This window comes from Algoriphagus halophilus (assembly GCF_041729275.1).
GTDB classification, from domain to species: domain Bacteria; phylum Bacteroidota; class Bacteroidia; order Cytophagales; family Cyclobacteriaceae; genus Algoriphagus; species Algoriphagus halophilus_A.
Genome location: NZ_CP146486.1, coordinates 922,746 through 980,416 on the forward strand (window position 1 = coordinate 922,746; position 57,671 = coordinate 980,416).

Here is a 57,671-nt window from a genome sequence, read left to right on the forward strand (position 1 = left end):
AATTCGATTAGAATTTAAATTAGGGTTTTAAAAGTATGCCTATTTATAGTTATATAAACTAGGAGCAGCATCAAAAAAAATCCAGCCTGCTTCAGACTGGATTTTTGGATAAGAATAAAATTCCTTATTCTTTGAAACGACTCAATTCAATTTCTCCACCCTAGTAGGTGTATCCTTCCCACTGATGATACTTTCACTACTTAGCGCAATCGCCTTGATTACTTCAGTCATATTGGCCATATCCAGGGTTTCTATTTCATCGGAAGCTTTATGGTAATTGGGTTCATCATTCGGAGGCTCTTCCATTTTTGAAGTTGAAATCGTATGGGCAGGCACTCCCAAAGCTGCCAAGGTCGCATTATCGCTTCTATAAAAAAGGTTTTGCTGTGGATATGGATCTGGCTCAAACCGAAACTTGGATCCCTCCAGGTTTTTTTGCAAAATCTCACCCATGCTACTTTTCTCAAAACCTGTGATATAGGCACTATTTGGACCCCATTTACTATCCGTACCGATCATTTCAATATTGAACATGGCCACCACTTGATCCGGATCTAGTTGCCTGGAAAAATAAGTGCTCCCAAAGCCACCTGATTCTTCGGCAGTAAAAGCCACAAAAATCAAGGTTCGCTCATTATTCTGCAGTTCTTTAAAGTATTTTGCCAACATGATCACAGCGGTAGTTCCCGCTGCATTGTCGTTGGCACCATTGAAAATACTGTCTTGGCCCTCTCCCATGGATCGAATTCCTAGGTGATCATAATGTCCACCAAAAACCACATATTCGTCTTTTAGGGACTTTCCTGGAATCATTGCTACCACATTCTTCAACTCTTCTTTTTCCACTTGATTGGTAACCTTCAACTGAATAGAGGAAGGGTCCAAATTCTTTGTCAAGACAAAAATCTGGGAGTATTCTGTAGGGAATTTTGGTCTGCTTGCACTCCTGGCCACTCTAGCAAAGTTTTCCTCATGGGCCGGGTCTATTAAAACCAGCAAATTCTTTTCTTCCCTCAATAGAGGAAAAACGCTTTGGTTGAATACATCATTTTCCTCCACACTGATGAGTTCATACCCTTCAAAAGAATCTAAGTTCAACTCCTCTTGGGTAGTATTGACCACCACATTTTGAGTATTCAACGCTTGTTGGTCCAACATCCCCTCTATTTCAGCCGGGACCGTTTTCAGTAATTGGAAATTCTGGAAATAGGAATTATTACCTTCCAGATAAGGCAGATCACTTTTTTCAAATTCAGAAGCGATAAAATCAGCTGCTTTCTCCAGCCCAGGAGTAAAATTCTCCTGCCCTCCATATCGTCCGCAGAAAGTGTGCGTTCAATCCGCTCCACTTCATCCATGGAGATGATGTCCTCAATAGTTGGATTACAGGCATATAGCATCAGGCCAGATACCGAAAAAGATAAAATAGTTTTCTTCATGCGTGGTGGGTTTATACTTTTTAGTAATAAATACTCATCTAGTTACTAAGATGGAGTGAAATTTAAGCTTTAGGTAAACATAGTTTAAATTCTTGTATTTGGAGAAAAAGGAATTGAGTAACCTTAAAAATGGATGCCTTGATTAAACCAAGCCCTTTGCTTTTCTCCCTCACAGGAATAACTGAAAAAAAAAAAAGACCTTCGAGGGTGTTACTTCCTCAAAGGTCTGATTTCGATACGTTAAGCACTTAAGGGTTTATTGCAACTTTCTAACCAATAATTTTTAAGTTAACTAATATTTATTTAGTAACCAACCCTTAGAATTGAACTAGTTCCCTAAAAATGGCTTTGAAATCAAATTTCCTTAAGAGGTTAGAAGCTTAACAAGAATTTAATTAGTGGTTCAAATCCAATAAACTTCTAGCTCTTGCCAAATCTTCTGCAGTATCAATGGCAATTGGTTGATGGTTAGTCTTCACCATCCTGATTTTGATTCCATTTTCCAACATCCTCAATTGCTCCAGCATTTCAATACTTTCCAGCTTACCTTTCCCCATCTTGGTAAAATCTAATAAAATTTCTCGACGGTAGGCATAGATCCCGATGTGCTTCCAATAATCTAAATCCTTTAATTTATCTCGGTTGTATGGAATGGGAGAGCGCGAAAAATATAAAGCATCCCATTTGTCATCAGTTACCACTTTTACAAAATTTGGATTATGGGCTTCGTCTTCTGAAATATGAGTCATTAAGGTAGCTACCTGAATGGAAGAATCTTCAAATACATCAACTAAATCGGAAAGAGATTTAGAATCTTGAAATGGTTCATCTCCTTGCACATTGACCACAATTTCAGCTTCAATTTTTTCCAAAGCTTCAGCTATTCTATCAGACCCGCTGTCATGGTTGGTTTTACTGAAAAACACATGCCCATTAAGCTCCTCTATTTGCTTTTGGATGATTTCATGATCTGTGACCACCCAAACCTCATCAAAAATTTGAGTGGCTAAAGTACTCAAATAAGTTCTTTGAATGACTGACTTGCCTCCCAAGTCTTGTATTAGTTTGGCAGGTAACCTGGTAGAAGCATACCTAGCTGGTATAAGCGCTACTATTTTCAATGAATTATTTTTTTAAACTCTAAACTTAGACAGCAATTTGTTTAACCAATCTGATTGCGGTTTTTTTCCTCTTGATCATAATAAGACCCAGAATATTCATTTTTCTTCATATACGAATAATTATACCCATACCCGTAATTATAGCCACCAAAATCATAGACGTCTACCCCAGCTTTCAAACCATTAAAAACTGCATAAATATTATCAACCTGATCATTAGCATAAAGATCATTAATCATTAATAGGTACCTTTTATGGGTATAATCCTGTCTAACGATGTATAAATTCACATCAGAAAAGCGCATCAAATCCATGGTTTCAGACACCAAACCAATAGGTGGAGTATCCATCACCACTACATCAAATTCCCCATCGAAGGAATTCAATAAATCTGTCATCTTATCTTTCAACAACAATTCTGCAGGATTAGGGGGAACGGGGCCTGAAGGAACCACATATAGATCTTCAAATACAGTTTTTACGATTATCTCCTCTTTTCTTGCCTTATCTACTAAATAATTGGAAAGTCCTGTCTGATTATGAACCCCTAAATACTCTGAAATCTTGGGTCTTCTTAAATCAAGTCCTAATAGCAAGGTCTTTTTACCACTTAAAGCTATTGCGGAAGCGAGATTGATACTGACGAAGGTTTTACCTTCTCCTGAAACCGAAGATGTCACCAATATCTTTTTACACTTCTTTTCACTGGCAATATAAAACAAGGCAGATCGTAAGGAGCGAAATGACTCTGATACCATGGATTTTGGATGATCTTGAATCAATAAATTCGTATCCTTGGTACTGTATCCTATCGTACCCAGCAGCGGAATCCTTAATACATTTTTCAATTGTACCTGATCTACAATCTTATTGTTCAGATAATGGTATCCTAATAATAAGGCCAATGGGATAAAAAGTCCCAAGTCCCAAGCCAAAAGCCAAACCGTAATTTTGTGGCTTTTTAGGGAAAATCAAATTACCCCTTCTTGCATAATCCAATACGGAGTTATCTGAAATATTGGAAGCCCGGGCTATTCCTGCTTCTGCTCTTTTTTCAAGTAGGTAATTGTATAAATTTTCTCTCAGCTTAAACTCTCGGTTTAATCCCATAAATTGAGACTCTGCCTGCGGAAGTTTTGAAAATTCTACATCTTCGTCTTCTAACATGGCCAATGCCTGCTCCTTCCTTTTTATAGTATTGGCCACCAGATTATCAATATTTTCAAAAATATTTTCCCGGAGTTTGGTAATCTGCTCATCCAATTCAGTTACTGATGGGTGGTTCTCATTTACCAAAGCCAAAAGTTTTCTCCTATCCAAGGAAACACTGATCAGAGAACTCACCAAACCATTCAAAACCCCGTCATCAATACCAACCAAGGAAGGAGCCAAAATATCTGAATAATCCTTTCCTTTTTCTATTAAGTATTGCTGTAGCGATTGATAGTATTGTAATTGAAAATCAATGTTTTGAACCTGATCTTCTAAGCTTTGCATATTCCCCAAAACTCCCCCAAACTCAGAGTTCACATCCATTAATTTATTCTCCACTTTAAAGTTGAGAATCTTTCTCTCCACTGCCTTAAGAGAATCCTCCACAATGAACAATTGCTCATCCAAAAACTTGAGGGTATTCTCGGTCATTAAATTCTTCTCCTTCAGGTTATAATCAATATAGGAGTCCATCAGGGCATTGACATAATCTCGTCCCTTTTCTACCACTTTTGTTACCATGGTTACCTGAAGTACAGTACCATATGAATTGATAGGCCGGACGGAAATTGCTCTCGCATAATCGTCAATCACATTCACAGAATTATGCACCACAAATGACAATTTATCTCCTGCCTCTAACCTTTTCTTTTTATGGATTTTAAAATGGCTTTTATCTGATACAATATCTTCTTCGAACCTAAAGGTCCTATTCAAAATAGCCTCATCCATAGGGCCGGCAGCTTTGGCATTTAAAAAATCAAAAAAACCAGACTCTTCTCTAGTCAATACAAATTCCTCATCGGAAATCATGGTAAAGGTAATTTCTCCCAATTCCATTTGGGGAAAGGACGGATCAACTTCTACATAAATAGGTGACTGATCATATAATTCTACTTCCTTGATATTTGTGGATGCATAGTAGGTAACATTCAGGTGTAATTTACTTATTGCATCGGCCGCTAAATTCTTAGAGGTGAGCATCAAAATATCATTCTCCAAATTATAGGCCCCGGAAAAAATATTGGATCTATCCAAAATCCTCATTTCAGGACTGGAATTTTGTTTGATCAGGATACTACCCTGTACTTCATACTCTTCCACAGAATACCTGTGAAACAAAAATGCAATGATCAACCCTAAAAAAATACTGGTCACATAAAGAGGCCAATACCTGGAATATTTGATCAGGTAATATTTAATATCAATGGGCTTGACCTCCTCTTGAAACTTGGATATGTCTACTTTTCCGTCAATCATAAATTACTTGTCAACAAGGCGACGATCAATATAATAGATGAAGTTACCGAAATAATCAAACCTAATGAAGCTGTTAAATTATCAGCATTCCCGAATTGTCTGATGTTCATTGGCTCCAAATACAATATATCATTTGGCTGAATAAAGTAATAAGGCGAAGCTAACAATTGCCTGTCATTTAGATTTATTTGATGGATTTTCGTACCTCCGTCATATTGCCGAATGATGAACAATTTATTCTTTTTGGCCAAAATATTTGATTCTCCCGCCACAGCCAAGGCATCAAAAATAGTAGCCCTGTTTTTCAGGATCACCTGGGCCCCTGATCTACTAAACTCTCCCAAGGCAGTAAAACGAATCCCTCCTATCCTCAATTTAACAAATACTTCTTCTTTAAAATATTTATTAATTGCTTCCTGGACTCGATTCTGAGCCTCTTCTTCAGTCAGACCTGCCACTTTAATTTTTCCAAGTTGTGGGATACCTACAAATCCTTCCTGGTCAATAGAATAGCCTGTGAAATAAAATATATCGTTTACTCCACCGCCGCCGCCGCCAGCACGCATGTTTCTTGACCCTTGAAACTCGAAAGCTTTGGTTAATTCTTCATCTGAAGAAGCAAAGTCAATATCGACCACATCAAAGGGTTGAAGCACATACTTGTATTCCACAGTGGCATAAGGAATAAATTCATCCAAACCAATCTCTGGGTTACCTGGTAAATTCTGTAAGTAAGTAATCCGTTTATTACTAATACAAGAACTTATTAGAATACAAATAAGCAGGACAGCTAAACTATTTTTCATTTAGTTAATTTAGTATTTTCACTCAGCGTTTTTATCTATCTGATTCAATATCGGAATTCATTTTTTCATAGACTCCTCTCATGGATAGGCTACTTAAATCCCCCTGTTGAATCAAGCCCGTAACATATTTAAGTAACTCTTCCAATACCCGAATATTTTCTTCAGGACAAAAACCGAAATTATGAGGATGCCACCATAGATGATAAGATTGGTGTAAATCACATGCTCTTTTCAGTTCAGATTTTATTCGTTCAATTCTTCGTCTATTAAATATAGAGCCTGTCTTATAGGGGCGCAACAATCGGCTTGCTGGAATCTGAATCAAGGGTGACTGAATACATTTATCTAGGTCAAAATATACTGGTTTTCCCATTGGAATCAGTGTATCTCCTGTTCTAAAAATTTTTTTCAGCAAATTTTCATGGTTCGTTTCCTTCCAAAACCAATCAGAAGGATTAATTCTTGCGGTTTTAAAATCACATGCTGCTGCAATTTCCAATACTCCATCGTTGTATTGGTTTCTTGGAAAAACCAAGCTCTCCAAATCTACCCCAAACTTATCCTTCGCGATTTTTTTGGATGCCATTAAATCGGAACGGAAGGCTTCCAGACTCCCCCCTCTTCACCGGTATAATAATGGGAAAAGGTATGAGAAGCCAACTCCTGTCCTGGGCATTGAATAATTTCATTGACAATTCCAGAAGCAAACAAGCCCTCAAAATCAATTGAATATTTTTGTTTCCCCCATAAATAGGCAGAATATTTTTCCTGAAGAAAATTAGGTTTGATGAGAGGAGCGTAAGTTTCCCACTCTTCCCAACTTTCTGCCATCAACATACCAACCGTAGCCCAGGTCGCATTAATTTGATATCTCTCAAAAAGAGATAAAATCTTAGGTATAGATCGTAAGGTATTTTGATAATAGAGTTGGTATTCTTCAATAGGGTACTTGTCAAACCTACCCCAATGAAGTTCAAAATCTAAAGAAATAATTAAGTTGGAATCAGACAATTTAACCTATTGAAAGCGTTTGGAAGGGTGATCGGAATAACAAATTAACCATAGGAAAGTAATATGCAAAAATGGAAGCCAGATAGATTTCATTCTATAGAACAATCCAAGGTTATTCAATGTAAAGGTAAAAACTATAAACATGACAATCCCTATCATAAAAAAGTAGATCATGGTTTTTGGAATTTGAACTAAATGACGATTTCCCATTGCCAAGCCTAAAACTCCAATGGACAACAGCCAAAAATTCTCTAAGGAAAAAATCAACGAATAAAAATCCCAACTTTCCCATGGGAATGGCATTAATGCAACAGCAGCCAACTTCCTATACCAAGACCAAGTCTCCATGGATAAGGTGGTATTGGCACTAAACTCTGTCAAAAAACTTAATTGCCTATTGGAGAAATCAGATAAATCTTCCCAGGAATAATTTTCTAAATGTAGGTAGGGTAAAAATTGACTAATGGAAAAATATAGTAAGCCTCCACAGATCACAATTACCAAACTGAGTAATTCCCACCTCTTTTTTAGCCGATTAGCCACGAAAACAACTAGTATGGGCAAAAACAACACTCCTAAAATAGGTCGAACCAGCAAACAAAAGCACCAACCCAATATTCCAATGCTGAAGATCTGTTTCTGGGTAGAAAAAGCGTAAAACATTGCCGAAACACCCAAAAAGAGCAAGGTCTCCTTCGATACCCCAGCTGTCCAAAAATGTAATCCGGGTAAAAAAAGAGGCAAATACAAAAGTTGAGGGAACCTTAATTTCTGTTCAAATTTATCAATCAGATAGTTTACACTCTCAAGTAGTCCAATCATGCCCCAAAAAGATAAAAAGGCATAAATCATCGTACCCGAAACATAACTCAAACCAATCAGCTTGGATGGTATATAGTTCAACCATTGAATAAAAAATGTATTGACTCCAAAGTATCCCATCCAACTTCGAGCATATTGAGAAGTGTCTGCCGTCAAATCCCATAACCCAATAGAATCACCTCCATTCTGTTGGATATACTTGACAAAGAAATAAGCAAAACCTAGATGGATGAACCACAAGGATAAAACCAAGCCTCTTTCAAGGATCGAATAATTAGGTTTCAGGTAGTGAAATTTAAAAAAGAAACCCAGCAATAGATGAACGATGATTAATACAAGTACATCTTGGAAGGTGAAGATCATATCAATGCTTTCATGTAATCCAATAGTGTATTTTCCAATGAAAACAATTCTTCACCTTGTTGGCTAATCCTTTTTCGGTCCAAACCTTGGGCTTCTCTCATCCAGCCCAATAGATACTGCCAATCCACGTGTTGGTGGTCCAAAAAATAGCAAGACTGGCTACCCTGTACTAGTTCATCTAAATCACCTATCCCCTGCGATACAATGACAGGTAGTCCGCACATGAGATATTCTCCAAACTTAATGGGCAAAATCCCTTGAATGCTGGGGTGAGGGGCCCGTAGGCTAATTCCAAAATCAGCAGCATTCAAATATATCGGAATGTCCTTAAAAGGCACTTGTAAAGAAAGTATGCAATTATTCAAAGAAGTTGGAGTAAGCTCTGACAAAATGGAATCATTTCTAGTCAAAAAAGCATTCTAAAAGCAACTTCGTTGGACTTTAAGTACGATAAAAGTTGGAAAACCTTATCCAAGGCATATCCAGGACCTAGGCTTCCTGAATGCACCAATAAAATTTCATCTTTCAAGCCTAATTCATTTCTGACTCTTCTCCTTGTTTCTTTATCAAAATAAAACAAGTTGGGATCCCGGCCATTTCCAACTACAAAGAACTTCTCCTTATTCAATTGAGGGGATTTTGAAAGGTGCCAATGTATTGCTTTCTGGGTCCTACAAAGTACCTTGTCAGCCTTTTGTAAGATCAAACGTTCAATTTTAGTCAGAATCTGGTATGGAATGGAATTCTTTGTTAAATATCCTTGATCAAGCCGTTCTTGAATGGGCAACCCATCCGCATCAAAAACAAGTTCAATCCCAAAATTTTTCAACTTTTTAAAGATGGAGAGGACTAACAAGGCAGGCATGGTACTTCTAGGCATCACAACTTGAATTCCTTCTGTTCTCACCAACTCCAATACCTTTTTTCTATTCTTGGAAATAGCTCCAAGGGCTCCTATCGTTCCAGGTAATTTTTTAGGTATTGCCGCATGGAAATATGGAATGCCCAGTTTTAAAGCGATGGAATTGATTCGTTCTACCTCCTTTTTATTTGCCCAAGAAAACTGAAAAACAAAAGGTTCAATCTCCCCCATTTTATGTAACCCCGAAAGAATGGGAAAAAATAAATTCTCCAGGTAATTAGTGGAATCAGAATCCCAGGTGATGAATAATAATTTATTCAATTTAGTCCACTTGTTAATTCACGGTTTGCCCATCTGAACAGATAGGAGTATTGATCAAACCTATAAATGGAGGAAGATAGTACATCTGAATACACTAAGAATTTACTCAAGTTAGATGTCATTTAGTTCAGTTGATAGAGATGAATAGACCATGCCGAGTGTTCATCTTCAAAGACCTTCACCAACTGCAACTGCTCGGAAATGACAGGTAAGGCGGAAAGCACATAATTTATTCCTAATTCATTTTTCATGCTCTCATAATCATAGCCGGGTTCCATGAGAGGCACCTCTTTCCTCCATTGATATATGAAGTAATCATCAGGATATTGGGCATTTTGAAAATAACACTTGTTTCCCCATTCCAAAAAGTGCTGTTCTAAAGAATCATCCTTTCTCAGCTCCTCTTTGATTAGTTGATATACTTGTTCTTTATGGGATTTTGAGTAGAGTTGTACATAACCATCCGCCGTAATCAATCCATTAAAAGCTGCTACTGCTGGGGGAATATTGAAATTCACAAAATGGGAATTAGGCAACTCCTCTCCTAGATATTCCTTTATTTCCTCCATTTGATTCGTGGCATAATAAGATTGGTAACTAGGTACTTGTTGATCCATTATGGGGATCATTGAATTGATCCAATAACGCCATTCATATTGATAGACAAACAAATTAATGAAAATGAGTATGGGAAGAATCCAAGAAATCCCTCTAAATGAAAAAGTCTTCCAGGCATAAATTAAACCTGCAAACAAAAAAAGGAATCCAATATTCAAATCTGTACAAATTAATAGAGTTCAGTTTGGGGATTACCTTACCCCAAAACTCCAAATTCCCAACTCTGCTGAGAATTGCTAATATAAATGAGGTTCCGAAAAGAAGATTAAGAAATAAAAAGGATCTGGAAGACCATTTCTTTTGGTACCAAGCCATCATTACTAAGCCAAAGAAAATAATGGGATATACCGGTGAAAAATGAACTCCGTTTTGATCTCCCGACCAGAAAAAATCAATGGGACTTTGATTAATCCAGATTCCAAAATTATAGGTAAAATCAGCGCGATGACTTTCAAATTGATCATTCAAAAAATACCCAAGTATCCAATTGACTTCCTGAATAGAATAAATAGCCATAAGCAATAAAAAGGCTACAATCGATCGCTTTGGAATTAATTGATTCCTTAAAGAGGAAACTATGATCCAACCCAAAATCCCTATTAAAAAATAAAAAGAGGCTAGGAACAACATAGAATAGCAAGCATATCCTATCAGAAATAACCAATGTCCTATGTGATCTTTCCTATCTAATAGCAAGGAAAAAACCTGTACCAAAGCGGGAAGCGCAGCTATGGAGATCCCTCTATGGGGATAGTAAGCCAAACTTGCCCAAAGCAAACACCATAAGATTTCCTCCCTTCCATTTTTCACTATGAGTTGTTGTCCTCTCAACCAAAAGCGAAATGAAAAAAAGCAATGATGATGATCAATGCTTTATTGATCATATAAGCATTCAAATGCGGAAAAAACTCATATAACACCATTTCCACATTAAAGCCAGAGGGGTAACTAAACCTAGGCGTCTCAATTAACATTCCTTCTACCGGAGTATTCCAACTAGAAAAATCTTTCCTTGCTCCTGCAACATCTTGTACCAGGCGAGATTGGAGTCCATATTATCTGAAACAGGGATAAACACCCCTTTCCCCAAAATGAAATATGGCAGCAACATCACCAGAACCAGTAGGAATAAGAAAATGAGGGGTTTATTCATATTGTCATTTCGACGACGAGGTGGTAAAAACAAGCATCTTTCATATGGCCATTTCGCCTGTTCACCGTGGTGGGATTGGAGCTTGCTGAAGGAGAAATCTCTCTTTCAACCTATTCACAACCCATTCTTTAATTAAAGGCCCTTTAGATTTCTCCCTGCGGTCGAAATGACTAATTAACGTGAAATGCACTTCAGGTCATTTCGAGTGGAGCTTGCGGAAGGAGAAATCTCTCATTCTGTACATTCACAATCCCTGACTTTATCATCGACTCTAAGATTTCTCCTCGCAACAACTGAACTTCTTGCTTTTTCTTTTTAGGTTACTCGTTCGAAATGACACAAAATTCGATTCGTTCTAATTGTCATTTCGAGGAAGCGCAACGCAGGGGAGTGACTGAGCCTACCTGCTGGAAGTAGGAAATCTTTTATCCTCTAAACCCATATTCTTTTAGATTTCTCCTAGCAGTCGAAATGACTAATTATCTTTAAATACACTTCAGGTCATTTCGAGTGGAGCTTGCGGAAGGAGAAATCTCTCATTCTGTACATTCACAATCCCTGACATTATCAGCGACTCTAAGATTTCTCCTCGCAACAACAGAACTTCTAACTTTAAATTTTCGGTATGCTCGTTCGAAATGACTAATTAAAGTGAATTACACTTTTGGTCATTTCGACGACGAGGAACAGCCTGTCCCGATTTATTGAGAAGGAGGAGAAATCTCTCTAACCTAAAACTCCCAAAAATCCCATTGAGGGTTCAATGAGGAAATCAAAAGTTCCTTTTTCTCCCTTCGCCACTTTTTAATCTCTTTTTCTCTAGGTATTGCATCCAGGGAGACTGGAATTCCTCAAAGTAAATTAAATTATAGCACTTATATTTTGAAGTAAAAGTATTTCTTGCCTCCCTATGTTCTGCCAACCTTTTGCTTAAATCATTGGTCACCCCGACATATAGGGTTGTCTTATTCTTATTTGTTAGGATGTAGACATACATAGTGTTTTAGATTTCTCCCTGCGGTCGAAATGACAAATAACCCAAAACGTTTTATTGGGTCATTTCGAGGAAGTGCAATGCAGTGGAGTGACTGAGCCTACCTGCTGGAAGTAGGAAATCTTTTATCCTCTAAACCCATATTCTTTTAGATTTCTCCTAGCAGTCGAAATGACTAATTATCTTTAAATACACTTCAGGTCATTTCGAGTGGAGCTTGCGGAAGGAGAAATCTCTCATTCTGTACATTCACAATCCCTGACTTTATCAGCGACTCTAAGATTTCTCCTTGCAACAACTGAACTTCAAGATTTTACTTTTCAGGTTGCTCGTTCGAAATGACAGAATAACATAATCGTCTCTCATGTCATTTCGACGACGAGGTACAGCCTGTCCCGATTTATCGGGAAGGAGGAGAAATCTCTTTCTAACCACCCTCCTCAATAATTCCCTCTACTGCCCTCTTGATTTTCTCAAAGTTCTTCTCCAAACTATACTCATTCTCCACTAACTTTCTTCCAGCATCTCCCATCTTCACTCTCAATGATGAATCACTTATCAGCAGCCTCAATGCCTCCAGCCATTCCAATTCAGAGGAAGCTAAAAAACCATTTTCACCATGTCGAACCACATCGGTATTCATTCCTACAGGAGAAGCCACAACCGGCAATCCACAAGCCATATACTGAATCAATTTATAAGCACATTTCCCCTTTTCCCAGTCACTATCTGGTAATGGCATCATTCCAATATCCATTTGAGAAATCTGAAATGCTTCTTCCTCCTCCTTCCAAGGGATCAAGCTATACTCACAAGTAAAATCAGGTAGCTGAACATGTGGAGAATTAATTATCAACAACTCAAAATCAAGTGTTTTACTCAATTCTTCCAAAATTGGCGTTAAAAAATTCAAATATTTGGTTGTGGTTGGAGACCCAATCCAACCCAGCTTAATTTTATAATTATTTTTATTTCGAAGAACAGAATAGACGGTTGTATCTACTACTGTAGGTAAAATCTGAACATCAAAAGCACCTGCCAATTGCGCTCTTTTACCCAAGTAAGAGTTTCCCACAAAAACTATTCGGGAATGCCGCATCACCCAATCAATTTTATTCCCCATCCAAGTCCGGACCAACCAATTGGGATTCTGATCATAGTTATGAAAAACTGCATCATCATAATCTACGATATAGCCCTTTCCTAATTTTTCAATCAGCCATTCCGCATAGGAAGGTAGAAAAGGAAAGGCCTCTTTTTCTATCCAAATCAGATCATACCTCCAACTGTAAATCAGAACCCAACACCTTTTCAGATAGCATTTCAATACATTGATGAACTGGGGTTTTTGATTCTGGTAAATCTGAGAAAGGTATTTTTGATTAAAAAATGAGGATACACTAACCTCTACTCCTTGCTGCTTCCATAATTCCAGATACTGGAAAGTTCTTAACCTACTGGAGGCTCCCTGCCGAGGGTATTTTGGGAGAAAAAGAATCTTCTTCTTTTTCACTCTGCCAGTTCCTTTTTCTTCCTTTTGATTTCCTCCCGCTGCTGGTAGTATCGAATCTTTTCCTGAACCTTCTGGATTCTCAACTTTTTATTATAAGCAATCAGAAAAAAACAGAATAATAAAAAATAAATCATGGTCATATTTTTCATACGCATGATGATCCCCAGATTGCTCAAAGCTCCCATAAATGCCCATGCCACAGGAATAAATGTCAACATTCCAGCCTTTATAAAAAGTGGCATATCTCGTATCGCCTCTGGTGTCCAATTTCTATAAATGAAAAGACTGAGCCAGAGGTATAAAAGATTTTCAAAAGAGCTTAAAAATGTAACTATGTTATGCGAATCAATAAATAGCGGTCGAAACATATATGTAAAAAGTTTCATGGGCCATGAGTAAGAAGCCAAATTTACTCCAGAACCAACATTACTCGTATTTAAGCCGGCACTTCTTACTCCTGACATGGTTTCCAACGCCTCGAAACTTAATTCTTCAATCCTCAAAGCTTCTAAGGTGCTTGGCAATAAAAGAATGGCTCCTGCTGCTGCCAATCCACTCAAAACTATCTTATAACCTAATTTCACTTCTGATCCTAATAAAATAGCCAAACCTGCACCTGATATTAAAGCTTGCCCCATATGTGGTCTTGCCAAATACACAAAAAATAGTGCGATTGCCGCTTGCCACCATCTAGTCTTATATTTTTGAACTGCAAAAAAGAACCATGCAATTCCCCAGAAACAAATAGCATCTTTGCCAACCCCTGCAGACCAAAAATGAAGATTTAGAAAATAAAAAACAGCAGGAAATAATGGGATTCCCAGCACTTCGTGATTTTCAGGAAATAAATCTGCGGTCATCACAAAAATGTATCGGATTCCAATAAACCCCAAAAAGCCGAAAAGAATATTGCCTGTCACATAAGAAAGTCCCATAATTTGACTTGGAATGTAACATAACCAAAGAATAAATGTGGTCCCTTCTCCAAAATAGGAAAACCAAGTTTCATCCCCCCTAACAATTACTTGCTCCATTCCAAACTTCCAATAGCCTTGAGAATCTCCACCGTAATTCAAAATGTACCAGGTAAAAATAGACTGAAAAAGATATGGTATGCCAACAAATAGTGTAAATGAAGCTCATACTTATATGGCAGACCAAACCTTTTAGCCATGGATGAATTGGTATTTACCATGACTATGATTAGGAGAAGAATGACTATAATATCAAGCAAGAGTGTATTTGTTAAACCTTAAATTTTAAAACCTTTAAGCTTGAATTCCTTTTTTAGCTAGTAGCTCTAAATATAAGTCTTCAATTTCATCACAATATCGCTTTGCTGAGTAGTTTTCCAAAGCTCTAGTCCTTCCCTTTTCGCCCATGCTTTTTCTCAATTCAGAATCAATAGCTAAAACTTTAATTTTATCAGCTATTTGTTGAGGTGAATAAGAAGGTACCAAATAACCAGTCTCTTCATTCACTACTACATCCTTTAGGCCACCTACTTTTGTTGCGATAACGGGTAAGTTATGCATCATGGCTTCTACTGCAACCAACCCAAACCCTTCATGTGCAGATACAATACAAAACACATCCATTACCCCAAAGAAAGGATGTGGGTTAGGTTGTTGCCCTAAGAAAATCACCTGCTTACTAAGGTCCAATTCCTCAGACAACAGTTTTAAGGATTCCAAATCTGGACCATCCCCTATTACAAGCAATTTATATTTTGGATCATTTAATATCTCCAATGCTTTAAGAATATCTGAAAACCGTTTTACTTCATCATAGATTCGACCAACAGATCCAATTACAAAATCATGTTCCTTGAGCCCCAATTTATTTTTTAGTTCTTGGGTTTCTTTTGGCTCATTCGGTGCAGGTATAGTAACCCCGTTATTGATCAAAAAAATTTTTATGCAGGCAATTTTGCTTTTTCGATTAAAAACTTGACTACCGATGGAGAAATACCCACGATCTTATCAGATAACCTAAGAAATAATCGCTGCAACCAAAGAGATTTTTGCTTCTTCCAATTGGCTCCGAAGTCTCTTCCAAAATTCTAATTGGGACTCCTCCTAATGTCCCAGCTATTGCGGCCATACTCATACCTTCAAAAATAGCCCCATGGATAATATGAGGTTTGAATTTCCGGATCACTTCCAAAACCTGCTTTTGCTTATTCCATTCGAATGGATGAGTAAAACCGCCTATTGGGATTAGTTCAATACCTTCTTGCTCTAATGCAATCGCTATAGCCCCTCCCTTCCAAGTACAGATAATTTTATGCTCAAACTTTGAAGGATCTAAACCTCTCACCAAAGTTAAACGAACCTGCTCTACACCTCCTGAGGCTATAGTTTCTATACAATGAAGGACCCTGATCAAAAGTCTGAAGGCTTAATTCTTAAATCTGAAAAAGCATAAATGGATAGTAAGGAATCTAAATAATGTTCAATTGAAAAACGTTTAGCTTCATCCATTGCCCTTTGTCCCATTGAAATTCTTTCTTCATAATGAATGTCCAATATATGCTGCATCGCTGATTGAATTTCTGAATTATTTAAGGGATCAATTAAAATCCCCGATTGGGATTTACCCAGGATTTCTGGAGCTCCTCCTACTCGGGTGACAATACTGGGAAGTCCGGCACTCATGGCCTCAGCCAAGGAAACCGACGATCCTTCTCGAAGCGATGGAAGAATAAAAGCATCCGCTTCATTTAAAAATGGCCAAACATCCTCCTGAAAACCTAAAAACTCTACACATCCCCCATTTCTAATTTCTGACTTAAGCTTTCTAACTTATTTCTTTCTGGCCCTTCTCCTATAATCTTAAGAAAAATCTGCCTACCCCGATTCTCTTTAACTAAACCCTCAAAAGCAACTAACAATCGATCCAAGTTTTTTATCGGTACTAATCGACATGTGCATACAAAAACGAATGGTTGTCTTTTGGTCGACGGTCGACGGTCGACGGTCGACAGTCCTGTTTGGAATTCGGGGCTGCTAATTGGATTATATACTACACTTACTTTTGAAGCTTCCACCTCTCCCAACTCCACAATCGCTTCCTTGACCGCTTCTGAAATAGCTATTACTTTATTCGCTTTACGATAAACCCACTTAAAAACATATCTCCAAAAAGTGTGGTGATTCGGAATACCAATTTCCTCCCCAACAACCAAAGGAACATTGGCTAATTTAGCAGCCCAAATACCATGAAAATTAGCCTCTCCCCCTTGTGTATGTACTACATCAGGTGCGAAATCAATCAAAATGTTTCGTAGTTCCTTAATGAGTTTGAAATTTGGGATTCTGGGATTAAAGCTTAAAATCTGCGGCTTGATTCCTTGAGAAACTAATTCTTCTGCAACTTTTCCGCCTTTTCCTAATACGATAAGCTTAAGCTCCAAGCCATTTTGATTTTTAAGTGCAGGCAAGGAAATCGCCAGAACTTTTTCTACTCCACCAAAATCCAATTCTGAAACGACACGAACTACTTTCATTTCAAGAATAGATATATCGGAAGCAAAACTTCATATAGTTTCGAAACAAGTTACTTAGCGACCTAACAGAAAAATACTTTTTCAAAAATTCTCCTGGTAACCTATAAAACAGGCCAATTAGGCTATAATCTGTGCCAACTTTCTTTAAAAGGCTCTCAAGAATTGATTTATTTGTATTCAAGGAATAGTACTCAAACAAATTGAACAGAATAAATTTCCTTTTAAAACTTTCCAATTCCATGGCATTCTGCTCTTCACTTAGATAATCATCTTTCAAAAACTCGGAAAGAATTGAAAAAGCTAAATTCTTTTTAATAAGACCACTTTCAGAGCTACTCAGATCATAGAAAACAAGTCTCTCTCTTATCAAATACGCCTTACCAAAAAAAGCAATTGCTCTAAACCAAAGGTCTAAATCCTCTCCTATTTTTAAATAAGTCTTAAATCCTTCATTGCTGTCAAAAAGTCTTTTCTGATGATAGTTGAGGAGGAAGAATAAAATGTGTTATGAATTGCCTTTGAAAAGTAGTTTGTCAGAGATAAAACTTCTGGGTTTTCAACTCTTTCTGGAAGCTCATCATGAGAATAATGAGATCCTATTACCCCAACATCCTGAAAATTTTTAATAGCCTCTGAAGTGATTTTTAGATAATCCTTATGCCAGTAATCATCTGCATCCAAAAATGCCACAAAAGAAAACTTAGCCTGAGTTATCCCAGCATTTCTGGCAGCAGATACTCCTTGGTTTTCTTGGTGGATTACTATAACCTTTTCAGGATTGTATTTTTCTGGCAATTTCTCTCCGCCGTCAGTAGATCCATCATTGACCACAATAATTTCAAATTCCTGAAATGTCTGATTCATAACAGAGTCTATGGCTCTGCCAATGAAAGAGGCTTTATTATATAGTGGGATAATTACGGAAAACATAATTTAATTCGTCATTGCGAGCGGAAGAATGGAGCGAAGCAAACTACTCGTCACTTTGATCCGCAGTAATAGAGGAACAATCTGTTTCAATACTGCTCCAACCAAAAGTTGCTTCGGGGCTATAAATTCTATACTAAATTAAAACCTTGCTCTTACCCTCAGAATAACGTTATAATTTCACCAATCCTTTACACCCTCCCAAAGATCTTTCCATGCTGGGTTCATAAAATTTATCAAATCCTCTTTCTTTTTTCGCTTCCGCCTTTGATCTGTTTTTCTCTATCAATAGCCTCTTCAATACTATGAAAAGTATCAAAATAGACTAGCTTATTAATATTGTACTTGTGAGTAAAGGACTTCGGATCTAGCCTTTCTTTATGTTGATAAACCCTTTGAAAAAGATCAGCAGTGACACCTGTATAAAGGGCTGTATTATTGAAATTGGTCATTATATATACAGCGCCTCCTTTTTTCATTTTAAGTCATTTCAAGGGAAGTGAAGAAATCTGTGAGCTTCTATTTCTTTATCAAAAAGATTGCTTCAGGTTTTCAACTTTCTTGTGTTCTTTACTATTGGAATAGAAACCTTCGCAATGACGTCTTTAATTCGGCATTGCGAGCGAAGCGAAGCAATCTGTTTCAATACTAGTCCAAACAAAAGATTGCTTCGGGGCTTTAAATGTTAAACTAAATGAAAACCTTACTCTTGCCCCTCGCAATGACGTTTCAATTTCACTATTGAAACCATCGCTTTAAGCGCAAAGCATTTTTAAACCCGATTAATCGGGAAAGCTCCTGAAATTTTGGTCCTCCTATATAAGTCTTTTCAGAAATCTGCAAGGTTTCCATCAATTCCTCAGCTTTGGCTACCAAATGGGGATAATTTGGGAAGCAATCGTAAATAAACTTTTGATATACTTTCTTTAAAGCCTTTCTTACTCTAGGTGAGTTTTCTACTACAAGCACATTCCGCTCATAGGCTTGATACGAATCCAAAAGTGAGGCATAAGCCTTCTCAGACTTCTGCTGGGAAACATTGGATATTCCTGGCTGTCTGTAATAAACTCGCTCGGTAGGTTCAAAACGAATTTTGCTAGCCTGAAGTAACACCCGCATAAAAAACTCCCCATCTTGATTGATTTTCAAGGTTTCATCCCAAGACCCGGCCTTTTTGATAAGTGTTCGATGTGTTAAATAAACACCTGGCTGATGCATTTCCTGAAAATTCCAAAATCTAAGAAGCAAGTCCATTCCAGAATCAAAACTTTGAAAAACACCGTATGGCAACCTTGAAAACACCGCAATATCTTCCTTGAAATTTACCCATTCACTGGATGCCATTACTTTGGAATCTTGATTTTCAAGAAGTTTTATTTGTTTAAGAATCTTATCCTCAGATAAGATGTCATCCGCATCTAAAAACTGGATATACTCGCCCTTGCTTGCTTGGATTCCTATATTAGTTGCTTTAGAAACTCCTCCATTAAGCTGATCTATTAAAATTATTTTATCTGGAAATCTCGATTGATAGGCTTCTAAAATCGTCATCGACCCATCAATGCTACCATCATTCACCAAAACCAGTTCTATATTTGGATAGCTTTGTCCCAAAGCCGAATCCAAAGTCTCAGCCACAAAAGCAGCCTTGTTATAAACAGGAATGATGATGGAAACTAAAGGGTTCAATTAAATCTAAGTTTTATGGTTTTGTTTCGTTTGCCTTAGAATGCTTTAGGTTTACCGTCATTTGAGCAAAGAGAAGCAATCCATCGTCATTACGAGGAGGAACGACGAAGCAATCTGTCTTAATTATACTTCAATCCTAAAGATTGCTTCGGGCCTTAAGGAATTGATTTAAATGAAAACTTTTCTCTTGCCCCTCGCAATGACGCAAATCTCTATGAAAATCAACGCTTAGTTTCACCACCATTTACTAAGCTTTTGTATTCTTCTAAAGCTCCTTTATTTATTGCATGGCAAACCTTTAGGATTGCCAACGATTCCTTTGGAGAAATCGTAACCAATTTTTTAAAAGCGAATCGATACCTTCTCCAAATAAAATCAATTACATGATTTCGAAAGCCCTTTTTATTACTTTGGAATCTTCGGGAATAAGCTCCTCCCAATAATCTCTTGTATTTATTAACCAACTCTTGGGTATGATAACGGGCAGGATGGTGAACAATCAGTTTTGGGGAATAGACTATTTTATATTTTTGGGAAATCCTTCCCGATAGTTCCGAATCCCCATTTGATTTGAGCTCCGCATTGAAGCCTCCAAATTCCCGTATCACAGCAACAGGACTAAACCAGTTTGCAGTAATGGCATGGCCTTCCTTGGCATAAGATTCTGTCGTAAAACCAGTATATTTTTCAAATACTTCAGCATCTGAAAGTGCCTTGGGATTTTTGAAAAACAAAGGAACCGGACCTGTAAAGATCCCAATTTCCTTTCTACTATCTTTTGAAAAATGTTCAAATGCCACCTTCAACCAATTCTCAGAAGGCAAACAATCTGAATCTGTAAATCCAATTATTTCTCCTTTAGCAACAGCAATCCCTTGATTTCTAGCTGCATATGAACCAGGAATAGATTGGAAAACTTCCTTAATCTGAATGGGATATTCAGAATGATTTAAATCTAGTAACGGACTTTCCGGATCATTATTGACTACAATCACCTCAAAATCAAAACACTCAAGGGAAATTTTGCTAAAAGTACTTAAACACATTTTCAGCCGGTCAGTATCTCGGTAAACAGGTATAATTATAGAAAAATATGGGTTCACAGAATCATCGGTCATGAAGTATTTCTGTAAAAACTGACATCAACTGATCGCCGATTACTTTTGAATCAAAGTGCTTCTTGACAAATTCCCTTCCCGCTTTCCCCATCTTTATTCTTAAATCAGGCTGGTCAATCAACAATTGAATCTTTTCAACAAATCCATCGACATTACCTTCCTGCACCAAAAAACCAGTTTCATCTTCTTTCAAGCCATATTTAATGCCTCCGATATCAGAACATACAACGGGTAATTCCATAGCCTGAGCTTCCTGCACAACAAGACCTTGGGTATCTCCTGCATTAAAAAATGGATCCAACAGTCCGGGATAAACATAAATAGATGCAAATTAAATTCATCAATTATTTGATCCTGCGATAGGGCACCTTTAATTTGGACAGAGTTTTCTATTCCGTATGTCTTTACTAGAGATTCTATTTCTTCTCTTTTTTCTCCATCCCCTATCATAATCAATTCCAAACCAGGATTTTTTCTAAAAAGTCGATGGAAAATCTCAACCATAATCAAACCTCCCTTGAGATAAACTATCCTTCCTAAAAACACTATCCTAACTTTTTGCTTTAAAGATAAATTGGATTCAGGTTTAAAATAATCAAGACTTAAACCGACAGGTAATATTCTAACTTGGGGGAAAGGTATAATTTCATTCAAAAGAGAATAACTGTATTTAGAATTAACTAATAATCTATCTGCATAATTTTCAAAAATCCTATATTCATTTTTGTAAAAATCCTTTTTGTAAGGGAAAATATCATGGCCATGAAAAGAAACCACAACCTTGGCTTTTCCTAACAAACCAGTTTTCTTCATTTTAGCAGCAAAAACTCCCATTTCGCCAAAGTGAGCATGTAGGATATCCAATTTTTCAATGTCTTTCAAAAAGGCATAATTAAATGCAAACAAAGGTTCAAGGTTTTTTCAACTACAGCCTTTATTGCTAAGAAGATTTTAAAAAAACCTGTATTTCCAAAAAACTTGGAAGCGTATTTAAAACCTCCAAATACACTTTTCACCGATTTGGATTTAGGATAATAAAAATACTGGTTTCTTTCTTGCAAACGATAGGTCTTGACTTGTTGATGGATAATTGGATCAAAGAAGAATAAACAGAATAAATTGTAACAACATGTCCTCTCTTCAAAAGATCAATGAGTTGGTTATCAAGCCAAGTTTGTGAAATTTTAGGAAAAGACTCTACTAATATCCCAATCTTCATGAGGATAGCTTTGAAACAATAATTTCTTTGAGATAATATGCCAATACCTTTGGTTTGAAATCTTTATTTATAAAGTATTTAAGGTATTTAATTGCCTCTTGGTATTCTCTATTGGCAATCTTCTGCTGGATTAATTCGTGCAAATAATTACTCTTTGACAGTTTCAGAAAGTCTTTTTTATAACGTTTATACAGTTCGTCAAAACAATAAAACCCTACTTTAAGACTATCTGATCTACTTGTTCTTGAATGGACTCCTTTTTTATGAATTCTGTAAACAGAACCAAAAAAATTTTGACAAACCCCATTCCCGCTTTCTAACAAATGGGTTAATAAATGCACATCTCTAAAATATTCAAAACCCTCGATTGTCAGTCCTGATATCAAATTCTTCCTAAATACCAAAGATTGCATTCCTATCTGCCAGCCATTTGCCAATGAAAAACCGTTAACCTCCACTTGGTTTTGATTCTCTTTAAAAAACCTCTCGTTAAGGTCAGGTTTGGAAATTTGACTGTCCTGATAAAATAGGGTCGTCCGGTGAAAAGCAAAAGAATATTGTTCGTTACTATTTAGGTGATCAATTTGTTTTTGAAGCTTTTGGGGATCGGTCCAATAATCGTCTCCCTCGCAATAGGCTATGTACTCACCTTGACACTGATGCATAGTCCAAAAAAATTCCTAGACATGCCCAAGTTATTCTTATGACGTACGTATCTGATTTTATGACCAAGAGGATGGCTCTTAATAAAACCACCTACTAATTCTTCGGTATGGTCAGAGGAGCAATCATCTGAAACAATGAGCTCAAAAAGCTGATCAATTTGTTGGTTCAAAACCCCATTAATAGCTTCCGCCAAATAATCACCATGATTATAAGTGATCATACAGACACTGACGAGAATTTTATCGGATTTAGCCAATGGGATTTATTTATGAATGAGATAGGCTTGGGAATCCCCTTTTGTTCAAACCAATTGAACATACTCACAAAAGGAAAACCTGCATGGATATAGTCATTTTTGACAATGGATTCTTCGACATTGCTCAGGTCGTATTTATCTTTCCGATATTTCCCTTCCAGCTTTCGGTGAACCCGGTAAGAAAGGTATTGAAACCAATAGTTCCAGTCAAAAGGCACAAACTTATCAATGCTTGATCCATAAGGTACATAATCGCGCATCATGATATAATTGAAGGCCTGCATGTCATAGTTGCCATCATCCCCGATGCTTTCAAATAACGCACACATCTTTTGAAAGACGAGACCAACTTTATATGACTTCCCCCAACAGTACCGGGATTCAAAACCGGAAAATGCAGCATACTTGGAGGAACCTTCCCCGGATATTTGTCATTGAACTCCTTCAGTGCGTTCAATGTCCAAGTACCGCTTTTCCAGAACCTCCTGTCACCCCTTCCCACGAATAGCTTTTTAGGATTTTGTTTTAGGAAAGGCAATGGGTTCCTGTTGAATACCACATCATTGATATCTGTCGTGATGACATAGGTTTCAGGATTCAAGTGAGAGATAAACTCCTTAAAAATAAAAAAACGCTCATCATTGAGGGAATAATTCCCAAGCTTACAATAAACAAAGGAAATCCTGTCGGTACTGTACTTTCCCAGGAATTCTGGAGAAAGCTTATCGTAAAACACAATCGCCTTTAACCCCAAGTCATGGATGCTGTGGTACCAATTGGCTAGGTAGTTAAAATTGTCATTTTGCTGTTTGAATCCCCGGATAGGATCATTTTTGGAAGTGAAGTAATTGGATAAGACCACCAACTCTTCTCCATTATCATGGATTTCCCCAAGGATTTTCTCCAGCGAACCTGGTATCCTATTCATGGGCTTTCAATGATTTTACAGAGATTTGACCTTATCATAGAATCCTGGAAACAGGTGCGCAACATAATACTTACAAAACTGAACCGGGAAATACACCTTTTTACTTGTCAGTGGCCCCTCAAAAAGATGACTCACATATTGGTTCCATGCCATCCTGAAATTTTTATCGTGAAGAAAGTGCCACTCATTTCTCCAGCTATGATTCCAAAGATGCACTGCATAGGTTTCAGCCTGTACAAAAGGCCTGAAATCCAATCCCTCTTAGCAAATGGCAAAGGGTAGAAATATTCCTTGGCATAAACCCTTGCCTTATGCCGGTCCAAATAGGACGTCAGGAACGTGGGAATATCCAAAGGTGTTTGGTAGTCAAAAGTCAGTTGCTTGTACTGATCGAGTAGGGAGGATACCAATGGGTTATTTTTTGTTGACCCGACAATAGCAGCATTAACCAGTCCCTCTTTTTCTTCTCCTAGAAAAAAGTCTTCTTTCAGCAGGTCTTCAAAATCTTTCAAAACCAACATATCCGTATCCAAATAAACCCCGCCTTCTGTATAGAGCGCATGCAACCTGCAGATATCTGATACAAAAGCAAATTTACCTAACTGATAGGCTTTGGCAGAAAACGCATAGGCCGAATAATCAAAATTGCTTTCGTTCCAAAGTTTGATTTCGTAATCGGGTAATAACTCCCTCCAGGATTGGATACAGCTGAGTTCCAAGTCCGTCATTGTTTTGTTCCCAAACCAGCAATAATGAATAACCTTTGGGATCAATCAGATAGCATTTTAAAATTTGCAAGATTTGATCTCAATTTGATGGTTCGGTCCATCCCAAACCAAATGCTGGAAAGGATGATTTTGGGTTTGGAAAGGTCATACCGCAATTTAGGATTTAGCTGAACCATCCTTTCAAGGGATTTTTTGACAATTCAGGATATGAAAAAATTGTCCGAAGGAAATAATCCTCAAATAAAGTACTCAGTATGACTTTGGTTTTATTGTCATTCTTTTTAGAAAGAACCGTCTTTGTACATTTTTCAAAACTTTGATATAATGACAATAAACTTACAAAGCTCTCATCCCTACTCGTATGGTTGGATGTTGGAATTCTATAAAAAGTCAACAAATCATCCAAAAACCCAATTTCATTGACATCCACCAATATCCTGGTCATATATTCCCCATCTTGATTTCGGATCAATTCCTCATCCCAGCCATTAGAAGCCAAATGTATTTCTCTTTTTATCAAATAGGCATGTGGAGGAATAAATGTCCTAATGTAAAAAATGTGAAGTAATAGATTCAAGCCATCAGTTGGGAAACCTGCCCATCTATTGGCTTGAAATGAAAAATTCTTTCTTGCCTGAAATGCCAAATCAATATCAATGCTCCCTTCAAAACCACACCAATTCGAAACAGAAATACTTTCAGCTTCTCCTATTTCAAATTGATTGATTTGAATTTCAATTTTAACGGGAGAAATAACATCATCAGAATCAAGCCATTGGATATAGTCACCCTCGGACAATTCAAAAGCATAATTCCTCGCTGCATTGCCTCCCGGTTTGCGGTCTTTAGGTCTTTTGTAAAGTTTGAACCTAGAATCTTTTGATGCGTATTCCTCCAATATTTCCCAAGAATTATCGGTACTGTGGTCATCTACAATGATACATTCCCAATGGGTATACGTCTGTTCCAACACAGAATCCAAAGTTTCCCTCAGATAAAGCGCTTTATTATAATTAGGGATCAGGATGGATACTAGAGGCATTTTCAAATTATTTTATCAAGCCAATCAATTGGTTTGTTTTGCTTCGAATCGCATTTTTTCCCCAAACTCTAATCAGATTGAACCTTGTTTTATCAAGGTCAATGATTTCCAAATTTCCTGATTTTGCTTCTTCAATACTGAAAACCCGGATCTCATTCTTTATGAAAAATCTATATACAGGATTTGACTTGTCCAAAATTACTTTTGATCCCAAATACAATAACAGCAATATGTTTCCAAGTCCAAGCTGTCTTAGACTATTCATAAAGAAATAGGAACAGGATAGCAGTTGTTGGACATAATCAGGATAGGGCATAAAGTCATTCAAGGAAATAAATCTGTCTCCAAAGATTTTATTTCCTTTCAGCATGATTTGATTTCGATAGGTTGTGTCCCCATAACTCAATGGACATACAATCTTATCCATGTCTAATTGAAACTGTTGGAGGTCCTCAAATGCATCCAAATGGTTATTCCAAAAATTACCGCTATTCCCAAGTAAAATATTTTTCCTCTAACCTCCTTGTCTTCAAACCCCTTGATAACATCTTCCTCCATGTTAAAATAATTCCAAGGAATCCATTTTGGAGCTTTTTGGTAGAAACTCAAATCGATGATTTTTCTTTCCTCCTCCATTACCGTGGATAAATAATCTATTCTACTTACCATCAAACTGGATTCTGGCAAAGTTTTAAACGCTTGATAATATGAAGTTCCAGATTTTTCTATTAGATGGGATTGGGTTTTTATAGATGCAATTATTTTTGTTTTGGGCTTTACATAGTTATTGCCATCGCCAAAAACTTCAATTAAGTCAAAACCCCAACTCATCCAAAAAATGGGGATTTCTTGAGGTATTCTTAATATGAGATTTTTGTAAAACTTCCCGGGTAAACTATGGAAGAAAATACTTTTGACTTGTCTTTTTGTATAAGGAATCAAATGCCAAAACAAACGAGGGTGAATTATTAGAATTTCTGAAGACTTAATGAATTTCAATTTTTGGTTTGGACCTACAATCAGAAACAGATGTCCCTGATTTCCTGCTTCATTAAACTCCCTATATGCAAAATCAATAAACTTTTCATCTTCCACTAGGTGTATATTTCTTTTGCCTTTTAAAAAAACCTCATTCACTAGCCGGAAAAATGACAAAATCACATCAATCATGAATTTAAAAACTAATGAAGTTCATCAATCAACCTAGGCAATTGGTACCATTAAAAATCAAGATAAAATTTAAATTAGAAGCCAATTAATTACTTGATTTCGAAATTGATATCCGGTCTAATAAAGCCAGGAACTTTACCATACCAGCTGAATTCCTTTTGGTTTTCCTCGACAATTTCAAATGAAATAGCCTCCTCAAAATTGAATAATTTGATTGAAGAATCTTTTACAACCAGTATAGACACAGAGAACATACCTGCATTCAAAAGTCTGGAAGGTATTATACAAGAGGCGGAATATAGGCCTTTGTTAAGTTTTGGTGTAGGAAATTGAGTATGGATGTTCATAATACATTCTCCTGTCCCTGCATACAAATGCAAACTTAGATTTGTATTTATATGATCTTGGACCATCCAGAATTCAGTTTGGATCATTATTTCTTCATCTCTTGAAATATAGTTTTTCCCATTTTTACCTACCCCGACTAATTCAATTCTTTTGAATTTTACAAAATCATCCCCTGGAGCATTCTCATAATCCCATACCCTTTGAAAATCAAATTTAAATGTCTTATTCAAATAAAAATCTACTGATTGATATGCTTCTCCTTCAAATGCAACTTTTCCAGATTCAATTAGCAAACCTTTGTTGCACAATCCTTTTACCGATTCTAAATTATGGCTTACAAAAAGTACGGTCCTACCAAAGTCTTTCGCTACCTCGTTCATCTTGCCCAAACACTTTTTTTGAAATTCATAATCCCCTACCGACAATACCTCATCAATTATCAAAATTTCTGGTTCTAAATGAGCAGCTACTGAAAATCCTAAACGGACCCTCATTCCAGAAGAATAAAATTTGACTGGGGTATCTATATATTTCTCCACCCCCGAGAAATCAATGATTTCATCTAGTTTGCTATCGATTTCCTTCTTGGTCATTCCCAAGATAGTCCCATTCATATAGATGTTTTCTCTTCCACTTAGTTCTGGATGGAAGCCAGTTCCTACTTCCAATAGTGCTGCCACTCTGCCTTTCATTTCTATACGACCTGATGTAGGTTCGGTAATCTTGGATAGAATCTTCAAGAGCGTTGATTTACCAGCTCCATTCTTCCCAATAATCCCCAACACCTCTCCCTGCTTCACTTCAAAGCTGACATCCTTTAGTGCCCAATGAACTGAATCGCTTTCAGCGTCAAATTTCCCAAGGCTTTTAATTTTTCGGAAATTATCTAAGGGAGCCTTTAAATTATAAATAAGCTGCTGAGCGAAGGTATCTGCCTTTTTTCCTGAAGGCCTATGCGGTAGCGTTTGGAGAGGTTTTCTACTTTTATGATGGTGTCAGACATTTATTTAAAGGCTGAATTATAAAATGAGAAATCTTAAACGATAGTTATGCAACATCGGCAAACACTTTTTCCATCCTACGGAAGTAAAAAGGCCATAAACAAAGAGTACTGTTGCTACAATACTTCCTGGCCAGATCCATTCCCATGGCATAGGCCTATTTAGGAAACCAGCCCGAATTCCTTCAATTACACCAACCATGGGATTTACGGAATATGCAAACTGCCAAACCTCGGGAACAGCGGTGGTGCTATAAACTACAGGTGCTCCATAGAGTAAGAGTTGGATTATAAAGCCAAGCGCATATTTTACATCCCGATATTGCACGGCCATAGCTGAAAGAATCATCCCTATTCCCAGAGAACACATCAATAGTTGAAGCAAAAGTAAAGGGAGTGCTAGCAAGCCCCAACCCGGAATTATCTGAAAGTATATTAGAAGCCCCAAGAGTACAATAAATGAGATTCCAAAATCCAACAGCTTGGAAAAGATAGCGGCAAGTGGCAATATCAATCTTGGAAAATAGACTTTGGTGATCATTCCAGCATTAGCCACCAAACTATTAGCTGATTCAGACAAGGTACCCGAAAAATAAGACCATGGCCAAAGTGCTAAAAAGGAAAAAAGAATATAAGGCATTCCATCAGAATCCACCTTAGCTAATCCTCCAAACACAACGGTAAAAACCAGCGTCGTAAACAAAGGTTGTATAATTGCCCAACCAATACCAAGAATGGATTGAGCATATCGGGCTTTTATTCCCTAACTGTTAAAAAATAGAGAAGATCCTTATATCTCCATAATTCTTGAAAGTCTATAAACTTCCAACCTTTTGAAGGTTCAATTATTGACTGAAATTCTAATTTTCTAGGTTGCAATACTTATAAAATTATCTTCATTTTTGGAAAAGACTTTAAACTATTTGATTGGATGTTTTTTAAACTAAAAATCCTGTAGTCTGTTGATTTAAAAAAGAATTTAGGGTTTGAAATTCTTTATCAGTGTTAGCCTCAAAAATTAACTTTGGATGGCAACTAGTTAAAAAACCACTTCCTCCTTTTAATACAGCTTCTTCAAATCCTTCTGTATCAATCTTGATTAAGTCTGGATGAAAATTGTTGAACAATAAAAAGTTATCCAAACTCTCAACCTCCACTTGATAAGATTTTAATGCTTCTTTTCTTTTACTAAAATCCACCTTATTCAAAGATCCTAACCATGTTTCTCCTTCTGGAAAATTGATAGTTGCAATACCCTTTTCCTCTCCCATGGCTATTGAATACCATTTTCCCTTAATTTGATTGCATTTTGTTAATCTTTCAAAGTAAGGTTTGCATTCAGGATTGGGTTCTATCGAAATGGTTCTTATTCCTGATTTTAGAAATAAAAGGGAATGAGTACCAAAATTTGCTCCTATGTCCATAAAGCTTTTTGGAGGCTTAGAAGAAGTGATTTCCTGCTCATAGTAAGCTTTGACCTCATAATCATGCCCCAATACAGAAACAGCTGTTTCCCAATCCAGCCAAAGTGAATCACTTGTTAAAGGAATTCGGATTTCATTTCCTGCGAATTTTAAAATCCAATTACCATCTATATCATAGGTATTTCCATCTCTGAAAATCCTACCAAAAAGCGCATGAAAAATCGATTTCTCGTAATATGAAAGCCTATGGTAAAGGTTATTTAGTTTCAACCTTTTCGAAGGGTTTAATACAGCATTTTTGACCATGGACTGAGAAATTTTCCGAAGAGCAGGAAATTTTCCATTGAGTTTTAATATAAATTCATACAATCTCAATTTTTACAGAATTTAATTTTAAACAATCCTTCCAGGCACTCCAACCACAGTTACTGCATTCGGAACATCTTTAGTTATTACTGACCCTGCACCAATCCTAACATTATTTCCAATTTTAATTTTAGGCAGAATGGTTGCATTGGCCCCTATGGAGGTAAAAGATCCTATCTGGCAAGACCCTAATAAAACAGCCCCTGGATTGATCTCTGAAAACTCCCCCAGCTGGACCTCATGGTGTATTTGAGCCCCCGTATTAATTAAGGTTCCTATTCCAATTTTGACCTCTGGGCCAATAAAACACAAATTCATCGAATCCACACCCTCCATACTACTACTTGAACTGATATTGGAACTTGATCCTGTGATGGTAATTAATTCTCCTCCCAATGATTTGAAAAGCTGATAAAAATGATATCTCAGTTTAGGATTTCCAGTTCCTAAAATAAATTGAGGATTCTTTCGGAGTTGAATTTCTAGTTCCAGCTTGGACTTGATTACAGGGTATTTCTCTTTAAATACTTCCTTTTCTGTTAAGTCATCATAAAAGAAAAGTTCTTCATTAATCCCATTTGCAATCAGAATATCTAAAACTTCCAAAGCATGCCCTCCAGCTCCTGCTATGATCATAAATCAGGATTATTTTGAACTCTCAATAAAAGTCGAGCAATCATCCGCTGTTCCTCTTGAGTGAGGGTATGATAAAGAGGAAGACAAAGGATACGTTTAGAAACATCATCAGAGACCGAGCAATCTCCAGATGTATAATCCAGCCCATTTAATCCAGGATAAAAATACCGTCTGGAACCAATCTGATTCATTTCAAGAATTTGCTTGGAGCGCTTTAAATTACCCTCGGAAGAAAATAGAATTGGAAAATAGGAATGATTGTAATTTTCAATATTCTCGGTTTTCGGATAAGTCACTTTTAAGCCCTTTAACAAACCCTTATAAAATTGTACTTGGGAAGCTTTAGTTTGTACAATCTTTTCCAAATAAGGAAGCACAGCCAAACCCATAGCAGAATGAAATTCTGAGTTTTTTCCATTGATCCCTATTCCATTGAATTTTTCAAAGCCATCATGCCCGAAATTCCGGAGATAGGCCATTCGCTTGAGTAGTTCTGGATCTTTGGTAAAAACTCCTCCTCCTTCTATTGTATGGAATAGCTTAGTTGCATGGAAGCTACAAGTTGAGATGTCTCCATACTCAAAGATTGACCTGCCCTTAAATTTAACCCCAAAAGCATGTGCACCATCATAAATTACTTTGAGCCCATGTTTATCAGCAATTTGTTGGATCTTTTCCACCTCGCAGGGTATTCCATAGACATGGGTAGCCAGGATTGCAGAGGTCTTGGAAGTGATTGCCTCTTCAATTAAATCCGGATTGATGGTTAGTCTATCGGGCAGAATATCCACAAAAACCGGTTGGCAACCCTCCCAAATAATACTGGTAGTAGTGGCCACATAGGAAAATGGAGTGGTTATTATTTCTCCTTTAAGACCAAGCCCCTTAATTGCCATTTGTAGCGCAATGGTCCCGTTACTTACAAAAAGTAAATGATCTAATCCAAGGTATTCCTTCAATCTTAACTCAAGCTCATTTACCAAAGGGCCATTGTTGGTTAACCAATTCCTTTCCCAGATTCCATCAAGGTATTTTTCATAATCAGCTCGAGGAGGTAAAAATGGTTTAGTTACTGGGATCATAGAAATCTATAAATAATCTAGATTGGAAAGATCAATTTACTATCACTTTCATATACTTTTTCCTTCTCCTCCATACCCAATAAAACAATCCCCCAAGGGCCATAAAAATCAGAAAATAACTTAGGATAGAAGTATATTCAGGCAAATGAATGCCCCACTTTTGAACTCCCCAAGTTGGAAGTAAATCTGGATTCCAGCTTGTTAAATAATCACTCAGAATTTCATTATTGATTGGAAGCCAGGTCAATGAAATACCCAAAGCCATTACTCCATAAAAAATCAGCTCTTTACCGGTCCATTTATATCGCTTCATGCTCTTGATTACCACGACTCCCCAAATGGGAATCCAAGCTGCCATGTTATTGGCCTTAAAAAAGGAAGGAATAATACTCCTATCATTAAAATAAGACAAATAGACCATCCCAGCCTGCCCATCTCTTGCAAAAACCGTTTGATATAAACCAAAGTAACCAATACCAATATTCCCCAATGGAGTGTGGCAGAAAGGATAAAATCCCTGGGAATTTAAAAACACCTGCACCAATTCCTTTCAAAATTCGAAAAACACCCAAAGATTCATTGTTGCCTGAGAGCAACACCAAAATCAATAAAATTCCGGTGAGGTACATAATTCCTTTGCTCAATCGGGATGAATGAGTCCTTTTCTTCAATTGCCTAATCGCCACTTCCCAGTCCAAGCTATTATTGACAGCCACATAGATGATCCACACGGGAAGTGATAACAGTGCAAGCCCATGAAAAACCTGGTCAATAATCGGTTCATTTCTCCAACCCCAAATCCCCCATCCCACTATGGAGAAGATAATGATGGTTATAAGAGAAAACACTACCGGATTGGCAGATTTTGGTCGCTCCCCTTCGTACATAGGCAATTTGTCGCCAGGGAGAAACAACATCAAAATACCAGATATCAGTAGCAAAGGGGAAACAAATGCCCCCAGTACCGACAACATCCCCAGTTTGAATTTTTCGTATCTAAGAAAATAATTCATCTGCCCAACCCCCATGGTAAAAGCCATCATATCAGGGGAAAAGGGATGATACCATACGGATTTGAGCCATGCAAAATTGAAGAAGAAGAGAATAAAGCCTAACGTAATCAAAGCACTATTTAGTCTTAGTTTCTTTGCGATTCGTAAGTACCAGTAGATCGCCAAGCCAAGATATACTACTTGCCAGATCAACATTCCATTCCTTAGGCCTTCATCATCCTTGACGATATGAAAAGCTGAAAAAGATAAATTCAACAATGCAAAAGGCAGAATCCTTGTAAGCTGAACCAAGTTATAGCTGGAATTTTCTATATCATCTAGAAAGAACCTGCCAACATCCCTATAAAAAACACCGCCTCCAAATGCACCGTCATTTACAGGGATTTTCTCTCCATTGATCTGAAGAAAAACGATTAGGGCGATAAATGCTAATAAGAATAAGTTTCTCAAATTTTAATTATTAGAAACGATTAAGCAAAAAACCAAGGAATATTGAAGCTTCACTAAAATTGAAAATAAATAAATTCCTGTTTTTCAGATGCCATACCCCACCAAATAATTACTATCATGGTACTAAAATAGGCAGGATATCGATACCATTTACCCTCCAACTTTTCCAGCCAATTGAAATGAAATCTTCCTACCCATTCCAACAAGAGAAAAATCAACAAAAGCACTCTTAAATCATAGGCTATCCATCCATAATTCGAAGGCAAAAATGGATTTTCAATTAATCCTGCCAAGTATCCCCAAGCTTGATGAATGGAATTTGCTCTGAAAAATATCCATGTCATGCTTACGATTACAAAAGTTACCACTATCTGAAGGATTTCTTTAAAACTTAAATAATTACCTGAAGCATATTCCCCTAAATGTACTCTGCTTTTCCCAAGTATGAAGACCGGGATAAATAAGGCAGCATGGATTCCGCCCCATACCAGAAATGTCCAATTAGCTCCATGCCAGAATCCTGAAATCAAAAACACAAGAATAATATTTCGTATTGCCATTGATTTAGAAACTTTACTTCCCCTAAGGGAATATAAACGTAATCCCGGAACCAGGTAGAAAGAGAAATATGCCATCTTCTCCAAAATTCCGCTATATCCCTACTAAAATAAGGTGTTCGGAAGTTAGTCATTAACTCAAATCCAAAGAGTTTCCCTACTCCAATGGCGATATCAGAATAACCGGAAAAGTCCCCATAAATTTGAATTGAAAATAGAAAAGCCCCCATAATCAATTCGAGTCCTGAGGCAGTTTGATAATGATCAAATATTGGATTGACTACTAAGGCACAATTATCTGCTATGACCATTTTTTTGAACAATCCCCACAGAATTAATTTCATACCATTAGTTCCTTGCTGGTAGTTAAAGGTTCTTCTTTTTAGAAACTGAGGGAGAAAATTGGATGCTCTTTCAATTGGTCCTGCCACTAACTGAGGAAAAAATGCTACAAACGCAAAAAATGCAATAGGATCCTTGGTAGGCTTGGTTCTCCCTCGATAAACATCTATGGTATAACTCAATGTCTGGAACGTATAAAAACTAATACCAACCGGTAAGATCAAGTTTAAAGTACTGATATTAGGTTGAAATCCTAAAAGCGATATAATATCTGCAGTAGATTCAATAAAGAAGTTGAAATACTTAAAGAAACCAAGAAGACCAAGGTTAAAAAATAGACTGATGGCTAAATAACCCTTAGTAGTCCAATGTCCATTGTCTGGAGACAAGAATCGCTTTGTGGTCAAATCATTTGCCTCTTTTTCAAAAGTAGCAGGCTCGATTCCTATTAAATCAGAATCTACTACGGACTTTTGGCTTTGGATCCTTGACAACTTCAACCCACACCAATAATCCACGACCGAACTTGCAATAATCAATCCCAAAAATCTCCAATCCCACCATGCATAAAACAGGTAACTCGCTAACAGTAGAAATGCATTCTGAATTTTTAAATTCTTTTTGAATACAAACCAATAAAGTAAAAATACTATTGGAAGAAAAATGAAGAAGCTGATTGAATTAAAGAGCATCAAAAAAATTGAAATATCCTTTGAATTAGGGTTGATTCTATTTCTATCCGGTTTTTATTTTAACTAGCCAAAAACGTGAACTCAATTTATATCCAACTCTTTTGAAAATCGTGTCCTTAAGATTTTAAAAAGGACTTCATTGTAGGTGGCAGCTCCTTTGACAGTAAGATGACCAATATCATAAAAATAGAATGTATTAGATTCAAAACCTGGAATCAGTGTATTGAAGTCAAGAAAATCCTCAATCAAGTTCTGACTTTTTAGATTTAAGGCATAATCAAACCATTCTTGGCTATTTTTAAAGCTATTATTATAGGCATGGTATTTTGGAGAGTAAACAAGGATAACTTTAATTCCTTCTCTTTTAAGCATGAATAATTCTGATTCGAAGGTATGTTTTTGTAAATCTAACCCTTCATAGTGGAATTCATCCATAGTTATTTCATGGTCAGGAGTTTTAAAAAACGTTTCCATATAACCTCCTTTGATATATGTTGTAAGTTCTGTTTCTAATGGTTCCCTGAATGTTGGATCCTCAAAAGGTTTATGTAACATTCTTTTTACATAGGTATTAAATGAATAAACACTCCTTGTTTGGGCAATCATAGGTAACAAATTAGAACAATCATCACAATTAGAAGTAATATCTACTATGGACTCAATTCCATAATTTGTAAAGGTGAAGGGGTGAAAATCCCAAATCACCCACTTTGGATTAAATTGTTCTAAATACTTTTCTAGTAAAAAACTGGTTTGTAAAGGAGATTGGGAACCTGAAGCTAGATTAAATGCCCGTAAATTAAATTGATCAAATCTCCTAACGTCGATACTTTGAGCTAAAGATGAACCTAATATAAGTATGTCTACATTTTTGGTGGTATCTGCTTCTCTTAGTCTTGTCCATTGATGCCCGTTACCTCCCCTAAAAATAGGAATTTCAATCTTCGTTAGCTTGGAAAACCATTCAATATCAGAAGCCAAAATCACAACGAGGTAACCTAGAAAAGTAAATAATCCTGCAATCCCAATCTTAAAAAGAAATTTTCTCAATCCTAATTCAACTCTTTATTGTACCAATAGAAGGTAAATTCCTTTATATTCTATCAAATTTTACTTTCGAATTAACTATTAACATCCAGATTTCTATTGTGCAATTCACAGCTTCGCCCTTTCACTCCCACCTTTGAATTTAAAATGAGGAGTTAGAAATGAAGGAATGGAGTCAGTAAATAGATTCCTTGGTAAAATATAACGAGATTGCTTCGTCGGTAAAAAAGACCTCCTCGCAATGACGTCATTGACTGAGTAATAAATTTACTCGGTTGAATTGGATAAGCAAATTTTAGGATGTAAGATTTTAGGATTTAAGAAATACAATTAAAATAGTCCCTTCGGGAGAAATGCATTGAAATAGATAAAAGATAGCCTAAAGGCAGATAAAGAGATAAGCTCCCTTCGGGAGCGAGATATTTAAAACCGATAATTATATGTAATCCTATCTCCGAATCAAAGATTCTGTATTTCTGCGAAGTAGAATCTCTACGCCGAAGGTGGATTATCTCAGGCAACGAAGGAGCCTTTATCTCGCCGAAGGCGTATTTCAAGCGAGGTACGAGCTTATATCTCACCGAAGGCCTATTTCAGCGCAGCCTTATTTCAAGCGACGAAGAAGTTTTTATTTCAGCCGAGGAACGAGGCTATATTTCGCCGAAGGCGTATTTCACGAAGTATATCTCAGGCGACGAAGGAGCCTATATCTAATAAGATTAGAGTTTTTTAAAATCCCACGCAACCAATTCGTAACTTCCCTTGTATGGGCTAATGCAAGCTTGGGAATGTGAAATCTGACAAACTGGAAAAAGATATCTGGCAAGGCCTGGTGGATAACAACCGTAAATACCAGGAGATTCTGTATAGACGCTATTACAGTTATGGAATGAGTATATGCCTACGCTATACCCAAACCAGGGAGGAAGCGAAAGAAATCTTGCACGATGGCTTCATGGTTCTATACAAAACTCCTAGAAAATTAGATCCATCCTTGCCCTTCAAACCTTGGTTTAGAAGGGTGTTGATTAACAGATGCATCAATCATTTCAAAAAGCATCATCAAAAAATGGATGAAACTGGGTTTGAACAGATTCCTGAGTCAGAAACTAGCGAACCAAGTCCATTGGAAACCATGCAATACGAGGAACTATTACAATTGATCCTTCGCTTGCCAAGCGCCTATAGAGCTGTTTTCAATTTATATATTCTGGATGGCTATACCCATGATGAAATTGCCAAGTTACTGGACATCAGTATAGGAACCTCCAAATCAAACCTTTCGAGGGCAAGGCAAAAATTAAGAGAGATGTTAAACACCCAAAGCAATGAGCGAGAATTTCTTCGACAAGAGCGATAAGGAGTTGGATGAACTCTTGAAAAAGATTTCCGAGTCGGCGGACATCCCCTTCTCAGAGCAAGATTGGTCTGATATGGAGTCACGGCTGGATCAAAATCTTTCTAACGGGGCCATTGATTGGAAAACATCCATCTTAGGTTGGGTAGCTGCTATGCTCTTGGTGGGGGCCTTATTGAGTTCCATTTGGGATAGGCAGGATCCCATTCAGGAGTATCAATTAGAACAAGATGAGGGCTTTCTGGAGCCATTTTCGCTTGAAAACAATACTCCTCAGGAAAGCAGTATTTCCAGCCTAAAAGGTGATGAATCTGGTAAAAGTGCTTTTGAGGAAACGTATGCTGTAAACTCAACTTTATCAGCTGCAGCTACTATCAACCCTATTTACAACCAGGAATCTTTTGTCGGAAATTCCTATGCAGAAAACAGAGGGGTCGAACATCCTATTCCCGTGAGAGAGAGGAATGGGGCAATTCCAATTAGAAGTTTGGAAGGTCTGGACAAATCCTTAGAAAATGGGTTTACGACTTTCTCATTGGTGGCGCCTCTTCAGGAAGACATAAAAAAAGTAAGTAAACAGGGAAAGAAACAATTTGGAGGAAAATTCAATATTTCAGTTCAGGTAGCTCCAGACATCAGTGCAATTCAAATCGATCAATTTCGCAAAGCAGGAAATATGGCTGGCCTGGGTATTGAATATTTTATCCAGTCAAAACTGAGTATTTCCACCGGAGTCTATTATTCCTATAAGCCATACAGTGGAGATCAAGGCTATCATTCAAACTATGGTTATGAACCGACTTATGTAATTGGAGCCTGTGACCTGCTCGATATTCCTTTGAACCTAAGGTATTATCCTTTCGAAGGGAAAGTTCAACGGATTTTCATCAGTGCAGGAGTCTCTTCTTACCTCATGCTGAAAGAAAAATATGAACTGGAATATTATAACGAAGACACAGGATATCCCTATACAAGGGAGTTGGAAGTAAAAGGTGCCAATCAGCATTTCTTGGGCATAGCCAATATCAGCGTGGGTTATGAAAGAAAACTCGGTAGGCAAATCAGTTTACAGGTGGAACCCTATTTCAAGGTACCCTTTTCAGGTGTAGGAGAAGGGGATGTTTCATTAAAAAGTACCGGAATATTCATAGGTCTAAAATTCTATCCTAGCCAAACACTGAAATAATAATAACACATTCTTATTAAATATGTTAACCTCTTACAGTTAAAAGAGGACTGGAAATTATTTGCTAAAATTTAATCACTAAAACTATGAAAACGACATTCTTGAACAAAAAAACCAATTGGGCAATCATAGCCACATTTGTTTCAGCTCTGATGATTTTTATTTCTTGTTCCTCTGATTCAGAAGACCAATTGCCAGCTCCACCTACCAATGAATGTGAAGGAAGCACCGCTTCTTTGGCCAATGATATTATTCCCATCATTCAGCAAAACTGTGCAGTGGCAGGATGCCATGTCTCCGGTACAGGAAGGGCCAATTTATCTACCAAAGAGAATATTATTTCTTTCGCCAGTCAAATCAGAACCAATACCCAAGCTGGTGTAATGCCTCCTTCCACTTCAGGTAAATCCCTTTCTGATGCTGAAAAAAACTGATCAATTGCTGGGTGGCCAATGGCGCTAAAGACAATTAATCATGAAAAAGTTAATCCTATTTACCTTCTTATGGCTCCATGCCTATTATGGATCATGTCAGGCTTTACAATCTGAAAAGGGGTATGTCAAATTCTTCAGTAGTGCCTTAATCGAGGATATCACTGCTGAAAATCATCAGGCCAAAGCCCTATTCAATCCAGAAACAGGTGAAGCTGTATTTCTGATTCCTATTGCTGATTTTGAATTTAACAAAACGCTGATGAAGGAGCATTTCAATGAAAATTATATGGAATCTGATCAATACCCCGAGGCTTATTTCAAAGGAACTATATCCGGATATCAAAAAGACGCCACAAAAAGTGAGGCGGTTGCTGAAGGGGAAATGATGATTCATGGCGTAACAAATCAGGTAAGGATTCCTGGAGAAATCATCCATCAAAACAACACGCTTTTATTGAAAGCAGTGTTTCAGGTGGCCCTTGAAGATTATGACATCGAAATCCCAAAATTGATGTTTCAAAAAATTGCGGAAGAAGTAGAAGTAACCATACAATTTGAATTTCAAAACCCAAGCTTATGAATTCAGCACGTTTATTTATCACCCTATTATTGGCATTCATTACCATGAATTCATCCGGGCAGGATCTATTGGATCAATTAAGAGCAAGTTCTGACAATGAACCCAGACCTGTCACTGGAACTTTTAAGGGGACAAGGATCATCAATGGCCAATCCATAGAGACAAGAGGAAAAGGGAATTTGGAATTCATCATTTCTCATAGATTCGGAAGAATCAATTCTGGTTCCTACAACTTGTTTGGCCTGGATGACTCAAATATAAGATTGGGCTTGGAATATTCCATTTTGGACAGGTTGACGGTAGGAATAGGAAGAAACTCTTTGAATAAGGTGTATGATAGTTATGTCAAGGGGAAAATCCTACAGCAAAAGACAAAAGGAAGTCCTGTCTCCATCACTTGGGTCAGTGATTTTTCTATCTACACCCTGAAACGACCAGAATTACCGATGACTTTTGAGCGAAGGCTTCGATATGTGCACCAAGCATTGGTGGCACGAAAATTCAATTCCATCCTATCGATTCAATTCATGCCCACGTATGTGCACCGTAACTTAGTCCCAACAGAAAACGAAGGCAATGATCTGTTGGCATTAGGCATGGCTGGAAAGGTTTCCTTATCTAAAAGAGTGGGAATTACAGGAGAATACTATTATCGATTTGGAAACGACTTGCCTGGCTATAATTCTTTAGGATTGGGAATAGAAATTGAAACCGGCGGACACGTTTTTCAATTGCAGTTCACGAACAGCAATGAGATGACTCCTTCTGGATTTATCCCTTCTACTACAGGAAACTTCTTTGATGGAGATATCCATTTCGGATTCAATATTTCCAGGTCGTTTCAGGTAGGAAAAGGGCGATTGGATTAATTTTAAGAATGAAGAGTTTAAAATGAAGAGTTTAAAATTGAAGGGCAATTCACAATTTTAATTCCGTCACTGCGAGCAGAGCGTGGCAGTCCCGTCTTGATGGGGAATTTAAAATTAGAAGTTTAAATGAATCAGGGTTCAGTAGGCAGTCGCAGTGATCAGAAGGGAAGGATTTTTTTGAAGGCTTGGATGTTGGAAGCAGGAGGTCAGGATTAGTTATTGTAAAATTTAAAATGAAGAGTTTAAAATTGAAGGGCAATTCACTATTCTATTTCCGTCACTGCGAGCAGAGCGCGGCAGTCTCGCCTTAATAGAGAATTTAAAATTAGGAGTTTAAAGGAATCAGTGTTCAGTAGGCAGTCGCAGTGATCAAAATGAAAGGATTTTTTTGAGGGCAGGGATGCTGAAAGAAGGAAGTATGAAATAGTGAATATGGAATTTAAAATGAAGAGTTTAAAATTGAAGGGCAAGGAACTATTCTATTTCCGTCACTGCGAGCCGAGCGCGGCAGTCCCGTTTAAATGGGGAATTTAAAATTGAACAGGTGCTACTCTGCATTAAATAGTATTCAGTCGCAGTGATCAGAATGGAAGGATTTTTTGAGGGCAGGGATGCTGAAAGAAGGAAGTGAGAAGTAGTTAATGTGAAATTTAAAATGAAGAGTTTAAAATTGAAGGGCAAGTCACTATTCTATTTCCGTCACTGCGAGCAGAGCGTGGCAGTCCCGTTTTTTGATAAGCAGAAAATGCTGTTACTTGCTAAGCCTATCTCAGCGGAGCTGTATTTCTTCGCCAAAGGCGAATTATCTCAGCCGAGGAGCGAGGCTATATCTCGCCGAAGGCGTATTTCAAGCGAGGTACGAGCTTTTATTTCGCCGTAGGCATATTTAGAATACGCTACAAAGTTCCGGTAACTCATAAAAAAGCGGTAAACGTAACAGGCAATCGGAATAGTAATCGGAATTGGGGAGATCCCGCTGATATTGATCGGGGAAATGTCTTTTAGCAAATTCTGATCTGTGAAGGCTTTGGTAGTGGAAAACAGACAAGATCCCTTGTTCTTTTAACGCTGCAGCATAAGCTGTTCGGGATTCTAGGTTTGGGAAAAGGAGGTAGAAGAGATGGTAGTTTCCTTTGAATTTAAAATTTAAAGTGGATATGTTTAAACTTGAGTCAAATTTATGCTTATCCAAATTGTGCTGATTTTCTTTTTCTACTTTAAACTTTAAACTTTTAATTCTCTCCAAATAATAAGATCCTAAAATCATGGGGTTTACTATTGAAGTCGAAAAAACATTGTAATAGTCTTCCCAAATTGCTTTTCTTCTCAATTGGATTACATCAAGGTTTTCTAGCTGAGCCCAAAGGAATGCCGCAGTAAGTTCAGAAGGCAAAAAGAACTTCCTTGATCTACCCACCCGTATTTTTGAATTTCCCCTCTAGAAAAAGCAACTCTCTCTGTTCCTTTTTCCCATAGGATTTCGGCTCTTTTTATCAAAGAAGGATCGTTGATCATTAACATTCCCCCTTCCCCACTTTGGATATTTTTTGTTTCATGAAAGCTCATGCATCCCAAGTGCCCCATACTTCCCAACGCTTTCCCTTGATAAAAACTGTCTATTCCCTGTGCGGCATCTTCAATTACCAATAGGTGATATCGATTGGCAATTTCAAGGATGGTATCCATTTCGCAGGGAACTCCTCCATAATGAACAATTACAATGGCTTTGGTCTTTGGGGTAATCAACTCTTCAATCAGTTTTTCATCCATATTCGGATGATCAGATTTACTGTCCACAAAGACGACCTTGGCTCCTCTCAAAACAAACGCATTGGCAGTAGACACAAATGTAAAGCTAGGTACAATGACTTCATCTCCGGGTTGGATATCACAAAGCAAGGCTGCCATCTCCAAAGCATCGGTACAGGAAGTAGTCAACAGGCACTTTTGGAACCCATACCGTTTTTCAAAAACTCTTGACATAACTGGGTGTAATGTCCATTCCCTGAGATTTTCCCTCGGTGGATGGCGTCCTGAATATAAACCAGTTCCTTACCAGTCTGATACGGTTTGTTGAAAGGGATTTTCATGGATTTGTAATTGAGATATTGGAAGTCATTTCGAAGGAGGTAAGGATATTTAATTTTGGAAAAGCTTCATTGAGTCGACTGAGAAATCTCACGTGGTTTAGGGTATAGAGATTTCTCCTTGCAGTCGAAATGAAATAATATAAAGTCATTTCGAAGGAGGTGATGACATTCAGTATTGAACTACATTCATCATGAAGAATGAGAAATCTAGTTAGGGATCTATATCCAAAAATTTCCATCTAGGGTTTTTCTTATTGATCAAACCTTCCTTTTTCTGTCTTCTCCATTTTTTAAGTTCTTTTTCTCTTTCGATTGCTTCTTTTGGAGTAGAATACTCTTCAAAGTAAATGAGATAATAACAATTATATTTAGATGTAAATGAATTTGAAGAACCAAAGCCATTTCTATGTTCAAAAAGTCGTCTTGAAAGATCGTTTGTCACTCCAATATAAAGAGTGGTTTTGGTCCTATTTGTTAGTATATAAACAAACATAAAACTTGGAATCTTATAACAATTAAAATTGGGATTTCTCACTACGTTCGAAATGACCAAAGAACTGGTCTTCTCGTAAAAGGTTATAATATCAGACTTTAAACTAATTTTTTATTTCATAAAATGATACACATATGTTTGATCCACTATTGTGTATCCCAATTTTTGATAGAGCTGGCATGCTGCTATATTGGTATCCTGAGTGGGAATCAGAATAAATTCTGCTCCAGATTTTAGGGACTCTACCTCCACCGCATGTACCAGAGCAGCCCCCAAGCCAGCCCTCTTTTTTCATTTGCAACTGCCAGCAACCCAATGCTTGCTTCTTTTCCTTCCACCGAATAGGTAACCATGCCTGACCAATCATTTAAAACCAGAATTTCATCTTCATCCAGCGCCCGATCCATCCAAGCAGTATACATTTTCTCAAATTCTTGCTGCGTTAATCTAGGATCTACATGAAAACGAGAATATGCCCCACTTTGAAAGGCCAATGAATAAAGTGAAGGCAGTACCACGGTCTTGGTATACCTTTTCACTTGATGATCTAATTCCTTCTTGTCTTTCAGGTCTTTTTTGAAAACCACCTTCTTATTTAAATATAAAATCCTAGGGTCATGAGTATCCAAAGGGTCATTGGAAAACAGGTAAACCAAATTGAATTCTTCTGCTTTTTTAAAAACTCAAACTCATTCCAATCCCCTTGTACCTCTAGCTTTGCTACGGGGTACCCAAATAACTCTGAATCGAATGGAAGTGTCTGTATTTTCAATTGATATTGAGGAAATGAAGGGTCTTGAAGGATTGAGCCAAGAAGAAAAAAGAATAGCCCTTCCGGGCTGAATTTTTAGTATATGTACTAAGTTTAATTAGGATTCATTTGTCCAACTCTTTTCTTGTCAAGTACTATTTAGTCCCCGTTTGTTTTTCTATGATATAAACCGGTCTGTTCTTTACTCCCTCAAAGGTCTTCCCCACGTACAGACCAACCATACCTAGGGTAATCAAAATAAACCCGGTCAATACCCAAATGGAAATAATCAAACTGGCATACCCTGCCACTATGATTTCACCATTGAGGTACTTGAAAAAGGTAAATAGCGCAAATAAAAAACCAGAGAACGCAATCCCAAACCCAAGTTTTACGGTAAGGCGAATGGGTTTATCTGAATAGGCTAACATGATATCCAAGGCCAAATTAAACAGCTTGCCAAAGTTGTAATTACTAGTTCCTTCCTCTCGTTTGGCATGGACCACTTCCATACTGGTTTGCCTAAAACCCACCCATTTGACCATGGTAGGAAAATATCGAATGCTTTCCCGCATCCCAATAATTTCATTGATCACCTTTCTATGGTAGATCCCAAAATTAGCAATGCGTTCATCCTGATGGGAGCCCGTCAGCCATGCCAACGTTCTATAAAACAATTTAGATGAGAATCGTTTTAGGAATCCGTCTCTCCTATTTTTCCTTTTTCCTAAAACAACGTCATAGCCTTCCAACGCTTTCTCCAAAAAGGAAGATATTTCCTCAGGTTGATCCTGTAAATCACAATCCATCACTACTACCCACTCTCCAAGTGAAGCATCCAGTCCTGCTGTGATCGCATAATGTTGTCCAAAATTCCTGGAAAGCTTAATCCCCTTAATTTCTGGGTGAGTGGCTGCCAATTCTTCAATTTTAATCCATGAATTATCAGGACTTCCATCATCCACTAAAATGATTTCCATCTCACTTTCTTCTACTGCCTTTTTTATCCTGAAGACCAGTTCTTCAAGCGTATTTTCGGCACAATAAACAGGAGAAACAATGGAAAGAATCAAATTTTTAGTATTTAGCCATAAACCAAAATTCCCTGAATATCTCCAGGATCAGCGTCCAATATGGATACTTCTACTTTTCGTTGAACCTTTTCGTAGGTCTTTTCCCGAATAAAATCGAGATAATCAGTATCTAAATTTTTACCAATTAAGATCATATTGACGGTTCCAGAATCAACTCCCAAGGCATAATCACCGACGATATAGGCTTTCTCTACCTCTCCCATTCTTTTTACAATACGTTCCATTAGGTCATCCAAACCCAAAAACTTAGATACCATATTGGTGATTTCAGAAAAGAAAGGATGCTGCTTATTGGCACGATATACTTTGGTTTTCCCTTCTTCTTCCGAAACCAATAACCCTGCTTCTGTCAATCTTTTTAATTCAACCCTTACGGAATTGGTGGATTCGTCAAACTCCTTCGCCAAGGAACGTAAATACCCAGAATTAGCGTGCGCAAAAAACTTTAGCAACAGCTTTATTCGAGTTTTAGATGTAACGAGCGATTCTAGCAAGTTTTATACGGTCAGAAAAATGATAAAAGTAAAAATTAAGTTTGATTGCCAGCATAGTATGGCAATGCCCTTTCAGTCCCATATGGGGCCTACAATACTGAGTAATAAATTTACTCGGTTGTTTGGTAATAGCAAATTTGTGGTTTATAGAATATTCATAATCTCCGGTTCTTAGAAAAAAATACCATCTTATTCCTTTCCATCTTGGGAAAGGCATCAGGTTAAACACGCATAACTCTATGCATGAGTAATTTAGGAAGTAGAAATTATTCTGGTCAATTAGGACACCGCATTAAGAGGGCCGGGTAGAAAATGCTTCTTTCGGTGAAATCCGAGTATACCTTTGATGAAACCTTGAAGTATTAATTGTCGGGAAATTCTCTTTTGCCCACTCCACAATTTGTTGTTCATCAGGTCTATTTGAATCGTCTACATAGATGATCGCTTTTTCCGAAATCTTATCCTTCAAGAAAGGAATAAACCCATATCTTGAATATTTACAGACATTTTTCTTGGGAGCATCTACGATCACGAGATCGAAATTCAATTTGGTAAGTTCATGATCATCAGGCACATCAAACCATTTTCCGTTTTTCTGATAAGAATAAGGGCTATCCTGAATTAATGAAAAGCTAAATAGGGTAACATTTGGGTTGGAGACTTTTAACATGGACTGCCATTCCCCGTCATCATCCACGCTATATAGCTTGGTATCTAACTTATTTTCCAATAAAAAATTGGATATGATTTGGGTAGATAAACCAGACCCAAACTCCAATATCGTCGCTGGCTTATATATAAAAATATCGTTTAAAATATGTTGTATTGCCTGAAAAGACATACTAAAACTTGATTCAAACAAGTACCCCTCGGGAAAATAAGGCTTTAAAATCTCAAATGCTTTTAGCTCTTTAATCTTAAACAAATTGCTTTCTTCCAGCTTTTTATTCGACGTTTCTAGTTTATCAATCCCTAGTAATAGGTCTCTAAGTTTGATTAATTTTCTCATTTATTTCAGATTCAAAAGCATCAATTTAGTTTTGATTTGAGGTTTAACAAAATCTTTCCTCCTTCCTTCAAAAATAAATTTTTAAACTACTGAAGATGAGAATTATAACACTCATTTCATCAAGTGATTAAAATATTGAAATCAAAAGCATCAAAAGGTCCTCTTGTATTGGCTTGGTTAATCCTGAAAATTGGAAATGGCGCTTTATAAGCTTGACTATTCTCTTGAAAATGTAAATAGGGTCAAATCATCCGTCTTGATGGAATCAGTCATGACATATTGTGAATTGATACTCTCCATATAATCCTTCGTATCAAAAGGAGCTTTTTCGTTTACAACTATCAAATTAAACTTGACCACTTCCTTTAATGAAGAATGGCCCAGTTTATTTAGCGCTCTCTGCTGAAATGGACTTCTAGACAACCATCCATGAATGAAAAAAGGAACCTGATCTTCCTTATTATATCTTTTGAAAAATATTCAAGGGGAAAACCTTCCAGCATCAACAACTCATCTTGTGCTTTCAATTTGATAAGTTGGTCATATTGACTAAGCAACTCTTTCTTTTTGACAGATTCTTTCCAAAAATTAGAAAAATGAACACCTAAAAACAAAACAATTACTACCCCTAGATAAATTGACAATTTTCTCCTCATTAACAATCTAGGAAGTTCCAAAAGCGGAAATAAAAGGACAATAAAAAATAAAAAACCACCCTTCCTCTTAAATGAAAAATATGGTTTGCCAAAAAGAACAACACAATCCATAAACCAAAAAAAATGATGCTTTTCCGTTTAGGAAATGATTTCATAAATAATAAAATCAACACAATGCTGACAAATCCCTTAAAAAGTTCTGCTGTTTGAACCTCCCAAAATCTAGAAAATGATTTTAAAACATAGGCTATATTAAGGTAAGATTTGTCTAAAATGGTTTTCATTTGAACAAGATCTTGATTACCTATTTCACTATCCTGGAAATACCATTTTGAAAAATAATACCATTTTGAATCTAGCTTATATAGATCATCTTTTGAGTTTTCATAAAAGACAGGATGATCAATCACTAGGTGCCTCAACTTATTGAAGATCAAATAATCTTTGAACTCAGAATTATTCTCAAAACTTTTCTTGGAGAAGAAAAGGATGGCACCTAAAAAATTACACCAATCCAAATTCTCTTTTGGATTGTATTTCTGTTAAGGATAAAAAAATTAAAATAGAATACACCAATACTGACTAAAAGAAACGCTTCCATTCTAATCATCATAGAACATAAGACCCCAAAAAAGAATAGTAAAATCCTTTTAAAATGAGGTTGTTCATTTTGATGAAAAATAAAACACGTAGAAGCCAATGCTAGCAAGCCGCTGACTAGGGTAAATTGAGGGAAAATGCACAAATGACAACATATGGCCAAAATCAAAATTTTAAATAAAAATTTGCTCGAGTTATCCCATGCATTCTCATTTATCTTGGTCTGCAATAAACAATAAGAGTAAAAAACACCTCCATACATGAATAGGCTATACCATGAAAAAGTAGGATTCAAATTCCGGTAAAGGAATGAGAAAAAGTAGGTAAGAATTGGATGCATAAAAACCGCATACATTTCTTCTTTTCCGGTATAAGCCCCAGAAACCAACCACATCATGATCACATCATCATTGACCTGGTATCGCCATGGACTATTCCAAATAATCGCCATCATTAAAAACCCTAGCCAAAGCCAAATTTTAGAATTGAAATTCAGATTCATTTCACGACAAAATGTTTTCAATGCTGGGACTTTAAAATTTTAATTAATCAACGCAAGAATTATTGACGGCTTAGTAATGATAATCAAATCTATTCAAAATAGGATTGCGCTACCTAATCCAAGTTTGAAACAGGTGCCATGAATCAGCATCTGGAAAAAATTCAAACCAATTTTAATAGGTCTGATTCACTAAAATTCATAAGAAAAAATTAATTGTTTCCTTTAAAACCTATCTTATATAAATTCAATGTTTTCTATGTAAATCCACATTTTGTGGATAACTACTAGGTCTAAAAACAAAAAAATACCCAGTACTGGGTATTTTTTTTTCAATGCTGCTTTCTACCTTTATGTCAGGGTGATTAAGCAACTTTTCTCAACATTTTTTCTAGACCATCATTAAGGGATTTTTTTTCACATTTTTTTACCCCTTATAATTTTAATAGTACCTCACCTCACAGTCTGGTACTGCTTGTTTGAAGTTATCTACAGACCGGCTATTAAGCCGGGTATTGAAACATGATAATTTTTTAAGATTAGTCAAGCCTTCGATCTGTCTTAATGATCTCAAATTAGTGCTTGCAACGTCTAACTCCTCCAGATTGATCAAACCTTCCAAACCCCGAAGTGTTTTCAAGTTAGTACCTGAAATATTCAATTTCTTTAAATGAATCAAACTGGAAAGAGGTTCCAAATCAGAAATACCTGTATTAGAAATATCCAGTTCCTCTAAATCAGTTAATGAAGCTAATGCACTAAAATCTGAAACAGGTACCTGAGAAAGCTTTAAAGACTTCAAAAGCTTTAATTCGGATATCGGTGACATATTCATCAAAGGTGCATCAAAAATCGTCAGGGATCTCAAATTACTAAAGATGGTCAAAGCTTCCACTTTCCCAATCGGCACACTTTCAAAGCTTAAGGAAGACTTCTCGGTCATAGCATGTAATTGCTCGGTATTTGGATCTTCCGGTGTCCCATTTTGCCTTCTCAGCAAATTCTTCCAAGTTCCATCCAATTCTTCCCACCAGGCCATCAACTCATCTGTTCGATAAATTATATTCAAGGTAGGCTTTTGAATCAATATTTCTGGCACCTCCTCCTCAAATATTGCGGAGTTGTTTACATTAATATATACCAACTCAGGAAGAGACAATACATCCATGATACTCTCAACAGGAGCTCCTTCTAAATCAATCCTTTCGAGTAATTCATTGTTTTTAATGGGAGATATATCTCTCACTAACGTGTTTTTTCCCGTGATCTCTACCAAAGTTTTTACCTCGGAAAGTGGCAATAAATCTGACACTTCGTTGTCAGAGAAATTCAACTTATGAAGCTTTACAAATCGGGTGATCGGATTAAGTGTTTTTATTCCCTCTCCGGACATATCCAATTCCTCCACCCCGATGGTTTCGGTTAATATTTCCACATTTGGATTATCTGTTCGAATCTTTGGATTGGCTTTTTTCAAGGTAGACTTCCAAGCATCGGATAAACCGGACCACCAACTCTCCAAATCTCTGACATGGTGGATCAATAAAACAGTTGGGTTATTTCTCGTGAAGTTATCAGCAGCCAATACTGAAAGTTTGGTCTGGTCAGCCAATACTTTATATAACTTTTCTTTGCCATTCAGAACAGAAATATCTGAAACCTGAGTACCCGTCATATCCACCTCTTGCAGATTCTCCAAATTATTGAGAGGAGTTAAATCTTGAATATTGGTTTCAGATAAGTTCAAATATTCCAAATCCATCAATTCTGCCAAGGAGGTAAAATTGATTAGATAGTTGCGACTTAAATCCAGTCTTTTCAGGTGCTTTAACTCTTTGATGTTTTCAGCACTATTAAAACCACTTTGTACCAAGCTCAGATTTTTCAAGCTATCAAACTCATTCAATACCGCAAAGCTCATAATCGGAGTATAGTCGGCTTTCAGACTGGTCAATGACTTCAAGTTGGCCAGCTCTTCAATATGTTGAATCTGTGTATTGGAAATATCCAGATGCTTCAATCGATCGGAATATTTGATGAACTGTATATCGGAAGCAGGAGTATTGGAAACGTCCAAATATTCCAGAAATGTGACATTGGAAATCGGACCTAACTCAGTGATCTGGGTATTGCTGAGGTTGACATACTTCAGTTGCCTCATCGCCTCCATGGGCTTCAGATTCAATAATGAATCTGTCCCGGAGATGTCCAAGGAATCCATTTCCACAAATCGATACAATTGATTGATATCGATGGAGTCATATTCTGAAATCTGGAATTTTTCCCTGAAAAAGACTTTCCAATTGGGATCCAAAATCTCCCACCACTCCATCAATTCTTCATCACGGCTCAACTTCGTGGTATAGATACTGGCAATTTTTAATTCTTGCGATTTGTCTTCCAAATTCACTTCCACAAACCGGGGCTTGGTATTGCTAATGTTCTCGCCGGATTTTCCTGTAGCAGTGATCGTCCTATCCAAGGAAACTATGAAAAAAACCTCACCATTATCCTTTTGGGAAGGCTTTACTTCTCGGATTTTGAATTTGAAATTCACATGGTTAAAAAAGAACTCGATGTCTTTTAGGTAAGCAGTTACATCTTTATTGGTCACTACTTTTCTATCCATCAACAGGTCATCTTCTACCTGCACATGCTCATCTCTGAATATTTTCAGGTAGCTCTCTCTGATTACTACATCTTTATCACGAGCAGGAGTTTCCTCATTCCCAACCGTGTTGAGAAGGTATTCCAAAAAGCGAACCTGATCTTCTACTTTTCCAGTGAAGTCTTTGATTTCTTCTTGGGTATAGCCTTTGATATTTTGTGCTTGAACAGAAGCAGCAAAACCTAAAAGCAAGAATAGAAAAATGGATACTTTACTCTTGATCATAAATGTATTTCAGGATAGTTTCCTTATCACCTGGACTAAGTTTCACCAGATTTGAAATCAACCAGCCGGTATTAAAACCTGGTCGATTGAATTGATTCACTTCAAAATACCATCCTTCGATCTGAAAGAAATGGAACTTGACATCTTTAACAGTTTCGAATCGAACGTTATTTTGTTTCATTTCATACAAAAACAGTGTCAAATAATCCGGTTCAAAACTAGATTTTGTAAAAGCTTCAGGCATTTTAGAGTCCTGAAAGGCTCTACGCAGATTCATGAAGCCTAACTCATGACTTAATGGATGTAGAAAATCTTTCGAATCTCCTACAGGCTTGTTGAAAAGATCCTTAAAAGGAGGAAAACTCACCTTATCAATGACCCATTCATAGCCCAAGCCTTCAGGCTGTAATTTTAATATGAGGGTAGCCGTCTCTCTTTTTCCTTTAAAAATGAAATCGGCCTGTACCTCTGCCATCCAACCTTCTCGATGGAAATTCAGGTATTGAGGATATTGATCCGACAATACATTTTTCTGAAACTGATCCTTCAGGTCAGGAGAAATAGAAGAAGTCTGATTATCAAAAAGGACTTTCAAAAAGCCCTGTCTCAATGCTTTATTATGGTAAAGGGAGTCACCAGGATAATATCTCTTATTACCATCTGTCGGTGATTCCTCGGCATTAAACCTTCTAAAAAATTGATTTACTTGCTTTGTTGATGCTGCGAATCTACCATCATCTTTGATTGTCCCGGGGCCGCCTATGCCCTGCCCCGAGACAAAAAAGATGCTTGCGATAAAAAACGCAAATATCAGGGAAATTAATCTCATGCGGAGGTTTCAGTCACTCTTACATCACCCAACATCACATCCCAGAATTCGATGGTTCGTCCGGCAATTTGAGTCTGCTTTTTCTCTACGTAAATTGTGATATCTTTTTTGGTGGTATCCTTATAGTTCATTCCAGTTTCAATGGAAGTACCTTCAAATCGTTGGAATACGGTAATCACACCTACATATCTGCCATCAGGCTGTCTTTCTAGGTCAGAGATGTATTGAATGTCATACCAAGTGATATTTACTCGGTCATAATTCAACGCCATCAATCTTTCGAAATAACGTCTTACTTTGTAATAAGCAATTTCGCTGGAATTGATGCTGGAAACACCCATTTCAGCTCCAGGAGCGAATAACTCCTCTGCTCTGTCCATTACACGATTAGCTTCAGAGAACTGAGTTTCTTTGCTACCGATAATGCTGATATATTTACTTAAATCTTTTACTTTTTCTAAGGCTAATGAGTCGATTGCCTGCTTTCTTGCAGGGCTGATATCATCCGCCTGAGCGAATACACTTACTGTTGTGGCTAAAAAAAGGCCCAACATAAGGATCATTTTATTTTTCATGTCAAATCTAATTTTCAGGTGAGGAATTATTTTCTTCTAAGTTCCAATTCAGAAACTTTACCATTTGCATCCAGACGAATGTCAGAGATGAAATTCAAGTTTTTCTTGGTGTCTTTCAGGTACTCAAGGTATTTTTTGATGGTAGTAGGTTCATCGTAATCCTTGATTCCGTTTTCTTCATGAATAACAATCAAAACCGGAGTTTCCTGATTTGAAAACATAGAAAGTGTTTCCTGAATAGATTGATTTGCCATAGAAGTACTTCCAGAGGAAGCTACACTATTAAAATAATTCTCCAATTTTTCGGCAGCCACTTCTTCAGCAGAGGCAACAGGTGGTGGAGGTGGAGCTTGCTCTACTGTCTCTACTGGTGCAGGAGCAGGAGCTGGTTCTACAGCTTTCTTTTTACTCTTACAAGCACCTAGAGCCAACAGACCTACTAGGGCAATGATCAGAGAGCGGTTGATCGAAAAAGAGAATAACTTTTCTTTCATTTTAGGGGTTTGATTAAATATTAAGGTGTTATTTGGAATTGCAGCATCGGAAATAACCGGTTGGCAAATTTGCCACAAATTAAATAAAAACAGATGATTAAAAGACAAATGCCATACCAAATAGTCAATCCTTTTTGTTAATATTTCTATTCACCTTGTTGACGGCACAATGTTTAGCTTAATGGTAATCCGAAATTATCAGGAAACTCTAAAATAAAACCACTAAGTCAGAGTAGTTTATTTAGTCGGTTAGAAGATTTAGTGAGAAACGAATCCTAAAATCTCTTGGAAGATCAGAAGGTCTATAAAAACTGTTCCAGATTTTTAATTCAATTAAAAAGAGCTAAAAACCTCAAAAAATAAATCATGGAAAACATGAAAAATCCACAAAATGGTTAAAAAATACCCAATTATAGGTATTTCATCGAGTTGAAATATACCCGATATTTGAAATGCGTTAAGTTTTAAATAGGGCGTTTGCCTAAACGAAGAGCCGAGGGTTTCCCTCGGCTTTTCTTATTTTTTCCTAAAAACAACTTTTCCCCAAGGGCAAATTCAGTTCATTCTATATTTAGATAAATAAATTCTTTTTACTGCCAAGTAAATCAAACCATAAACCACGATCACTAGCACTGACAAATCCACTGGTGGAACCTCTCGATATTGTATAAACAGGAAATAATTAATAATCCCCTGGATCCCCGCGAAGATCATTGCCACTAGGATATGGTCAATTTTACCTTCATTTGCCAAAATCTGATAAAGATGAGACCGATGTGGCTCAAGCACATTTTCTCGCTTGATCAATCTTTGGATCATGGTAAGCATAGAATCTGCTCCATATACTATCAAAAACAACAGCACGGTCCAACTCTGTTCGTATAAATACCATTTCGTTAAAAAATAAATCATCAAATAAGCAATGGAGATGCTTCCTATATCTCCAGCAAACATCATGGCTCTTTTTCTAAAATTAAAAATCAGAAAAACGCTCAGCGCTAGGATTTCATACTGAATCAATTCTCTGTCAAATAGTGGGGTATAGGTATTCACCACTAGAATACTACCCATAAATATCAAGGAATACAGACCGGTCAACCCATTGATGCCATCCATGAAATTGACCGCATTGATAATCCCTAATGCGAAAAAATAAAACACGGGTAATACATACCAAGAAACGCTGGAGAATAAATCCAGGTCATAAAAAGCCATGCTAACTGCCAAAAACTGAACCCCAAAACGAATCTTCCTGGAAATAGAATATAGGTCATCCATTAAGGAGACTGCAGAAACCCAAACGACCCCAAGTACCATCCAGGTATTTTGAAAATCAAAAGCCATCCACCATAAAATTACCCCTACTGGAAATAAAATCCCCCCTCCTCTTACAGTAGGTATGGCATGCGAACTTCTATTGTTTGGAATGTCAATTATTTTAAATTTTATCGCTAATCGCTGATAAATCAGCGCAAGCAATAAAAGAATTAGGAAAACTATCAGGTGGGATAAAATCATACAGTGCAGTATGTCAAATCAAATTTGAATCAAATTAATAGAAGAGTGAAGAATTCGGCCCTATCTTCCAGAAAATTAAAGACAAGTTCGGCTATTGAAGCAATTTTTAAACCAATGCCATTATAAAATCAATAAAATCCTTTGCTTTTTTTGCCATTTCTCCAGACTCATTCATAGGTATCTCAGGATTAAACTGGTCTCCAAAACCACTGCAATTAATTAAGGTATATCCTTTAGAATTACCCTTGCCAGATTTGGATTGTCTGTAAAATCCTTGGTGAACTGTATTTTTGGCCCAAAGGGATATTTCCTTATGATTATAGGAAAGTACCCCAAAAGGATTGGAAGCTAGCATATAATCCAAGCCATGGTCCACTTCCATATTTGTCTGCCAATTTTTATTATACTTAAAGATAATATACCCCTCATGAAGGTTTCCATCCAGCAATTTTTCTCCTTTACTTTCTAACACTTCTACCTCTACTAGCATGGGTATATCCTCCGGAAGATCTTTATCCAACTTAAATTCCTGAGCGTAATAGGAGTCTTGACCGTTAAATCTATATTCTGAATTAAAAGTCACTCCAGGAATTCGATCCGTGATTTTGATCAGGTATTCTTGCCCATTTATCCTCAATCTGTCCCCCACTTGTAATGACCTGACCACGTTTGGCCTAGGGTCCAAACCCAGTTTTTCCCAGTTGATGACATTTCGTAACATCGCAGGAATAGGTACCCCGTATAGATCATAACTCCTGGACATCAGAAACTTCTCCCCCACTGAAGGTATGGGATGTATGTAATGGGATAAATCCTGATTGGTACTGTCTATACTATCTCCATTATATCTGTTATGGTAATTTCGTATAAATGTTGTGGGCGGAAGTAAGAAAGTCATTCCCTCTACAAAAACTATATTGGAGCTGTTTCCCATTCCTTGGAAGGTATTTTCAATCTGGTTGAAACTTCCTTCATTAACCATGACAGCATTTTTAGAGAACTTTAATTGCTTCTTGAAGTAAGTGGGTGGATCCACTTGTTTTAAGTGACAATTGTCCATAATCACTTGTAAACCTCCCCCATTGTTGGCCTTTAATTCCTGCCAAATGATTCCTTCAAAATTGACGTCTTTCTGTATAAGGGTTAAATCTTCTTCTTGGCCTCCTGAATATAAGAGTCCAAACTCCATATCTGTATTCGAATTTATTAAGGCTATTAACCCTGATTGATTTTGGTTGGGAGAATTTTTAAAAATACCTCGATAAAAAGGTTGCACTTCCTGTACAAGTTGTGCTGATTTGAGGTCTACATTTACAATCGCCACTTTGGAATTCCAGGTATCCAAATCAAATACATAACGGTCCTGTTTGACCGATGGATCAGGATTCCATTGATCGAAATTATCCAACCCGAATCGTAGTTCAGAATCCCCTTCAGAAATAATAAATAAGTCCTTCTTAAGCTTTTGGGTACTATATTCTTTAACCCTGTATTTCTTTCCTTTTTGAAGCCTGATGATTGAAACATCCGAGTTCTGAGTATGCTGAATAGCTTTTTCCCAATCATAGTTAAATTCCTCCAGCGTAATATATTTTACTTCTGATAAGTTTTGGACTGGTTCTGGATCAATATCAGCTGGAAGAGCAGAGACAATTGCAGCTGCAACACCCTCCTTTATGGAATTCGAAAGGTCCTCCAGTTTCTCAACTTCGATTTCAAAGGATAGATTGGATATGTGCACTCGATATTTCATAGATAAAAGAATTAGTTGATATAAAAGTCACCTCCATTCCGGTGTCATATCTTGTTCAGATCCCTCTCTGGATCAAGAAGAATTCCTAATATAAAAGTCAAACTAAGATTTTACACCTTAGCCCCAATTTAAAAATGTATTTCTAAGGATGCGAACATCCTATTCAAATAGAATAAATTTTTCTCATGGTTTTTTGATGATTCTCAAATTCATCTATGCCTACTTGAGATTATTCATTTATTGGCTTGCAATATTTCATTGAGCTGAACTTTGAAATTCTCTTGGCTGAAATATGCTCCAAATGGCTTAACAGGTTCACCCTTATCAAGTTCATTATCAATCAGTTTCTTCAGCTTCGTTTTGATTTCAGTCACATCCTCCATATTCGCGATACAAGTGTCATTTGAAACGATGGTTCTTAGCTCGCTTTTCTTAGGAGATAAACAAAGAACAGCCTTATTAATGGAAGCCAAAAAAGGAGCTTTCCCAACTAAAATATTACAATAATAAGGTCCATTTTCCAAAATAATCACGATGTCACTTTGGTGAATCTGTTCACTGGAGGAACTGGAAAAATCCACCGTATCCAAAAATTTGATATTAAGGGCATCACCATACATCTCCTTGAATCGAGCGACCTCATTCCCTTTTACTCTTAAAATCAATTCGGAATTTTTCACGTATTTCGGATCAGAATTGACCAATTCACTATATGCTTTAATCAGGTTTTCTATATTTCTACCAAACATCAATGCCCCATGGTAAGAAATACTTACAGGTTTTTCTTTGACTCTTACTTGAGTAGGTTCCTTTAGGCTGAAAACGGTAGGGTCATATTGATGGGGAAGGGTTAAAAATGGTTTTTAGAACCATATAGGTGCTGTAGGTCATGTGACATGTAAGAAGCCGTGGATGTACAAACATGTGCCTGCTCCACAACCTTCATCATCTTAGCCAGTCTAAAAAAATCCAACTTCGTGGGCTTTACTTTTGTTCCTACGTACCAGGCAACAGGAAAAGGATCATGGAAATTAACAATCGCTTTTTTAAGAATTGGTAAATCCAGGGTAGCCAGAATCATTTCATGACCAATCCCAGCACTCCTGATGAAGATATGATCATATTTTTCATACTCTATCTTGGCTATAATTTTAGCGTATTGCTTTACAAACCACTCTTCTACCAATGAAACATTGAAAAGTCTCCAATACAATTTATTAGCAAGCTGAACCAACAAAGGTGCAGCAGCATTTACTCTGTACTCAACCATATGATCTACAGGAAGTAAATCGAGTTGATCGACTGAGTCCTCAGCTTTTATGTAATGAACATCGATCAAGGATTCAGGGTATGCCTTCCTCAGCTTACCCAAAAATGATCTAGAAATTATTCCCTGGCTAGTACCGGAAACCCTTAAATCTTGCTCAATGATTAGAAACTTCATTTTTCAACCTTTTTATAAGAATCCCTAAAACTGAATTCCTTAACTACTACTATTTACTAATATCTGTTTATCACTTACTTTTTGATTGGTTACATGGATTAACCTTCAAAAAAGGAAGTGTTGATCCATTGCCAAACGAAAAAGCTATTGTCGTTTTGACCATTTTTATATTTCTGCCATTCCAAATCCAATGCATTTTTCTCAATCCATGGATTAGAGCGTAGCATATTTATTCTGTCTTCCACAAAATCGGACAAAGGACCTCCTATCCATTCACGCTGAGGGGTTTGAAGGGGTCTTTTAGGGGCTAATGCAATATTTTCCAGCTGCTTTTTGACCAATTGTCGAGG

Annotated in this window: 63 protein-coding genes and 2 pseudogenes (1 of these 65 only partly in view); 5 read left to right on the plus strand and 60 right to left on the minus strand. The window is 37.0% G+C overall.

Annotated features, from left to right (window positions below):
* Positions 1-141: 141 nt before the first annotated feature.
* The 42 genes and pseudogenes from V8V91_RS04940 to V8V91_RS05145 all read right to left on the minus strand — a co-directional run bounded on the left by V8V91_RS04940 (position 142) and on the right by V8V91_RS05145 (position 35,706).
* Positions 142-1,158 carry a M28 family metallopeptidase gene (locus V8V91_RS04940; protein WP_373399062.1) on the minus strand — a complete coding sequence of 339 codons (1,017 nt, stop codon included), beginning with the start codon at positions 1,156-1,158 and terminating at the stop codon, positions 142-144.
* Positions 1,159-1,184: 26 nt separating this feature from the next.
* Positions 1,185-1,439 carry a hypothetical protein gene (locus tag V8V91_RS04945; protein WP_373399063.1) on the minus strand — a complete coding sequence of 85 codons (255 nt, stop codon included), beginning with the start codon at positions 1,437-1,439 and terminating at the stop codon, positions 1,185-1,187.
* A 395-nt stretch (positions 1,440-1,834) separates the two neighbouring features.
* Complete coding sequence (gene kdsB, locus V8V91_RS04950; RefSeq protein WP_373399064.1) at positions 1,835-2,560, minus strand: 3-deoxy-manno-octulosonate cytidylyltransferase; 726 nt, start codon at positions 2,558-2,560, stop codon at positions 1,835-1,837.
* Between the two features lie 41 nt (positions 2,561-2,601).
* On the minus strand, positions 2,602-3,483 hold the full coding sequence (locus tag V8V91_RS04955; protein WP_373399065.1) for a polysaccharide biosynthesis tyrosine autokinase: 882 nt from the start codon (positions 3,481-3,483) through the stop codon (positions 2,602-2,604).
* On the minus strand, positions 3,428-5,032 hold the full coding sequence (locus V8V91_RS04960; RefSeq protein ID WP_373399066.1) for a GumC family protein: 1,605 nt from the start codon (positions 5,030-5,032) through the stop codon (positions 3,428-3,430). The genes V8V91_RS04955 and V8V91_RS04960 overlap by 56 nt, the downstream gene beginning before the upstream one ends.
* Positions 5,029-5,838 carry a polysaccharide biosynthesis/export family protein gene (locus tag V8V91_RS04965; protein WP_373399068.1) on the minus strand — a complete coding sequence of 270 codons (810 nt, stop codon included), beginning with the start codon at positions 5,836-5,838 and terminating at the stop codon, positions 5,029-5,031. Before V8V91_RS04965 ends, V8V91_RS04960 begins: the two co-directional genes overlap by 4 nt.
* 31 nt (positions 5,839-5,869) lie before the next feature.
* Positions 5,870-6,424, minus strand: coding sequence for a hypothetical protein (locus tag V8V91_RS04970; RefSeq protein ID WP_373399070.1), 555 nt, complete (start codon positions 6,422-6,424; stop codon positions 5,870-5,872).
* On the minus strand, positions 6,424-6,849 hold the full coding sequence (locus V8V91_RS04975; protein WP_373399072.1) for a hypothetical protein: 426 nt from the start codon (positions 6,847-6,849) through the stop codon (positions 6,424-6,426). Before V8V91_RS04975 ends, V8V91_RS04970 begins: the two co-directional genes overlap by 1 nt.
* A gap of 6 nt (positions 6,850-6,855) precedes the next feature.
* Positions 6,856-8,034: a hypothetical protein gene (locus V8V91_RS04980; RefSeq protein ID WP_373399073.1), complete on the minus strand. Its 1,179-nt coding sequence runs from the start codon at positions 8,032-8,034 to the stop codon at positions 6,856-6,858.
* Positions 8,031-8,444: a hypothetical protein gene (locus tag V8V91_RS04985; protein WP_373399074.1), complete on the minus strand. Its 414-nt coding sequence runs from the start codon at positions 8,442-8,444 to the stop codon at positions 8,031-8,033. Before V8V91_RS04985 ends, V8V91_RS04980 begins: the two co-directional genes overlap by 4 nt.
* On the minus strand, positions 8,441-9,217 hold the full coding sequence (locus V8V91_RS04990) for a hypothetical protein (protein WP_373399076.1): 777 nt from the start codon (positions 9,215-9,217) through the stop codon (positions 8,441-8,443). Before V8V91_RS04990 ends, V8V91_RS04985 begins: the two co-directional genes overlap by 4 nt.
* Positions 9,218-9,339: 122 nt before the next feature.
* Positions 9,340-10,988 (minus strand): annotated as a pseudogene (locus V8V91_RS04995) (DUF6044 family protein).
* A gap of 772 nt (positions 10,989-11,760) precedes the next feature.
* On the minus strand, positions 11,761-11,985 hold the full coding sequence (locus tag V8V91_RS05000) for a GIY-YIG nuclease family protein (protein ID WP_373399077.1): 225 nt from the start codon (positions 11,983-11,985) through the stop codon (positions 11,761-11,763).
* A 424-nt stretch (positions 11,986-12,409) separates the two neighbouring features.
* Positions 12,410-13,495: a glycosyltransferase family 4 protein gene (locus tag V8V91_RS05005; RefSeq protein WP_373399079.1), complete on the minus strand. Its 1,086-nt coding sequence runs from the start codon at positions 13,493-13,495 to the stop codon at positions 12,410-12,412.
* On the minus strand, positions 13,492-14,571 hold the full coding sequence (locus V8V91_RS05010) for a hypothetical protein (protein ID WP_373399081.1): 1,080 nt from the start codon (positions 14,569-14,571) through the stop codon (positions 13,492-13,494). Before V8V91_RS05010 ends, V8V91_RS05005 begins: the two co-directional genes overlap by 4 nt.
* Before the next feature lie 192 nt (positions 14,572-14,763).
* Positions 14,764-15,402, minus strand: coding sequence for a glycosyltransferase family 4 protein (locus V8V91_RS05015; protein ID WP_373399082.1), 639 nt, complete (start codon positions 15,400-15,402; stop codon positions 14,764-14,766).
* A gap of 46 nt (positions 15,403-15,448) precedes the next feature.
* Positions 15,449-15,883 carry a hypothetical protein gene (locus tag V8V91_RS05020; RefSeq protein WP_373399083.1) on the minus strand — a complete coding sequence of 145 codons (435 nt, stop codon included), beginning with the start codon at positions 15,881-15,883 and terminating at the stop codon, positions 15,449-15,451.
* Positions 15,880-17,003, minus strand: a pseudogene (locus tag V8V91_RS05025) (glycosyltransferase family 4 protein). Before V8V91_RS05025 ends, V8V91_RS05020 begins: the two are co-directional and overlap by 4 nt.
* A 429-nt stretch (positions 17,004-17,432) precedes the next feature.
* Complete coding sequence (locus V8V91_RS05030) at positions 17,433-17,933, minus strand: glycosyltransferase family 2 protein (RefSeq protein ID WP_373399084.1); 501 nt, start codon at positions 17,931-17,933, stop codon at positions 17,433-17,435.
* A gap of 233 nt (positions 17,934-18,166) precedes the next feature.
* On the minus strand, positions 18,167-18,409 hold the full coding sequence (locus tag V8V91_RS05035) for a GIY-YIG nuclease family protein (RefSeq protein WP_373399085.1): 243 nt from the start codon (positions 18,407-18,409) through the stop codon (positions 18,167-18,169).
* A 259-nt stretch (positions 18,410-18,668) separates the two neighbouring features.
* On the minus strand, positions 18,669-19,619 hold the full coding sequence (locus tag V8V91_RS05040; protein WP_373399086.1) for a glycosyltransferase family 2 protein: 951 nt from the start codon (positions 19,617-19,619) through the stop codon (positions 18,669-18,671).
* Positions 19,620-19,840: 221 nt separating this feature from the next.
* Entirely contained in the window at positions 19,841-20,737 is an 897-nt protein-coding gene (locus V8V91_RS05045; RefSeq protein ID WP_373399087.1) for a glycosyltransferase family 2 protein, read from the minus strand.
* Complete coding sequence (locus V8V91_RS05050) at positions 20,727-21,038, minus strand: glycosyltransferase (RefSeq protein ID WP_373399089.1); 312 nt, start codon at positions 21,036-21,038, stop codon at positions 20,727-20,729. The genes V8V91_RS05045 and V8V91_RS05050 overlap by 11 nt, the downstream gene beginning before the upstream one ends.
* Positions 20,927-21,643 (minus strand): glycosyltransferase, encoded by a 717-nt coding sequence (locus V8V91_RS05055; RefSeq protein WP_373399090.1) that lies wholly within the window; start codon positions 21,641-21,643, stop codon positions 20,927-20,929. The genes V8V91_RS05050 and V8V91_RS05055 overlap by 112 nt, the downstream gene beginning before the upstream one ends.
* 309 nt (positions 21,644-21,952) lie before the next feature.
* Positions 21,953-22,621: a hypothetical protein gene (locus tag V8V91_RS05060; protein WP_373399091.1), complete on the minus strand. Its 669-nt coding sequence runs from the start codon at positions 22,619-22,621 to the stop codon at positions 21,953-21,955.
* Entirely contained in the window at positions 22,594-22,842 is a 249-nt protein-coding gene (locus V8V91_RS05065; RefSeq protein WP_373399092.1) for a glycosyltransferase, read from the minus strand. Before V8V91_RS05065 ends, V8V91_RS05060 begins: the two co-directional genes overlap by 28 nt.
* Positions 22,839-23,162, minus strand: coding sequence for a hypothetical protein (locus tag V8V91_RS05070; RefSeq protein ID WP_373399093.1), 324 nt, complete (start codon positions 23,160-23,162; stop codon positions 22,839-22,841). The genes V8V91_RS05065 and V8V91_RS05070 overlap by 4 nt, the downstream gene beginning before the upstream one ends.
* The gene (locus V8V91_RS05075; protein WP_373399094.1) at positions 23,138-23,806 is read right to left on the minus strand and encodes a hypothetical protein; all 669 of its coding nucleotides are present in this window, start codon (positions 23,804-23,806) and stop codon (positions 23,138-23,140) included. Before V8V91_RS05075 ends, V8V91_RS05070 begins: the two co-directional genes overlap by 25 nt.
* Positions 23,807-23,937: 131 nt before the next feature.
* A complete protein-coding gene (locus V8V91_RS05080) occupies positions 23,938-24,579 on the minus strand; it encodes a glycosyltransferase family 32 protein (RefSeq protein WP_373399096.1) in 642 nt (213 codons plus the stop codon).
* Between the two features lie 118 nt (positions 24,580-24,697).
* Positions 24,698-25,576, minus strand: a complete 879-nt coding sequence (locus V8V91_RS05085; protein ID WP_373399097.1) for a glycosyltransferase family 2 protein — start codon at positions 25,574-25,576, stop codon at positions 24,698-24,700.
* 7 nt (positions 25,577-25,583) lie between these two features.
* Positions 25,584-26,042, minus strand: coding sequence for a TDP-N-acetylfucosamine:lipid II N-acetylfucosaminyltransferase (locus V8V91_RS05090; protein WP_373399098.1), 459 nt, complete (start codon positions 26,040-26,042; stop codon positions 25,584-25,586).
* Positions 26,006-26,746, minus strand: a complete 741-nt coding sequence (locus tag V8V91_RS05095; protein WP_373399100.1) for a hypothetical protein — start codon at positions 26,744-26,746, stop codon at positions 26,006-26,008. Before V8V91_RS05095 ends, V8V91_RS05090 begins: the two co-directional genes overlap by 37 nt.
* A gap of 89 nt (positions 26,747-26,835) precedes the next feature.
* On the minus strand, positions 26,836-27,894 hold the full coding sequence (locus V8V91_RS05100) for a polysaccharide ABC transporter ATP-binding protein (RefSeq protein ID WP_373399101.1): 1,059 nt from the start codon (positions 27,892-27,894) through the stop codon (positions 26,836-26,838).
* 219 nt (positions 27,895-28,113) lie between these two features.
* Complete coding sequence (locus V8V91_RS05105; protein ID WP_373399103.1) at positions 28,114-28,797, minus strand: ABC transporter permease; 684 nt, start codon at positions 28,795-28,797, stop codon at positions 28,114-28,116.
* Positions 28,798-29,032: 235 nt separating this feature from the next.
* Positions 29,033-29,518, minus strand: a complete 486-nt coding sequence (locus V8V91_RS05110; protein WP_373399104.1) for an FkbM family methyltransferase — start codon at positions 29,516-29,518, stop codon at positions 29,033-29,035.
* Positions 29,519-29,911: 393 nt separating this feature from the next.
* Positions 29,912-30,520 carry an acetyltransferase gene (locus V8V91_RS05115; RefSeq protein ID WP_373399105.1) on the minus strand — a complete coding sequence of 203 codons (609 nt, stop codon included), beginning with the start codon at positions 30,518-30,520 and terminating at the stop codon, positions 29,912-29,914.
* Positions 30,517-31,602 (minus strand): DegT/DnrJ/EryC1/StrS family aminotransferase, encoded by a 1,086-nt coding sequence (locus V8V91_RS05120; protein WP_373399106.1) that lies wholly within the window; start codon positions 31,600-31,602, stop codon positions 30,517-30,519. Before V8V91_RS05120 ends, V8V91_RS05115 begins: the two co-directional genes overlap by 4 nt.
* Positions 31,603-31,633: 31 nt before the next feature.
* Entirely contained in the window at positions 31,634-31,960 is a 327-nt protein-coding gene (locus tag V8V91_RS05125) for a hypothetical protein (RefSeq protein ID WP_373399107.1), read from the minus strand.
* 40 nt (positions 31,961-32,000) lie between these two features.
* Positions 32,001-33,065, minus strand: a complete 1,065-nt coding sequence (locus V8V91_RS05130; RefSeq protein WP_373399108.1) for a hypothetical protein — start codon at positions 33,063-33,065, stop codon at positions 32,001-32,003.
* A 53-nt stretch (positions 33,066-33,118) separates the two neighbouring features.
* Positions 33,119-33,625, minus strand: a complete 507-nt coding sequence (locus tag V8V91_RS05135; RefSeq protein WP_373399109.1) for a hypothetical protein — start codon at positions 33,623-33,625, stop codon at positions 33,119-33,121.
* Positions 33,592-34,656 (minus strand): MBOAT family protein, encoded by a 1,065-nt coding sequence (locus V8V91_RS05140; RefSeq protein WP_373399110.1) that lies wholly within the window; start codon positions 34,654-34,656, stop codon positions 33,592-33,594. The genes V8V91_RS05135 and V8V91_RS05140 overlap by 34 nt, the downstream gene beginning before the upstream one ends.
* Positions 34,657-34,737: 81 nt before the next feature.
* On the minus strand, positions 34,738-35,706 hold the full coding sequence (locus V8V91_RS05145; protein ID WP_373399111.1) for a hypothetical protein: 969 nt from the start codon (positions 35,704-35,706) through the stop codon (positions 34,738-34,740).
* Positions 35,707-36,493: 787 nt separating this feature from the next.
* On the opposite strand from V8V91_RS05145, the gene V8V91_RS05150 reads away from it, so the two are divergent.
* The 5 genes from V8V91_RS05150 (at position 36,494) to V8V91_RS05170 (ending at position 40,129) form a co-directional block, all read left to right on the plus strand.
* Positions 36,494-37,063, plus strand: coding sequence for an RNA polymerase sigma factor (locus V8V91_RS05150; protein ID WP_373399113.1), 570 nt, complete (start codon positions 36,494-36,496; stop codon positions 37,061-37,063).
* Positions 37,032-38,246, plus strand: coding sequence for a hypothetical protein (locus V8V91_RS05155; protein WP_373399114.1), 1,215 nt, complete (start codon positions 37,032-37,034; stop codon positions 38,244-38,246). Before V8V91_RS05150 ends, V8V91_RS05155 begins: the two co-directional genes overlap by 32 nt.
* An 86-nt stretch (positions 38,247-38,332) precedes the next feature.
* Complete coding sequence (locus tag V8V91_RS05160) at positions 38,333-38,680, plus strand: 2-polyprenyl-6-methoxyphenol hydroxylase (RefSeq protein ID WP_373399115.1); 348 nt, start codon at positions 38,333-38,335, stop codon at positions 38,678-38,680.
* A 40-nt stretch (positions 38,681-38,720) separates the two neighbouring features.
* The gene (locus V8V91_RS05165) at positions 38,721-39,260 is read left to right on the plus strand and encodes a YceI family protein (protein ID WP_373399116.1); all 540 of its coding nucleotides are present in this window, start codon (positions 38,721-38,723) and stop codon (positions 39,258-39,260) included.
* Positions 39,257-40,129: a DUF5777 family beta-barrel protein gene (locus tag V8V91_RS05170; RefSeq protein ID WP_373399118.1), complete on the plus strand. Its 873-nt coding sequence runs from the start codon at positions 39,257-39,259 to the stop codon at positions 40,127-40,129. The genes V8V91_RS05165 and V8V91_RS05170 overlap by 4 nt, the downstream gene beginning before the upstream one ends.
* 886 nt (positions 40,130-41,015) lie before the next feature.
* Here V8V91_RS05170 and V8V91_RS05175 read toward each other — a convergent pair.
* The 18 genes from V8V91_RS05175 to V8V91_RS05260 all read right to left on the minus strand — a co-directional run.
* Complete coding sequence (locus V8V91_RS05175; protein ID WP_373399119.1) at positions 41,016-41,522, minus strand: DegT/DnrJ/EryC1/StrS family aminotransferase; 507 nt, start codon at positions 41,520-41,522, stop codon at positions 41,016-41,018.
* Positions 41,480-42,112 carry an aminotransferase class I/II-fold pyridoxal phosphate-dependent enzyme gene (locus V8V91_RS05180; RefSeq protein WP_373399121.1) on the minus strand — a complete coding sequence of 211 codons (633 nt, stop codon included), beginning with the start codon at positions 42,110-42,112 and terminating at the stop codon, positions 41,480-41,482. The genes V8V91_RS05175 and V8V91_RS05180 overlap by 43 nt, the downstream gene beginning before the upstream one ends.
* A 318-nt stretch (positions 42,113-42,430) precedes the next feature.
* Positions 42,431-42,712, minus strand: coding sequence for a GIY-YIG nuclease family protein (locus V8V91_RS05185; RefSeq protein WP_373399122.1), 282 nt, complete (start codon positions 42,710-42,712; stop codon positions 42,431-42,433).
* A 111-nt stretch (positions 42,713-42,823) separates the two neighbouring features.
* Positions 42,824-42,964, minus strand: coding sequence for a hypothetical protein (locus V8V91_RS05190; protein WP_373399124.1), 141 nt, complete (start codon positions 42,962-42,964; stop codon positions 42,824-42,826).
* The gene (locus tag V8V91_RS05195) at positions 42,955-43,368 is read right to left on the minus strand and encodes a hypothetical protein (protein ID WP_373399125.1); all 414 of its coding nucleotides are present in this window, start codon (positions 43,366-43,368) and stop codon (positions 42,955-42,957) included. The genes V8V91_RS05190 and V8V91_RS05195 overlap by 10 nt, the downstream gene beginning before the upstream one ends.
* 250 nt (positions 43,369-43,618) lie before the next feature.
* Positions 43,619-44,536, minus strand: coding sequence for a glycosyltransferase family 2 protein (locus tag V8V91_RS05200; protein ID WP_373399127.1), 918 nt, complete (start codon positions 44,534-44,536; stop codon positions 43,619-43,621).
* 11 nt (positions 44,537-44,547) lie between these two features.
* The gene (locus V8V91_RS05205) at positions 44,548-45,051 is read right to left on the minus strand and encodes a winged helix-turn-helix domain-containing protein (RefSeq protein WP_373399128.1); all 504 of its coding nucleotides are present in this window, start codon (positions 45,049-45,051) and stop codon (positions 44,548-44,550) included.
* Positions 45,052-45,343: 292 nt separating this feature from the next.
* On the minus strand, positions 45,344-46,060 hold the full coding sequence (locus V8V91_RS05210) for a hypothetical protein (RefSeq protein WP_373399129.1): 717 nt from the start codon (positions 46,058-46,060) through the stop codon (positions 45,344-45,346).
* Positions 46,061-46,276: 216 nt separating this feature from the next.
* Complete coding sequence (locus V8V91_RS05215; RefSeq protein ID WP_373399130.1) at positions 46,277-46,420, minus strand: hypothetical protein; 144 nt, start codon at positions 46,418-46,420, stop codon at positions 46,277-46,279.
* A 1,837-nt stretch (positions 46,421-48,257) separates the two neighbouring features.
* Entirely contained in the window at positions 48,258-50,708 is a 2,451-nt protein-coding gene (locus tag V8V91_RS05220) for a leucine-rich repeat domain-containing protein (protein WP_373399131.1), read from the minus strand.
* The gene (locus V8V91_RS05225) at positions 50,695-51,537 is read right to left on the minus strand and encodes a hypothetical protein (protein WP_373399133.1); all 843 of its coding nucleotides are present in this window, start codon (positions 51,535-51,537) and stop codon (positions 50,695-50,697) included. Before V8V91_RS05225 ends, V8V91_RS05220 begins: the two co-directional genes overlap by 14 nt.
* Entirely contained in the window at positions 51,534-52,112 is a 579-nt protein-coding gene (locus tag V8V91_RS05230) for a hypothetical protein (RefSeq protein ID WP_074224683.1), read from the minus strand. The genes V8V91_RS05225 and V8V91_RS05230 overlap by 4 nt, the downstream gene beginning before the upstream one ends.
* A 26-nt stretch (positions 52,113-52,138) precedes the next feature.
* Positions 52,139-52,606 (minus strand): nucleoid-structuring protein H-NS, encoded by a 468-nt coding sequence (locus V8V91_RS05235; RefSeq protein ID WP_205643733.1) that lies wholly within the window; start codon positions 52,604-52,606, stop codon positions 52,139-52,141.
* Between the two features lie 555 nt (positions 52,607-53,161).
* On the minus strand, positions 53,162-54,124 hold the full coding sequence (locus V8V91_RS05240) for a glycosyltransferase family 4 protein (RefSeq protein ID WP_373399135.1): 963 nt from the start codon (positions 54,122-54,124) through the stop codon (positions 53,162-53,164).
* 106 nt (positions 54,125-54,230) lie between these two features.
* Positions 54,231-55,877 (minus strand): hypothetical protein, encoded by a 1,647-nt coding sequence (locus V8V91_RS05245; protein WP_373399137.1) that lies wholly within the window; start codon positions 55,875-55,877, stop codon positions 54,231-54,233.
* 233 nt (positions 55,878-56,110) lie between these two features.
* Positions 56,111-56,629 (minus strand): hypothetical protein, encoded by a 519-nt coding sequence (locus V8V91_RS05250; RefSeq protein WP_373399139.1) that lies wholly within the window; start codon positions 56,627-56,629, stop codon positions 56,111-56,113.
* Between the two features lie 98 nt (positions 56,630-56,727).
* Entirely contained in the window at positions 56,728-57,321 is a 594-nt protein-coding gene (locus V8V91_RS05255; RefSeq protein WP_373399140.1) for a hypothetical protein, read from the minus strand.
* A 98-nt stretch (positions 57,322-57,419) separates the two neighbouring features.
* Positions 57,420-57,671, minus strand: the 3' end of a protein-coding gene (locus V8V91_RS05260; protein ID WP_373399141.1) for an asparagine synthetase B. The gene runs 726 nt beyond the window's last position; only the last 252 of its 978 coding nucleotides appear in the window; its start codon lies beyond the right edge, outside the window — the gene reads right to left on this strand; it ends in the stop codon at positions 57,420-57,422.

Coding starts and splice junctions, on each gene's coding strand:
- V8V91_RS04940 (WP_373399062.1), bottom strand. CDS start 1,158: ATGTTGGACCAACAAGCGTTGAATACTCAAAATGTGGTGGTCAATACT.
- V8V91_RS04945 (WP_373399063.1), bottom strand. CDS start 1,439: ATGAAGAAAACTATTTTATCTTTTTCGGTATCTGGCCTGATGCTATAT.
- V8V91_RS04960 (WP_373399066.1), bottom strand. CDS start 5,032: ATGATTGACGGAAAAGTAGACATATCCAAGTTTCAAGAGGAGGTCAAG.
- V8V91_RS04965 (WP_373399068.1), bottom strand. CDS start 5,838: ATGAAAAATAGTTTAGCTGTCCTGCTTATTTGTATTCTAATAAGTTCT.
- V8V91_RS04970 (WP_373399070.1), bottom strand. CDS start 6,424: ATGGCATCCAAAAAAATCGCGAAGGATAAGTTTGGGGTAGATTTGGAG.
- V8V91_RS04980 (WP_373399073.1), bottom strand. CDS start 8,034: ATGATCTTCACCTTCCAAGATGTACTTGTATTAATCATCGTTCATCTA.
- V8V91_RS05000 (WP_373399077.1), bottom strand. CDS start 11,985: ATGTATGTCTACATCCTAACAAATAAGAATAAGACAACCCTATATGTC.
- V8V91_RS05030 (WP_373399084.1), bottom strand. CDS start 17,933: ATGTTTTCCGTAATTATCCCACTATATAATAAAGCCTCTTTCATTGGC.
- V8V91_RS05035 (WP_373399085.1), bottom strand. CDS start 18,409: ATGAAAAAAGGAGGCGCTGTATATATAATGACCAATTTCAATAATACA.
- V8V91_RS05045 (WP_373399087.1), bottom strand. CDS start 20,737: ATGACCGATGATTCTGTGAACCCATATTTTTCTATAATTATACCTGTT.
- V8V91_RS05060 (WP_373399091.1), bottom strand. CDS start 22,621: ATGCATCAGTGTCAAGGTGAGTACATAGCCTATTGCGAGGGAGACGAT.
- V8V91_RS05065 (WP_373399092.1), bottom strand. CDS start 22,842: ATGATCACTTATAATCATGGTGATTATTTGGCGGAAGCTATTAATGGG.
- V8V91_RS05070 (WP_373399093.1), bottom strand. CDS start 23,162: ATGCAGGCCTTCAATTATATCATGATGCGCGATTATGTACCTTATGGA.
- V8V91_RS05075 (WP_373399094.1), bottom strand. CDS start 23,806: ATGAATAGGATACCAGGTTCGCTGGAGAAAATCCTTGGGGAAATCCAT.
- V8V91_RS05085 (WP_373399097.1), bottom strand. CDS start 25,576: ATGCCTCTAGTATCCATCCTGATCCCTAATTATAATAAAGCGCTTTAT.
- V8V91_RS05095 (WP_373399100.1), bottom strand. CDS start 26,746: ATGATTGATGTGATTTTGTCATTTTTCCGGCTAGTGAATGAGGTTTTT.
- V8V91_RS05110 (WP_373399104.1), bottom strand. CDS start 29,518: ATGGACATAGGAGCAAATTTTGGTACTCATTCCCTTTTATTTCTAAAA.
- V8V91_RS05115 (WP_373399105.1), bottom strand. CDS start 30,520: ATGATCATAGCAGGAGCTGGAGGGCATGCTTTGGAAGTTTTAGATATT.
- V8V91_RS05120 (WP_373399106.1), bottom strand. CDS start 31,602: ATGATCCCAGTAACTAAACCATTTTTACCTCCTCGAGCTGATTATGAA.
- V8V91_RS05125 (WP_373399107.1), bottom strand. CDS start 31,960: ATGGCAGCTTGGATTCCCATTTGGGGAGTCGTGGTAATCAAGAGCATG.
- V8V91_RS05135 (WP_373399109.1), bottom strand. CDS start 33,625: ATGGCAATACGAAATATTATTCTTGTGTTTTTGATTTCAGGATTCTGG.
- V8V91_RS05140 (WP_373399110.1), bottom strand. CDS start 34,656: ATGCTCTTTAATTCAATCAGCTTCTTCATTTTTCTTCCAATAGTATTT.
- V8V91_RS05155 (WP_373399114.1), top strand. CDS start 37,032: ATGAGCGAGAATTTCTTCGACAAGAGCGATAAGGAGTTGGATGAACTC.
- V8V91_RS05160 (WP_373399115.1), top strand. CDS start 38,333: ATGAAAACGACATTCTTGAACAAAAAAACCAATTGGGCAATCATAGCC.
- V8V91_RS05165 (WP_373399116.1), top strand. CDS start 38,721: ATGAAAAAGTTAATCCTATTTACCTTCTTATGGCTCCATGCCTATTAT.
- V8V91_RS05170 (WP_373399118.1), top strand. CDS start 39,257: ATGAATTCAGCACGTTTATTTATCACCCTATTATTGGCATTCATTACC.
- V8V91_RS05180 (WP_373399121.1), bottom strand. CDS start 42,112: ATGTCAAGAGTTTTTGAAAAACGGTATGGGTTCCAAAAGTGCCTGTTG.
- V8V91_RS05185 (WP_373399122.1), bottom strand. CDS start 42,712: ATGTTTGTTTATATACTAACAAATAGGACCAAAACCACTCTTTATATT.
- V8V91_RS05210 (WP_373399129.1), bottom strand. CDS start 46,060: ATGAGAAAATTAATCAAACTTAGAGACCTATTACTAGGGATTGATAAA.
- V8V91_RS05220 (WP_373399131.1), bottom strand. CDS start 50,708: ATGATCAAGAGTAAAGTATCCATTTTTCTATTCTTGCTTTTAGGTTTT.
- V8V91_RS05225 (WP_373399133.1), bottom strand. CDS start 51,537: ATGAGATTAATTTCCCTGATATTTGCGTTTTTTATCGCAAGCATCTTT.
- V8V91_RS05230 (WP_074224683.1), bottom strand. CDS start 52,112: ATGAAAAATAAAATGATCCTTATGTTGGGCCTTTTTTTAGCCACAACA.
- V8V91_RS05235 (WP_205643733.1), bottom strand. CDS start 52,606: ATGAAAGAAAAGTTATTCTCTTTTTCGATCAACCGCTCTCTGATCATT.
- V8V91_RS05240 (WP_373399135.1), bottom strand. CDS start 54,124: ATGATTTTATCCCACCTGATAGTTTTCCTAATTCTTTTATTGCTTGCG.
- V8V91_RS05245 (WP_373399137.1), bottom strand. CDS start 55,877: ATGAAATATCGAGTGCACATATCCAATCTATCCTTTGAAATCGAAGTT.
- V8V91_RS05255 (WP_373399140.1), bottom strand. CDS start 57,321: ATGAAGTTTCTAATCATTGAGCAAGATTTAAGGGTTTCCGGTACTAGC.